This window comes from Streptomyces sp. NPDC048275, from assembly GCF_040652275.1.
Lineage (GTDB): Bacteria > Actinomycetota > Actinomycetes > Streptomycetales > Streptomycetaceae > Streptomyces.
This window is the reverse complement of the sequence record NZ_JBEZLR010000071.1, coordinates 1-51,343: the sequence shown is the minus strand read 5'-3', so window position 1 is coordinate 51,343 and position 51,343 is coordinate 1. Positions and strand designations below refer to the sequence as shown.

Sequence of the window (51,343 nt, the reverse complement as noted above, 5' to 3'; positions counted from 1 at the left end):
TGGCGACGCCGCCACCAGGCCCGATCCCAGGACAGCCACTACCAGCGACAAGCCACTCAGGCATGAAGATCGCGATCTACAACTGGAGTACTAGATTGGCCGGACTTCCCCCGTGGCGAATCCTGGCTCAGCGGTCCGATATGGCGGCCGACATCCCGAAGTCGTACCTCTGTTCGCGCAAAACGGGGCGATCTGCCGTCGGGTCCCGCAGGGGTGTGGCCTCTACGGCGGGTTGGGATCCGGAAGGTGATCCAGACCCGAGTTAAGCCGACGCCGACGGCGATCCGCTGGGGAGTGGCGACCGCTCCCAGGAGAGTCTGTGGGAAGCCGACAACCCCTGTGTCGCGGGTCCTTGCCGCTAGTGGTGCGTGCCCCGGTGGCCAGCCGGTGGCCGGATGCCTTTGGACGACGTAATACCAGGGGGCACAGTCCAACCAGTCGCACGTGCTCTGATCAGGTAAAACGTCACTCAGTAGCATTACCAGGCACCACGCAGCACGAACGCTCACGGTCTCGTACGGCGTAGGTCTCGGGTTCGAATCCCGAAGGCGGCTCCATGGGAAACCGCAGGTCAGGATCTGACCTGCGGTTTCTTCGTTTCTTGACCTTGGAATGTGCGCATGTGGCGCTTCAGCTGCCTGTGCATGGAATGCGCGTAGGTCAGAGGTTTCACTCTCTGGAGTCAGTAACGCACCTCCGATGTCAAGTATCGGCACTGGCCTTCGGTTTCATGCGGAGTGGCTGATTCGTGAGTCAGTATGGATGAAACGTGGGGTGGCCAAGGGGTGGCCATCCGTGCAGCGCCGGTGCACGGGACGTAGCCGTGGAGCTGTCGGCGGAAGGGGTGTCGAGCTCTGTCTTTGTGACTTTCCGACAACGCGGAGTCCGGGTTAGGCGCTGCCGGAGTCGCTCGCCGTGCTGGCCGGGCCAGCGAGTGGCATGGTCGAGCTGTCCCGCCGTCTGGCCTGAGGGTCTCGTTACATCTACGACCTGGCGACGAGGCGGACCGCGACGGTGGTGACCAGAAAGCATGCCGGAGGAGAAGGGGTGCACGGTCGTCGGCCGTACACCCCTTCTTCGTAGTCGGTCGACCGTAGCTCAGACCGCCAGTGAGTCGAGCGCGGCTGCGATCGGCCGGCCGCCGCCGGTCACCTCGAACGCCCGCTGGAACGTGGCCGGATGGTCGAGGCAGGAGACCAGGACCGTGGCGAGGTCGTTGCGGCTCAGCGAGCCCTCCTCGACCTCGTCACCGACGGTGATCTGGTCGGTGGCGGTGTTGTCGTTCAGCCACGGCGGGCGCACGATGGTCCAGTTGAGGTCCGACTGTTCGAGGTGGCGGTCGGCGGCGAGCTTGGCCCGGGCGGTGGCCTGGAGGTAGCCCGGCAGTCGGGTGGGCTCTGCGGTGCCCCACATTGACAGCTGGACCCAGCGCTTGGCGCCGACCGAGACCGCCGCGTCGACGGCCGCGACGATCCCGTGGTGGTCGATCAGCTCGGCCTGCTGCAGGTCCATGCTGCGCGTGGCCGCCGCGTTCATGATGGCGTCCGACCCGGCGAAGACGTCGGCGAACCGCGGCCCGGGGGCCGCGAGGTCGAGGACCGAGGCCTCCAGGTCCCGGCGCACCAGCTCGTCCGCCTTCGCCTGGGTGCGGACGGTGGCGCGGACGGTGTGGCCCTGGGCCAGCAGTTGGTCGACGACGCGTAGCCCCGTCGATCCGGTGGCGCCGAGCACGGTGATGTTCATCTGGTGTCTCCCAAGAGCGGGTGGGGTCGAGCGGTGTCAGAGGTTGACGGTGGCCATCCGGGCTTCGTCGTAGCGGGCACCTGCCACGGCTGACGCGGGCACGGCCTCCTCGATGGCGGCGAGCTGCTGCGCCGTCAGTTCCAGGTCGGCCGCCCGGATGTTCTCGTCGAGGTAGACGCGCCGTTTCGTACCCGGCACGGGGACGATGTCCGGGCCCTGGGCCAGGACCCAGGCCAAGGACACCTGCGCGGCGGTCACGCCGAGTTCGGCGGCGAGTTTCTGGAGCTCCGCGACCAGCGAGAGGTTCGCCGCGAGGCTCACCTCCTGGAACCGCGGCGCCCCGCGGCGGGCGTCGCCGGGAGCGAGCGCCTTCCGGTCGGTGACGGCGCCACCGAGCAGACCCCGGCTGATCGGGCTGTAGGCCACGAGCCCGATGCCGAGTTCGCGCAGGGTCGGCAGCAAGGTCTCCTCGATGTCCCTGGTGAACAGCGAGTACTCGTACTGGCCCGCGGCCACCGGGTGTACGGCGTGCGCGCGGCGCAGCGTCTGAGGCGCGGCCTCCGAGATGCCCAGGTGGCGTACCTTCCCGGCGGTCACCAGCTCGGCCATGGCACCCCAGGTCTCCTCGATGGGCACCGCGGGGTCCACACGGTGCTGGTAGTAGAGGTCGATGTGCTCGACGCAGAGTCGTCGAAGGGATGCGTCGCAGGCCGCGCGCACGTACTCCGGCCGCCCGTTGACGCCCTTGACTGTGCCGTCCTCGAGCCGTTCGATGCCGAACTTGGTCGCGAGTACGACCTGGCTGCGCCGCCCGGCGATCGCCCTGCCGACCAGGCGTTCGTTCGTGAACGGCCCGTACATGTCCGCGGTGTCTAGCAGCGTGACCCCGCCGTCCAGGGCCCGGTGGATCGTCGCGGCGGACTCCGCGTCGTCGCGGGCGCCGTACATGTCACTCATGCCCATGCAGCCGAGGCCGAGGACGGAGACCTCCAGGCCGGCGAGCAGACGGTGGTGCATTGGTTCCTCTCCCGTGGTTCCGGTGGTGGGTGCGGCTGGTCAGTACCGACGCAGGACGAAGCCGTCGCGCGTCTCCTTGCCACCGCTGCCGAAGAGCACGTTGAGGTTGCTGCTGAGCACGTAGTCACCCGACGGGGTGATGGCCACCGTGGTCGGGGCGGCCTCCGGCGAGGCATGCTTGCTCACCGTGTACGCGGTGCGCCAGCCGTCGTCCGAGCGGAGCTGGAACACGCCGTCGATGCCGTTGGAGCGGATGGTGTTGGTGGCGGCCCAGAGCGTGCCGTCGGGTGCGAGGGCCATGCCATCCGCGCCGGGCACCTTGTCCTGGAGGGTGACCTCGGTGAACCCTTCCGGGTGGTTGAGCGGGATACGGAAGATCTGTCCGGTGTCGTAGCGCACCGCCAGGAGGTAGCCGCCGGGGTGGTAGACGATCCCGTTCAGGCCGACGTTGGGCAGATCGTCGGTGATCCCGGCGTCCAGGGCGGGGTCGTATAGGAACGTCGACTTCTCGCCCGAGGGCGTGACCTTGAAGATGTGGCCGGAGAACGAGTCGGTCACATAGGCGTTGCCGACGGGGTCGAGCGCTACGTCGTTGGCGAGGTGCCAGCCGGGGGCCTCGCCCAGGTCGATGTGCCGTTCCAGAGCGCCGGTCGCCAGGTCGTAGATGGCCAGCCCCGCGTGCCGGCCGCGCGTCTCGGCGGTGGAACCGACGCTGAGCAGCGCGTTCGGCCCGGCGTAGACGTCGTCGTACGTGACCAGAAGGCGGTTGCGGGCCACGTCGACGCGGACGCCCCCGGTGGCGATCAGGTAGGGGTCTTCGACCAGTGTGTGGGGGACGCCGTCGGCTCCGACCACGGACACCGTGCCGTAGCGGAGTGAGCCGATGAGGAATGCGTTACGCGTTGGGTCCCAGGTGACGCCCTCGGGATGGATGGCGTGGCCGGAGCCCTGGACAATCGCGGGCAGGTCCGCACCCGGGACGCTGTGCACGGGGCGGTCGGCGGCCTGGGCGGTCGCGGCCGTGGGGGCCATAAGGGCGGCGGCGAGAACGAGGACTCCGGGGACGATCGTGCCGCGGAGGCGTCGTCGCATGCGGGCTCGGGACATGGGAAGTGCCTTTCTCTGGGTGCTGAGGGGCGCGTTGGGAGGGAGGGATAGCCCGGACATCACGCCTTGATCTCGCAGATGGCCGCGCCGGAGGTCAGGGACGCTCCGACCTCCACCCCGAGGCCCTTGACGGTGCCCGAGCGGTGGGCGTTGAGGGGCTGCTCCATCTTCATGGCCTCGAGTACGACGACCAGGTCGCCTTCCTTGACCTCCTGGCCCTCCTCGACCGCGACCTTGACGATCGTGCCCTGCATCGGGGAGGCGAGGGTGTCGCCGGAGGCGACCGGGCCGGACTTCTTGGCCGCGCGGCGCTTGTGCTTGGCGCCGGCGGCCAGGCCGGTGCGGGCCAGGGACATGCCGAGCGAGGACGGGAGGGAGACCTCGAGGCGCTTGCCGCCGACCTCGACGACGACCGTCTCGCGGCCGGGCTCCTCGTCGGTGTCGGTGTCGGCGGGGGTGGCGAAGGCGGGGATCTTGTTGACGAACTCGGTCTCGATCCAGCGGGTGTGGACCGTGAACGGGTCGGCGGAGCCGGTCAGTTCGGGGGCGAAGGCGGGATCCTTGACGACCGTGCGGTGGAAGGGGATGGCGGTGGCCATGCCCTCGACCTGGAACTCCTCCAGGGCGCGGGCCGCGCGCTGCAGGGCCTGCTCGCGGGTAGCGCCGGTGATGATCAGCTTCGCCAGCAGGGAGTCCCAGGCCGGGCCGATCACACTGCCGGACTCGACGCCCGCGTCCAGGCGCACACCCGGACCCGACGGCGGGGCGAACAGCGTCACCGTGCCGGGGGCGGGCAGGAAGCCGCGGCCCGGGTCCTCGCCGTTGATGCGGAACTCGAAGGAGTGGCCGCGCAGTTCGGGGTCGCCGTAGCCGAGTTCCTCGCCGTCGGCGATGCGGAACATCTCGCGGACCAGGTCGATGCCGGCGACTTCCTCGGTGACCGGGTGTTCGACCTGGAGGCGGGTGTTGACCTCCAGGAAGGAGATCGTGCCGTCCGCGCCGACGAGGAACTCGACAGTGCCGGCGCCGACGTAGCCGGCCTCCTTCAGGATCGCCTTGGAAGAGGCGTACAGCTCGGCGACCTGGGCATCGGACAGGAACGGCGCGGGCGCCTCCTCGACCAGCTTCTGGTGGCGGCGCTGGAGCGAGCAGTCACGCGTCGAGACGACCACGACGTTGCCGTGCCGGTCTGCGAGGCACTGCGTCTCCACGTGCCGTGGCTTGTCCAGGTACCGTTCCACGAAGCACTCGCCGCGACCAAAGGCGGCGACAGCCTCGCGGACCGCCGACTCGTAGAGCTCGGGCACCTCTTCCAGCGTCCGCGCGACCTTCAGGCCACGACCGCCGCCACCGAACGCGGCTTTGATCGCGATCGGCAGGCCGCGCTCCTCGGCGAACGCGACGACCTCGTATGCACCGGAGACGGGGTCCGGCGTACCCGCCACCAGCGGTGCACCGGCGCGCTGGGCGATGTGTCGGGCGGCGACCTTGTCACCCAGGTCCCGGATCGCCTGCGGTGGCGGGCCGATCCAGATCAGGCCCGCGTCCAGGACCGCTTGCGCGAAGTCGGCGTTCTCCGACAGGAAGCCGTAGCCCGGGTGGATGGCGTCCGCATCGGACCCTCGGGCCGCGTGCAGGATCTTCTCGATGTCCAGGTAACTGGTCGCTGGTGTGTCACCGCCGAGGGCAAGCGCCTCGTCCGCGGCGCGGACATGCGGCGCGTGCCGGTCCGGGTCGGCGTACACGGCCACGCTCGCGATGCCGGCGTCCCGGCAGGCCCGGGCCACGCGGACAGCGATTTCGCCACGATTGGCGATGAGCACCTTGCGCACGATTAACTCCTCGGACCGGGCCGGAAACTTTTCACGACGCCTGCCTGATTGGTGTTCCGAGCATCGTTCCCAATATTCCGGTCGGAAAATTCTCCGAATTCTCGTCGCCGATACTGTCGCACAGGATCGTCTGATGCAGGTGCTGGAGTTCCGCCGACGGATCCAGGCCGAGTTCTTCCCGTAGTATCGTTCGCAAATCACGGTACGAATGCAGCGCCTCCCCGCGTCTGCCGCTGCGGTGCAGGGCCGTGATAAGTTGGCCGTGTAGCCATTCGTTCAGTGGATGACGGATGACCAGGCTCCTCAGTTCCGCCGTCATGTGGCTGTGCAGCCCCAATTGCATGTCCGCGCTTATGCGGAGTTGTAGGGCTCGGATGTAGAGTTCTTCGAGATGCTGCACGTGCTGGGTGAGGATCGGTCCCTTTGTCACGTCTGTGAGGGAGTCTCCGCGCCAGAATTCCAGGGCCCGTTTGAGCAGGTCGGAGCCCGCCGCGAGATCGCCCCGGCCGAGGGCTGTCTCGCCCTGGCGGGCGAGCCACTGGAACTGCTGTGCATCCACCTGTTTCGGCGAAGCCTGCAGGACGTAGCCGATGGGCCAGGTGTCGACGAGGTCGGGCGGCAGCTGTTCCCCGACCTGCTGCCGGAGAATCTGCCGTAGGTGGTAGACGTGTGTTCTCACCGTGGACAGTGCTGTTTTCGGCGGGTTCTTTCCCCACAGTTCATCCACTATTGACCCGTGTGAAACAACGGATCCGGGCTGTAGGGTGAGCAGTGATAATAATTGTCGGACCTTCGGGCCGCGAGGTGCGGCTATATGTTCCGAGTGCCACGTGATTTCCAATGGCCCTAGAATATTGAATCGAAGCACTTTTACCCCCGATGTGTGTGCTCTGCAAACATCTTTCACTGTAAGGCTCACACGTCTTTGTGGGGTGCCGCAAGGAGGTGCATCAAAGGTTGATGTTCCTCGGGATTTCTGACCGTGAATCCGTGACGACAGTCACGCACGTCATCACGTGACCTCCTCGCATAAGCCGAAGCCAGCCGAAGATGTGGTGCTTTTTCGGCAGGAGGTCGTCGGTGACGCATATGCCGATACGGTTGCCCGCTATATGCAGTTCGGCGTCGTGGAAAACCGGTTGCCGGGCAACGGGGAGTGCGCAGAGCGCTTTGTAGACGGCCTCCTTGGCGGAGAACAGCACGGACAGCCGGCTCTCTGGCCGCCGGGCCGCCGTCACCCAGCGGGCCTCCCGGGGCGTGCAGATGAGAGGGAGGGCACCGCGCGAGAGCCGGTCGGTGCGCTCGAGGTCGATCCCGACGGCGGCGACCGCCGGGTGGGTGGTCGCGACGCAGGCTCCGATGTGCCCCACACAGTGGCTGATCGACCCCCGTACCCCTGGGGGGAAGTGGGGACGCCGACCTTTGCGCAGGACCGGACCGGTGCGCCCAAGCGCGGCCAGTGCCCTGGCCGCGGCCCGACGGCCGGCGGCGAAGTCCGCCTGCCGTCGGACCGGGAGTCGCCGGAGCAGCTCCTCCTCGGCCGGGTGGACGGGGAGTGGACGCTCAGGGGGACCGAAGCCGTCCAACGCGACGGCCGTTCCGGGCAAGGGCCCGCAGCCGTCCCATCCGTCCGGCCGCCCTCCGACGACGGTGACGGTGCCGGGCGGCGGCCGCAGCCCGGCACCCGGGCGGTTCAGACCGTCGCCCCGGCCGTCGACGACGATCCGTCGCCCAGTTCGACCCCCGTATCCTCGCCGGAGTCGTCCGTACGGTCCGTCAGGATGCGGTACAGCACCAGCGCGCTGACCACGCAGATGCCCGCCGCGCTCCACAGCACGACCTGGAAGCCCTGCGTGTAGCTCTCCCGGAGGAAGTCCGCGAACTGGGCGCGCTGACCCGTGGGCACTTTCCCGGCCGGGCCGTCGACGTTGCCGCTGGTGACGCTGTCGGCGACGCCGGGCGTATCCAGGCCGGTGCCCTGCGAGAAGCGGTTGAGCCCGTCGGAGATACGGCCCTGCACGAGGGAGACCAGCGCGGCGACCATACCCGCCACCGCAACGGCCTCGCTGGCCAGCCGGATCGTGTTGAACATGCCGCTGGCCATGCCGACCTTGGTGGGCGGCACCGTACTGACCGCCGCGCCATCCATAAGACCGTAGATGAGACCGATGCCGACGCCGATCACCAGCAGCGGCCCGGCCAGGCCCAGCAGGCCGATGCCGGGGTGGACGACGGTCAGCCAGGCGCACCCCGCGGCGACCAGCAGCAGGCTGACGCTGAGGATTGACCGCATCGAGACGCCGGACTGCACCAGGCGGCCGGCGACCAGTGGAAACGCCAGCACCGGTCCGGTAAGGAGCAGCATCGTGAGACCGGACGCGCTGTTGCTCAGCCCGTTGGCACCGACCAGGTACGAGGGCAGCAGCACCATCAGACCGACGAAGCCGAAGGAGACCGCGGTGGCCAGCAGGTTGACGGCCAGGAAGCGCGGCTCGGTGAACAGCGACAGGTCGAACATGGGCTTCTCCTGGCGCCGTTCGACGGCGACGAAGGCGCCGAGGAAGATCACGCAGCCCAGGAACAGGCCCAGGACCGGCGCGCTGCCCCACCCCCACTGCGGCCCCTCGATGACGCCGAGTGTGAAGAGGAACAGCCCAAGGGTGAAGGTGACCGTGCCCGGCCAGTCGACGGCGTCGGCGTCCGGGTTCTTGGACTCCGTCACCAGTTTGAAGCCCGCCAGGGACACCAGGGCGATGACGACCTGGACGTAGAAGACGGAACGCCAGCCGAGACCGGAGACCAGTAGGCCGGAGGTCGTCGGGCCGAGCGCGAGGCCCGCGCCGATGGTGACGCCGACCCACGCGAATGCCTTCGTGCGGGCGGCGCCCTGGAACATGTTGGCGATCACGGAGACGCCAGCGGTCATGATGGCGGCGGCGGCGACACCGGCGACGCCGCGCGCGATGTCCAGGACGATGATCTGCCCCGCGAGCGCGCCGATCAGCGAGGCGACGCCGTACAGGCCGACGCCGAACGAGAAGACCTTCTTGCGGCCGATCCGGTCGGCGATGGAACCCGCCGCCATCATGAAGCTCGCCGCGACCACGTTGTAGGCGTTGACGACCCACTGCAGCGGTACGACGCCGGCGTGGAGGTCGTGGCCGATCGCGGGCAGCGCCACCGGCGCGCTGCTGAGGCCGATGGGGACGATGGAGACGGCCAGGCACAGGGCGAAGATCGTGAGGCCGGCCCGGGGGGGCGCCTCAAGGGTGGTGACGGCAGTCATCCGACTGCGCTCCTTCCGAGGGGGACGTCGGTGGGCGGCAGGGGGCACGGGGGTGAGGCCCCCTGCCGCCCGGTTCGTGGGAGGGCAGGTCAGCCGCGGCGGGGAAGGTTCTTCAGGAACTGCGACAGGGTCTGCAGGAAGCGGTTGTCGTCCCAGTCGGCGTAGACGACGTCCTGGTGGCTCAGGGCGGGGTCCGAGTGGAGCGCCAGCTCCGGGATGCGGCTGGCGGCGGTCACCGACGCGGCCGCCTGCCCGGTGGTGCCGTTTGTCAGAGCCGACTGGAAGGCGTACAGCGGCACGTCGATCTCGGCGGTGTGCGTGAGGCGCAGGCCGAGGCGCCGGGTGACGTCGGTCTCCGTGAAGGGGATGCCGGCCACGTAGTCGAGCAGGACACGGTTGAGCGTGTACCAGAGCCATGCGCCCGGCTGTGGCCCGGCGAACGCCTCGGTGACCGTGGCGAGCTGGGTCGGGCCGCCGTCGGTCCAGGTGCCGCTGTCCTCCAGCGTTCCGGCGTGCACCGAGAACGAGGGGTGGGCGCGCCGCGCGTCGAAGAGGTGGCCGAGCAGACCGGCGTTGGTGAGCTTGTGGTCGGTGAGGTGGGCCTCGGGCAGCCGGTCGGCGAGGACGGCGGGGCCGTCCGGGTCGGCCACGGCATGTACGGCGGCCAGCTGGAACCAGACGGCGGCGTCCTCGGGGCGGCTGCCCAGGCCGACAGTGGTGCTGGTGTAGTCCTCGAAGACGGCGCCCTGTTCGATCTGCGCGAGCCAGCCCTCGGCGGCCTCCAGCGGCAGGTCGAACTCCATGCCGGCACCCGAGTAGGCGTTGAGGACGCCTCCGTCGACGACCGCCAGACCCGCCAGGTCCCGGTAGCCCGGGGTGCCGTCGAAGTCCCAGCCCGCGTACAGCGCCGCGGCGGTCGCGCCCACGGACACACCGCCGAGGACCACCTCGCGACGGCCGCCGTCGGACGCGGCGAGGACGACGCGGCGCAGGTCCTCCACCAGGACCTCCAGGCCCCAGGAGGCGGCGAACAGGGAGTCCTCCTGCTTGTGCGCGGTGTAGTGCCCGCCCAGGTAGTACTCGGTCGCCTCCTCGGGGCTGCGGCTGAATCCGGAGAGGTCCGCGAGGTTCTGCTCCCGGCGATCGACCGCCCAGACCTGGAGGTCGTCGGAGTGCTCGGCGAGGCTGCGCGCGGTGTGCTTGAAGACCGCCGCGCCGCCCTCGCGGCCGCCGACCAGCACCAGCACGCGGCTCGCCTCCGGACGGCCGATCTTGAGGACGCCGACCTTCTGCAGCTCCGCGGGGCCGCTCGCGGTGACGCCCTCCTGGAACTCGTACGTCTCGATCCAGTCCTGCTGGTCCTGGGACATGGCGATTCACTCCTTGTTAGCTGCAAGTCTTGCGCCCTTCGCTACATCAATGTAGCGAAAAAAGAGTGAGATGCAACATCGATGATGCAAGTCTCCGCCATCTTGCTACGTTGATGTACGTTTGACGAGGTGGGGGGCTCCGAGGAGGGACCTGGGAGCGAGAGGAAGGCGGATCGACCGTGCCGGACACCACGAGAGAGCGACCGCTGCGCGCGGACACCGAGCGAACCGTCCGTACGATCCTCGAGACCGCCGAGCGCGTGCTGAGCGAGGACCCCGGCGCGAGCCTGGCCCAGATCGCCGCCGCCGCGGGCGTGGCGCGCACCACCGTCCACCGGCGGTTCGTCTCGCGCGAGGCGCTGCTCGACGCGATGGCGTCGCACGCCTTCCGCCAGGTCGAGGAGGCGATCGACGCGGGCCGGCCGGAGACCGCGCCCCCGCTGGTGGCGCTCCACCAGGTCACGGCGAACGTGATCCAGGTCAAGAGCGGCTGGCGGTTCGCCATCAGCCAGCCCCAGCTGCGCGACCCCGCGGCCGTCGCCGCGCACGAGCGGATCTTCGCCAAGGGCCTGCTCCTGCTGGAACGCGCCCAGGAGGCCGAGCTGTTGCGCCCCGGCACGGACCTGGCCTGGGCGCAGCGTGTCTACCACGCTTTGATCGAGCAGGCGATCCTGGAGGCCGCGACCAGTGACATGGACCCGGACACCCTTGCCGCGACGGTGGTGGACACATTGCTCAACGGGGTGGGTCCGGTCAAGCGCTGAACGCCTGCGGAGACCGATGCCGAGTGGGCGGCACCCTCGTCAGGGTGCCGCCCACTCGGGTGTCGACAACGGGTTCAGACCGTGGGCACCGGCTTCGGCGCGCCCATCAAGGGCTTGTCCCAGGCCCCGAGCTGACGGAACAGCTCCAGATCGTCGCGGACCGCCCAGTGTTCGACGACCTTGCCGTCGGCGACCCGGTAGATGTGGATGTGCTGCACGCGAACGCTCGTGCCGGTCGCAGGCACGCCCATGAAGTCCGTGACCTGCCGGCCGGTGAAGATGACGCGCAGGGTCGCTTTGTCTCCCTTGGCGAAGGAGTCCACGATCTCCCAGCGCGCGTCCTCCCACACACCGCGCATCCAGCGCGCGGTGTTCGCGTACGCCTCGGGACCGCGCGGCGATCCTTCCGGGGCCTCGTAGTCGATGAACTCCGGGGCGACCAGCCGCTGTGCGACCTCGTCGTTCCCGTCGTTGAAGATCAGACCCATGTCCACGGCGATCTGGCGAACTTCCTCGTCCGTCACGACGGACTCCTTTCGAATCGGTACATGGCGCCGCCGAAGCGCGGCACCGAGGGGACCGGCCACGAGCGGTCACTCGTGCCGGGAGACGTAGGGGTACCGTCGGGGTGCGGTGCGGATCGACCGGTCCGCGTACGGCGGCGGTTCTACTGGCCCATTGCCAGGCCGCCGCCCACCGGAACGGCCGCGCCGGTGACGTACGAGGCGCCGTCGCTCGCGAGGAAGCGGACCACCTCGGCGACCTCCTCGGGGGTGCCGGTGCGGCGCAGTGGTGTCTGGCTCAGCAGCTGGTCCTTGCGCTTGTCCTTGACCGCCTGGATCATGTCGGTCTCGATCAGGCCGGGGGTGACCATGTTGACGGTGATGTTGCGCGAGCCCAGCTCCCAGGCGAGCGAGCGGGTCAGCCCGAGCATCCCGGACTTGGACGCGGCGTAGTTCGCCTGGCCGGGCGATCCGAGGAAACCCATCACCGACGACATGAAGACGATTCGCCCCCACTTGGCGCCGATCATCGACCGTGCGACCAGCCGGGCCATCCGGAACGACCCGATGAGGTTCGTCTGGATGACGTCCTCGAAGTCCTCCTCGCGCATCATGGGCGCGATGCCGTCCCGGGTGATGCCGGCGTTGGCGACCAGGACCTGTACCGGCCCGAACTGCGCCTCGACCTCGGCCACCGCGCGTGCGGCCGCCTCGGGGTCGGTCACGTCGCAGCGCACCCCGAAGAGCCCCTCGGGCGGCTCGCCGGTCCGGTGAGTGACGGCCACCTTGTCGCCGCCCGCGGTGAACGACCGGGCGAGGGCAAGCCCGATCCCTCGGTTTCCGCCGGTGATGAGAACGGTTCGCGACACAGTGCTCTCCTGACTTGGGACGCTGGCGAAACGGGGATCAGACGCCGGGGAGGGGGACGGCTCCCGCCCGGGGAGACGGAAGTGTGAGGAGCGGCCTCAGCCGGGCCACCGCGTCCGCGGCGCCGGTGAAATGGACGGCCTGCCACCCGGCGGCCTCGGCGCCCGCGCAGTTGGCCTCGATGTCGTCCACGAGCACGCACTCCTCGGGCGGCAGGCACGCCGCCTCGGCGGCGAGGTCGAAGATCTTGCGCTCCGGCTTGCGCGCCCCCACCTGGAAGGACAGCACCAGCGCGTCGAAGAGTCCGTCGGGCTCGACCATGCGCCGCCACTGGCGGTCCCAGGCGGGCGGCATGTTCGACAGCAGTCCCACGAACCCCCCGGCGTCGTGGACCTCCTGGAGAAAGCGCCGCCAGTCGTGATTGGTCTGCCGGCCCTCGAACCACCGGTCGCCGAAGTCCGACAGGTCGACGTCGATGCCCGTGCTCCCCCTGATCTCGGCGGTCACCCGGGCGGCCCACTCCTCCTCGCTGAGCAGCGGAGTGTCCAGGGGCGCCATGATGTCGCCGCCGAAGGGTCGCGCGACCTCGGCCATCGCCGCCCGGAACGCGGGCGCCGGGATGCCGGTCCGCGCACAGAAGTCCTCCAGGTCCCGCCCGATCGGCGGGGTCAGCACACCGCCGAAGTCGCTCCACACCGCCCGTACGGTCATGACGCCTCCTTGGCGGACGCGACGGAAGCCGCGAACGTGAGGGCCGTCTCGGCCACCGTCGCTCCGTCCTGCCGGAACTCCACGAGGAACCCGGGCCCGTTCGCGTCCGGTCGTCCCGTTGCCACGACCGGGCTGTCGAGCTCGACGAAGCGCAGATAGCGGGCGGCACAGTCGGTCACCGACGCGGTCACCGGCACCCCTGCGAGGTGGGCGAGCTGACGGGCCGCCTCGGCGAGCACCATCGCCGGGACGTGGTCGTAGGAGTGGTCGAACAGGCTGCGGTTGTCCAGCCTCGGCTCGACCTGCGCGGACACCGCGCCCTTGGTGTGCACCGGCTCGCCCAGGACGACGTTGAGCGGATTGTTCCGGCCGACGTCGGCGGCGGCCTGGCTGCGCACCAAGGTGCCCAGCTCCTCGGTCAGCGGCGGAGTGGACCGGCGCTGCAGGAAGCGGAGCTTCTGGTAGTCCTCGGCCGACGAGGTGCTGGTGTTGATCCGCACGTGGCCCACGGGCCCTTCTCCCAGACGCAGGTCCACGTCGTAGCTCACCCCGCGTAGCCGCCCGCCCCTGCCCTCGCGGCGCTCGCCGGTGCCGGTCAGGTGCAGTTCTCCGGGCCGGCTGCCCGGTGTGAGCGGGACGAGGTCGTCGATGCGGATCGACCAGTCGTTGACGAGGAACACGGTGTCCCGTGGCACCCCGAGGTACAGGTGTCCGGCAGCCGTGCACGCCTGGCGGGCGGACTCCAGCAGCAGCAGGAAGTCGTACGACGCCGGTTCGCGCAGGTGGTCGGCGAAGTAGCCGTGCGAGAGCGGGAGTTGCGCACCGGCCGCGAAGGCGCCGTCGCCCGTCGGGCGAAGATCGGTGACGAAGACCTCGGACACCGCCGCCCGGTGCACCAGCTCGCGTTCGATCGTGCGGGAGAAAGCCGGGGCGGGCTCGGCCTTCGGTGGGGACGGCGACTGGTCGAAAAGTGCCTTCGTTGCGACTCCGGTCGCTGCTGTCATGCCTGGACTCCTCACATTCGGGGTGCCGTCGAGATGCTCTTCCCGGCGCATAGAAGACGCGTAAAGGCCGCATGGAAATCGGTTCCTACGTGCGGTCTTCATTGGCCAGGAATCGGCCCCGTCCGCTCCCGAAGGGGTAGTTCCCCCTGCTTTTAACCGACTTTCATCGACGCGCCACATCCTTTCCGGAACACGGCGCCGGACCGGTGTCGGCCAGGAATTCGGGAAGCTCCACAACAATCCGATGTGACAGGGGAGTTGCGTATAGATGACAACTTTGGACGACCACCCCGTCGCCCCCGCTTCCGCGCAACCCGGAATGAGGGAGAGGACCGCCGAACTGCTGCGGTTGCGGCAGAGCGTACGCAGCGGGCCCGGTGAGCGCGCGACCCAGGCGCAGCGCGCCCGCGGCAAACTCGCTGTGCACGAACGACTGGAGGCGCTGTTCGACCCGGGCACGTTCGTCGAGATCGAGGGGCTGCGGCGGCACCGTGCCAGCGGCTTCGGACTGGAGGACCGGCGTCCGCACACGGACGGGGTCGTCACCGGCTGGGGCCGGGTGCACGGCCGTACCGTCTTCGCATACGCCCATGACTTCCGCATCTTCGGCGGCTCGCTGGGGGAGTCCCACGCCGCCAAGATCCACAAGGTCATGGACATGGCGGAGGCGGCCGGGGCCCCGCTGGTCAGCCTCAACGACGGTGCGGGCGCCCGGATCCAGGAGGGAGTGACCGCGCTGGCCGGCTACGGCGGCATCTTCCGCCGCAACGTCCGTGCCTCGGGGGTCATCCCGCAGATCAGCGTAATGCTCGGGCCGTGCGCCGGCGGCGCCACCTACTCGCCGGCGCTGACCGACTTCGTGTTCATGGTGCGCGGCATCTCCCAGATGTTCATCACGGGCCCGGACGTCGTGGAGACCGTCACCGGGGAGAAGGTCACCCAGGAGGAGCTTGGCGGCGCCGATCTGCATGCCTCGGTGTCGGGCGCGGCGGCGTTCGCGTACGACGACGAGGAGTCCTGCATCGAGGACGTCCGCTTCCTGCTCTCCCTGCTGCCCGCCAACAACCGCGAACTGCCGCCCGAGGCCCCGTCAGCGGCCTCGGCTGACGAGCCGGACGAGGAACTGCTGGACCTCGTACCCGCTGATCCGAACCAGCCGTACGACATGCGGCAGGTGATCGAGCACCTGCTGGACGGCGGCGAGATGATGGAGGTGCACGAGCAGTGGGCCCCCAACCTGCTGTGCGTGCTCGGCCGCATCGACGGCCGCACCGTCGGTGTCGTCGCCAACCAGCCGCGCCACCTCGCCGGGGTCCTCGACATCGAGGCCTCGCAGAAGGGCGCCGCGTTCATCCAGATCTGCGACGCGTTCAACATCCCGCTGGTCACCCTGGTCGACGTGCCGGGCTTTCTGCCCGGAACCTCCCAGGAGCACGGCGGCATCATCCGGCACGGCGCGAAGCTGCTGTACGCGTACTGCGCGGCCACCGTGCCGCGGGTGCAGGTCATCCTGCGCAAGGCGTACGGCGGTGCCTACATCGTGATGGACTCCCGCTCCATCGGCTGCGACCTGTCGTACGCCTGGCCCACCAACGAGATCGCGGTCATGGGCGCGGAAGGCGCGGTCAATGTCATCCACCGGCGCGAGGTGGCGGCCTCCGAGGACCCGGATGAGACCCGGCGGAACCTCGCACTGGAGTACCGGGAGACCCTGATGCACCCGTACTACGCCGCCGAGCGCGGTCTCGTCGACGACGTGATCGACCCCCGGCGCACCCGCGGCGTCGTCGCCGAGGCACTGCGGATCCTGCGCACCAAGCAGGAGCACGTCGTGCCCCGCAAACACGGCAACCCCCCGATGTGAGAAGGACGTCGATGACCATCGCGACATCTGCCCCGCCCGGCCCGGTGCTGCGGATCCTGCGCGGCAACCCGACACCCGAGGAACTGGCCGCTGCCACCGCCGTCCTGTGCGCGCTGCCCGCACCCGGCACCGCGCAGCGGGAGTCCCCGGCCCCGCCGGGCTGGCAGCGGCCCGCCCACCACGTGCCCGCCGGGGCATGGCGGACGGTTCCCAGGTAGACACCGAGGAGGGGGCTCGCAGCCATCGCCGCAAGCCCCCTCCCGCGCGCTCCACTGCCTACGCCCGCCCGGCCTCCACCACGGCACACGACCAGGTGAACCCAGCGCCCGCGTTGAACATCAGCGCGATCTCAGCGGGGCGAAGGACCTCACGGCACAGCACCTCGTGCACGCTCGCCGCGAGATCCCCGCACCCCAGATGGCCCGTCTCCTCGCCCCAGTCGACGGCCGGAACGGGCAGCAGCCCGTGGAGGACCGGAAGCCAGGCGGTGGCAAGGGTCTTCCTGCCGAGCCGGGGCAGCACCGCGCACCGGATCCGCGGGTCGTCGGGCGCCAGTTCCGCGTCCTCCAGCGCCCGCTCCAGCACATGGCGGATCATGTCGCGGTTGACCTTCTGGAACTCCTCTGCCCCGTGTGCCCGCAGGTAGGAGCGCTTGGTCCGCCGCATGTCGACGACCGGTGAGGTGTCCCTCGGCACCTGGCCGAACGGATCCTCGCCCCGGTGCATGGCCTCCAGTTGCGGCGCGGCCGCGCTGTGCACCGCCCGCAGCCTGAGCGGGTCACCCGCCGCGGCGGGCCGCCGCAGCAGCAGAGCGGTGCCGGCGTCCCCGTACGCCGCGCCGAAGTCGCTGCGCCAGCGGTCGAAACCGGGCGGTGTGAAACGGTCGGCCGTGGTGACCACGGCGTGCCGCACCCCGCTCTCCACGGACAGCCGGGCTACGGCGAGTTCGAGCGCGGCCACACCGCCGTTGCAGATCTGCCGTACCCCCACCGGCAGCGCCGTGTGCGCGCCCAGTCGATCTGCGATGTAGTGGGGCGGGGACCACAGGTCGTGGCCCTGGTAGTACATCCAGGCGTGGAACAGCAGGTCCAGGTCACTGGCTGCCACGTCGGAGCCGAGCAGGCCCTCGGCGGCGGCGCGCACCGCCATCTCCGGAGCGGAGATGGCGTCGGCCACCGGCAGATGGAGGTGCCCCAGCTCCCGGGCGACACGTGCCTCCAGACGGCCCTCGGCGACCGCGTTCGCGGCGGTGTCGCGCTGGGCCGGGAGCCAGAGCGCCGTTCCGGCGATTCCCACGGGCACGGGCGGTCTCATAGGCAGGGCCCCTTCGACTCGACAGCTGAACTCGGCCGACGGACCGCGCGGCCGGACGCCACGGTCCCGACTCCTCGAATTCTTCGGCGGCGGAATCTATTGCGCGTCAAACCCGCATAGAAGCTGAACCAGCCCTGTCGAAAAGGGGGTTGCGGCATGGCAGCATTACTCGCGGCGAGGAATCCGGCGGTCTCAACCGCGTCGGGAAGCCCCCGGTCCCCCGGGATATTCATGTTTCCGGCATGTGCCGCAATGGTGTCCCGCCTTTTTCAGCAGTTCACCGGCAACACCTCACCACCGAAGGGAAAACCATGTCCGACAACCTGGCGTCATCCCTCTCTCCCGAACTGCGCATCCGTGTGCGGGACATCGTCGCGGAAGTCCTGGAGGTGCCCGCCGACGAGGTGGACGAGACGAAGAGCTTCGCGGAGGACTTCGACGCCGACTCCCTGCTCGTCATCGAGATCTTCTCCCGCTTCGAGCGGCAGCTGGGCATCAAGATCCCCCAGGACGAGCTGACGGACCTCGACGACCTAGGGGCCGCGTACGAACTGATAGCCCGGCGCCACACGACCCCGGAGGCCGTGAGTGCCTGAGACGGCGCTGCGTCGCGTCGCAGTCACCGGCCTTGGGGCCGTGAGCAGTCTGGGCATCGGAGCCCGGGCGTTCACCGAGTCGCTCCGCGCCGCGCGCAGCGGGATATCCCCTATCCGCTCCTTCGACGCCTCCGGCTTCGACCACACTCAGGCCGGTGAGGTACACGGCTTCCTGCCGGGGGAGCACCTGAAGCGCGTTACCCCGGACCGCTGGGGCCGCAGCAGCCAGTTCGCCGCGGCCGCCGCACGTCTGGCCGTCGAGGACGCCGGCTGGGATCCCAAGGAGCTGTCCGCCGCCCGCGCGGGCAGCGCCATGGGCACCACCAACGGCGAGGCCCGCGTCTTCCAGCAGCTGACCGAGCAGTGGCTCGGCACAGGCCCCAACGGCCTCGACCCGAGGCTGGTCGTCCAGGCCTCGGCCGACCGCATCGCCGCCGCCGTCAGCACCGAGCTGCGGCTGCGCGGCGAGGCCCAGACCTTCGGCACCGCATGCGCCGCCAGCAACTACGCGATCGGATATGGATCCGACCAGATCCGCACCGGCACCACGGACGTCATGGTCGTGGGCGGCGCCGACGCGGTGAACCGGGCCACGCACGCCGGCTTCCACCGCCTCGGGGCCATCGCACCCGAGATGTGCCGCCCGTTCGACAAGGAGCGGGCCGGCATCATGACCGCCGAGGGCGGCGCCGCCCTCGTCCTCGAAGCATGGGACAGCGCCGTCGCTCGCGGGGCGCGGATATACGCAGAGGTCCTCGGCTACGCCATCACCTGCGACGCCAAGCACCCCACCCAGCCCGACCGGAACGGCATCGCCGAGTGCATCCGCCGCGCCCACCGCAGTGCTGCGGTGAAACCGGACGAGATCGACTACATCTGCGCCCACGGCACCGGCACGATCGCCAATGACTCCACCGAAGTCGCCGCCGTCCGCGAGGTGTTCGGCGACGAGGTGCCGCCGGTCAGCTCCATCAAGTCGATGCTGGGTCACACCATGGGCGCCGCTAGCGGCTTCGGCGCCCTGGCCTGCTGCGCCGCACTGCACGAAGGATTCCTGCCACCCACCGCGACGGTGCGCACGCCGGATCCGGCCCTCGGTTCCGACCTGGACTGCGTGGCCGGTGAGGCACGCGAGGCACGGCCCCGGATCGTGGAGAACCACGGCTTCGCGTTCGGCGGCAACAACGCGATCGTGATCCTGGGGAGGCCGCAATGACGGACACGGGCACGTCCACCGCGGTGCGCATCACCGCGTACGGGGCGCTGAGCGCGGCCGGCCTCGGCGGCAAAGCCCTGAACGAGGCCGTACAGGCGGGTGCGCTGCCGTACGCCGGAGCGAACACGCAAGCGGCGGAGATCGTCGGCGAGGGACCTCTGCCGCCGCTGCGGCTGTTCCCGGTCCCGGACTTCAACGCCCGCGAACACCTGGGCCGCAAGGGTCTGTCCAGCCTCAGCCGGACGGCCACGCTCGGCATGTCGGCCTGCGCACTGGCTCTCGAGGGCCTCGAGGAGCCTGTCCCGGACGCCGAACGGTCCGCCACCGGAGTGGTGCTGGGCACGAGCACGGGCAGCGCCCGCGCGTTCGCCGAGTTCTTCCGGGACACCTATGAGCAGGAGCTCCCGTACTTCGTCAGCCCTGCGCTGTTCCCGGGCATCCTGCTCAACCACGCCGCCAGCCAGGTTGCCATGCGCAACGCGTTCACCGGCGTCAACGCCAGCCTGGCCGGCGGCCAGATCTCCGCCCTGTCGGCGCTCAGGTACGCCCGCAACGCCCTGCTCACCGGTCAGGCCACGCGGCTTCTGACCGGAGCGATGGAGGAATTGAGCGCTCAGTCCGTGTGGGCCTGGCGGCACGGCGGGGCGCCCGCCGGGCACCCGATCGGCGAGGGCAGCGCCGTGTTCGTGCTGGAGCGCGGAACGGACGGGCCCCAGCCGTCCACGGTGGCCGAACTGCTGGCCTGCGAAGTGGGGTTCACCCCGGTCGACGACGGGCCGCACGAGGTGGCCGACACGCTGGCCGGCTGCATCATGCGCGCCTTGGCGGCCGGCGGCGTCAAGGCCGCCGAGCTGGGCGTGGTGTCCGTCGGCGCCACCGGCGTGGGCGGCTGGTCCGCGGTCGAGACCAGGGGCCGCCGCAGGGCACTGGAAGGCTGCCGTCCGCTGGTGCTGCGCGTGCAGGAGGTGCTCGGCGAGACCTACAGCGCGAGCGGGGCGCTCCAACTGGCCGCGCTCCTGGCGCACTGGGAGACGGACGACGCGGCCGACGTGACCCGGTTCGGCCTGGTGACGTCGGTCGGGGCCGACGGCTCGGTGGCGGCGGCACTGCTGCGCCGGCCGCGGCGGAGGTCCTGACGGACCTCAGAGAGGGGCCGTACGGTCGCGGGCTGCGCCCTGGCCGTACGGCCCTTCGGCGTCGAGCGGGACGTCGGCGACCGGTACGGGTGACGGGAGCACGGACGCCGTGATGGCCTTGTTGACGGCGTCGACGCGGGAGACCGCGCCCAGCTTGCGGTAAACGTTGTGGAGGTGCCGTTTGACCGTGCCCTCCGTGATGCCGAGGGCCGCCGCTATCTGGCGGTTGCTCATCGCCGACGCGACGCATTCGAGTATCTGGTGCTCTCGCGGCGAGAACGCCGTCTTGGGCCAGGCGTCCAACGGACGGGGCTCCGGGTCGCCGTCCTCGTCGTCCGCGGCCGGGCCGGTGAGCGCGCGCAGCAGTTCGTCGCGCGTGATGCCCTTGTGCAGATAGGCACTAGCCCCGGCGGTCTGTAACTCCCTTATCTGGTGCGGCTCGGCATGGGCGGAGAGGATGAGCACGCAGGTCGGCGGCGAGGCCCGCAGGATGCTGCGGACCGTGCCGGGACCCGGGTGGTCCGGCATCCACAGGTCGAGCAGGAGGAGATCGGGCCTGAGCGAGGCGGCGGCCTGGACAGCCTCGACGCCGGTGGCGGCCTGGCCGACCACCATGATTCCGTCCTGCCGGTTGAGGAGATCGCTGAGCGCGTCCCGGAACAGGGTGTGGCCGTCGGCCACCACGATGCGCGTCGGTGTCATGGAAAGAAGCCCCTCGTTGCTTACTTGCCGGTCAGGAACGGAAAGCGCGCTGGCCAGCGAGTGGTGATGCCGCGGATGTGGAGATTCCTCTGAGCTGCGTAATCGATTCCATCATGATCACAGAATGGAGAGGTGTCGAGGGCGGGCCGGTAATATTTCACCCATCGGTGCGGCCGGACGGTCTGTCTGATTCGGGGTGACAACTGCCTTACGCCGACGGAGACAGTCGGAGGCGGGGGAGGAGACCCGGCGCCGCGAGCCCGGGCAGCAGCAGCGTCCACATCGTGGCGAGGCGATCGACCAGGTCCCGCCGTCCTGTGTGCACTTGGGAGACCTGCTGCAGTCCGGTGAACGATGCGACGATGAACTTCGCCGCTTCCGTGAGGTCGAGCCCGGGCAGCAGTTCGCCGTTCTGTTCTGCCCGGCGGAGCAGTTCGGCCGTGACCTCCTGAGCGTACTGAAGCGGACGCGGGCCCGGATCGCCGGGCGGGGTCTGCTCCAGGGTCAGCCTGATCCCGGCCCGGAGCACGGGATCCTCGAGCAGCCGATGGGCCATGTCGAAGGTGAGGTCGATGGCCGACTGCAGGTGCAGCGCTCGTTCCGGGGCCACCAGCGCTTCGCTCTGCAACTCCACCAGAACCTCGGCAGTCGACCTCTTCGAGGGGAAGTGATGGTAGAGCGCCGCCTGGTCAGCTCGCTGCGTTAGAGGATTTCGGTGGTGGTGGCCCCGTCATAGCTGGACTCCTCGAAAGCCGCGGCAGCCGCCTCCAGAATCAACTGCCGTGTCCTGACGGCTCTTTCATGACGCGTCATGAAACGTGCAACCCTCCAGTAAACGGGCGGGTCAGCATGCCGGCCCCGCTGCGCGATGCCAAGGTCGGGTGCTCACCAACTCGCCATCATGGAGGGCTGGTTCATGGGGCGAAGGGCCATCGCGTCTCTGCTGACGGGCTTGCTGCCCGGTGCAGCGTCCTGATGTGCGCACGGTGTTGACCTTCAGCCTGCGTGGAAAATCAGCGGCGTGGTGGTGGTCACCGCGCCCATTGCCAGGCTTAGACGCCTACGAATGCAGCAGGAACGTGGGCGAGGATCCAGGAACCGCCCCTCTGTGCAGATCCGACAAGCCCTGTGTGCGGGTGTCGCAGTGCCGGGTGGGTAGCCCGGGGTGGCCAAGGGGTGGCCGGACGTCTCTCGGCACGCTCGATCTCCGTGTCGTAGTCGGCCGCATCGAAGCGGTACTCAGGGAGTTTCGCCTGGGGTTGTCGAGTCGGCGGGCGACGCCAGTCACGCCACAGGAACTGGTCGCCTTCCCTGCAGATGGTCACGTAGAGCGCGCCTCAGCAGCCCTCGGTGCAGTATGCGTCGGCGAGCTGCACCTCTCGGGGCTCGGCTGCGGCCCGCAGGCGACCGCTGTCGAGAAGGTACTCGGGGGAGTTGGCTGAGCCCTTGCCGAATGCTTCGGGTACCAGGGGCCGGCCGTCGATCAACAGCCGTGCCTCGACCGTGTCCGGGTCTGCTGGGTCCCGCACAGTGGCCTCCACCCGGAACCGGGAGACCGTCGCGCGGTGGAAAGGCTGCCGTGCCGTGCGCCGTATCCAGTGGACCCGGCGGCGTTCGGAGGGCTCTTCGGGCTCGCTCTGTGCGACGGCTGCCCAGGACTGCGCGCTCAGGACGGCTTCCAGGGTGCGTCGGGCAGTCGAGGGCGGTGAGCGCACCGACCGCGGGACGGGCGAGAACCCTCAGCAGGCCGAGAACCTTGAGGTAGGGCACGTCCTCCGGCTCACCGAGGCGAGCCAGGAGAGCGATGCCGACGTTCACGGTCAGTGTGCTGGTGCCGGTGCGTGTCGATGGCGGCCGAGAGCACGGGCTGCCGCTGTGTCTACTAGATGATCGATTCCAAGGGATCGGCTGCGCGCATGGGACGAGGGCGTCCAACGTCAGTGTGTGAAGACAGAGTTGGACACCCTCGCGATCGCACTCTATGTGAAGGCCGACGACCTGCTGAAGGCGTCTCCGCATCTCGCGCCAGGGCGGCCGGCTGTGGGGATCACCCCGCAGCTCACCGACGCCGAGCTGGTCACACTGGCGATGATGCAGGCCATGCTTGGTTTTACCTCCGAGGCCAGGTGGCTCCGCCACGCCCGCTCCCACCTGCGACATCTCTTCCCGTACCTGCCCCAGCAGCCCGGATACATCAAGCGGCTGCGCAAGGCCACCGAACTGCTCCGCCAGGTCACCCGGCTACTGGCCACAGACACCTCGGTGTGGAGCGACGACGTATGGATCGTGGACTCCACGCCGGTGGAATGCGGCCGCTCACGCGAGACCGTCAAGCGTTCCGACCTGGCCGGATGGGCCGAGTACGGGTACTGCGCCAGTCACAGCCGCTTCTTCTGGGGCCTGCGACTGCACCTGGTGTGCACCCTCCAGGGCCTGCCCATCGCGTTCGCCCTGACCGGGGCCAAGGCCGACGAGCGCGAGACCCTGCTGGACCTCCTCTCCGCCGAACCCGGCCTCGTCGCCGCGCGTCCCGCCCAGACGCTGATCGGCGACAAGAACTACTTCGGCCGGGGCTTCGAAAGCGAGCTCGCCGAACAGGACATCCGGCTGCTGCGGCCAGCCCGCAAAGGCGAGCCGGAACGGCCCGGAGCACCCCTGTTCAAACCATTGCGGCAGGTCATCGAGTCGGTCAACGAGACCTTCAAAGGCCAACTCGATCTCGAACAGCACCGAGGGCGCACGCCCGGCGGTGTCGTGGCCCGCGTCATGCAGCGAATCCTTCGCACTGACCGCCGCAATCTGGCACAACGACCACACCGGACAGCCCGTCCTACGCTCACTGACTGCCCATGATCACTGACCCCTTGGAATCGATCATCTAGGGGCAGATCGGCCATCGCAGCCTGGATATGACGATCCCGGATACCCAGCGCATGCAGCCTGCGCTGGATCTCATCGGCGGCACGGACCGTGTCCGGATGGGACAGCAGGGGTGCGAGAGCATCCCGCACACCTGCTTGGGCCTCGCGCCAACCTGGACGTGCACGCAGTTGTGGCGGGTCAGGCAAGGGGTAGTCGCCGTGAGGCAGTCGACCGTCGGACTTCGACTGGTTCAGGCGCAACGCGTATGCGTACAGGGAGGGCCAAAGGGCGGGGACTCCACCGCCTGCCTGGGCGCTCCACGAGTGGGGTAAGACTCGATTCCATAGGTCATGCTGCGGATCCCGTCACTACTGGTTGGTCGATGGCTAGGGGTTTTAGCTGGTCAGCAACGGACCTGAAGGATGATCTCGGGAACAGCCAACCGGCGATGTCTGCATCGGCCACGTTGGAAGGGGCCTTCTCTGGAGCGACCCGCGGGAGACCCGGCACGCGTACGAAGGGTCTGTGGGAGGTCGACAACCTCGGTGACCCTGCTTCTTGTCACCAGTGGTGGCCTTCCCGGTGGCCAGCCGGTGGCCGGACGCCTCTGGACGGTGCAGCATCGGGTGGCACGGATCAACCTGTTGCACGTGCTCTGATCAGGCAGAACGTCACTCAACAGCACGACCAGGTACTACGCAACACGAACGCTCACGGTCTCGTAATTCGTAGGTCCCACTACCTGACGTTCACCGACCGCACTCAACACCCTGAGACGGCCTCAAGAGCGCCGCGTCGGTCCTGGAGCAGGCCCGTTGCCCACCCGCAAACAGCGACGTTCCCTGGGGAGACCCTGGGGAGTCTTCGGGGACTTTCACGTCTGTCCCGGGGAGTTTCTGGGGACTTTCCGCCGCGTAAGCAGGGAAGGCCCTGACAGCGCAGAAAGAAACGAACGCGCTGGTCAGGGCCTCTTTCCCTAGCACTCGATGATGTTGACCGCGAGCCCGCCCCGAGCCGTCTCCTTGTACTTGACGCTCATGTCCGCGCCCGTCTCCTTCATGGTCTTGATGACCTTGTCGAGGGAGACCTTGTGGGAGCCGTCGCCGCGCATGGCCATCTTGGCGGCGGTGACCGCCTTGACCGCGGCCATGCCGTTGCGTTCGATGCAGGGGATCTGGACGAGGCCGCCGACGGGGTCGCAGGTCAGGCCGAGGTTGTGCTCCATGCCGATCTCCGCGGCGTTCTCGACCTGTTCGGGGCTGCCGCCGAGGACTTCGGCGAGGGCGCCGGCGGCCATCGAGCAGGCCGAGCCGACCTCGCCCTGGCAGCCGACCTCGGCGCCGGAGATGGACGCGTTCTCCTTGAAGAGCATGCCGATGGCGCCCGCGGCCAGCAGGAAGCGGACCACTCCGTCCTCGTCGGCGCCCGGCACGAAGTTGACGTAGTAGTGGAGAACGGAGGGGATGATCCCCGCGGCGCCGTTCGTCGGCGCCGTCACGACGCGGCCGCCCGCCGCGTTCTCCTCGTTCACCGCCATCGCGTAGAGCGTGATCCATTCCATCGCGTGGGCCAACGGGTCGCCCTCCGCGCGGAGTTGGCGGGCCGAGACGGCGGCACGGCGGCGGACCTTGAGGCCGCCCGGCAGGATGCCCTCGCGGGACATGCCGCGGGAGACGCAGGACTGCATCACGCGCCAGATCGCGAGGAGCCCCTCGCGGATCTCCTCCTCGGTGCGCCAGGCCCGCTCGTTCTCCAGCATCAGGGCGGAGATCGACAGGCCCGTCTCGCGGGTCAGCCGCAGCAGCTCGTCGCCCGTGCGGAAGGGGTACTTCAGGACCGTGTCGTCCAGTTTGATGCGGTCCTGGCCGACCGCGTCCTCGTCGACCACGAAACCGCCGCCCACGGAGTAGTACGTCTTCTCCAGGACCAGCTCGCCCGAGGCGTCGTACGCGAAGATCGTCATGCCGTTCGCGTGGTACGGCAGCGCCTTGCGGCGGTGCAGGACCAGGTCGTCGGAGAAGGAGAAGTCGATCTCGTGGGAGCCGAGCAGACTGATGCGCCCCGACGACTTGATCTCCTCGACCCGGTCGTCGGCCCCCTCCACGTCCACCGTCCGCGGCGAGGCGCCCTCCAGACCGAGCAGTACCGCCTTCGGGGTGCCGTGGCCATGGCCCGTCGCGCCGAGCGAGCCGTACAGCTCGGCCCGTATGGAGGCCACCGAGTCCAGCAGCTCCTCGTTGCGCAGCCGCCGGGCGAACATGCGTGCCGCGCGCATCGGGCCGACCGTGTGGGAGCTGGACGGGCCGATGCCGATCGAGAACAGGTCGAAGACCGAGATGGCCACGGGGACTCCTCACAGCGGGGGTGGTGCATGGGGGTGGGGCGCCGCGCTCACCCTTCAGTGTGCGCGGCGCCCCGAAGAATCGTACGTTCCGTACGAACTACTTCAAGCCGGGGTACAGCGGGTGCTTGTCGGCCAGAGCGGACACCCGGGCCTTCAGCGAGTCCGCGTCGTGCGACGGCTTCAGCGCCTCGGCGATGATGTCCGCCACCTCGGTGAAGTCCTCGGCCTGGAAGCCGCGGGTGGCCAGGGCCGGCGTGCCGATGCGCAGGCCGGAGGTGACCATCGGCGGGCGCGGGTCGTTCGGGATGGCGTTGCGGTTGACCGTGATGCCGATCTCGTGGAGACGGTCCTCGGCCTGCTGTCCGTCCAGCTCGGAGTTGCGCAGGTCGACCAGGACCAGGTGCACGTCCGTGCCGCCGGACAGGACCGAGACACCGTGCTCGGTGACGTCGGACCGCACCAGGCGCTCGGCCAGGATCCGCGCGCCGTCCAGCGTGCGCCGCTGGCGCTCCTTGAAGTCGTCCGAGGCGGCGACCTTGAAGGAGACGGCCTTGGCGGCGATCACGTGCTCCAGCGGACCGCCCTGCTGGCCCGGGAAGACCGCGGAGTTGATCTTCTTGGCCAGCTCGGCCGTCGACAGGATCACGCCACCGCGCGGGCCGCCCAGCGTCTTGTGGGTGGTCGTGGTGACGACATGGGCGTGCGGAACGGGGTTCGGGTGCAGGCCCGCGGCCACGAGGCCCGCGAAGTGCGCCATGTCGACCATCAGGTACGCGCCGACCTCGTCCGCGATCCGGCGGAACGCGGCGAAGTCCAGCTGGCGCGGGTACGCCGACCAGCCCGCCACGATCAGCTTCGGCTTGGACTCCTTGGCCAGCTTCTCGACCTCGGCCATGTCGACCTGACCGGTGGCGTCGTCGACGTGGTACGGGACCACGTTGTAGAGCTTGCCGGAGAAGTTGATCTTCATGCCGTGGGTCAGGTGCCCACCGTGCGCGAGGTTCAGACCCATGATCGTGTCGCCCGGCTTGAGCAGTGCGAACATCGCGGCCGCGTTGGCCTGCGCGCCCGAGTGGGGCTGCACGTTCGCGTGCTCGGCACCGAAGAGCGCCTTGACGCGGTCGATGGCGATCTGCTCGACCACGTCGACGTGCTCGCAACCGCCGTAGTAGCGGCGGCCCGGGTAGCCCTCGGCGTACTTGTTGGTCAGGACCGAACCCTGGGCCTCCATCACCGCGACCGGAGCGAAGTTCTCCGAGGCGATCATCTCCAGGGTGGACTGCTGGCGGTGCAGCTCGGCGTCGACGGCGGCGGCGACGTCCGGGTCCAGCTCGTGCAGGGGCGTGTTGAGAAGCGACATGTCCTACGACTCCTTAGCCGGCGGTGAAAGCGATGTACTCGTCCGCGGAGAGCAGGTCGTCCGGCTCGTCCGTGATGCGTACCTTGAACAGCCAGCCCCCCTCGAAGGGGGCGGAGTTCACCAGCGCCGGGTCGTCCACGACGTCCTGGTTGATCTCGGTGACCTCGCCGGTGACCGGGGCGTACAGGTCGCTGACCGACTTGGTCGACTCCAGCTCACCGCAGGACTCGCCCGCGGTCACCGTGGCACCGACCTCCGGAAGCTGGGCGTAGACGACATCGCCGAGCGCGTTGGCCGCGAACTCGGTGATGCCGACCGTCGAGACGCCGTCCTCGGCGACCGACAGCCACTCGTGCTCCTTGCTGTAGCGCAGCTGCTGGGGGTTGCTCATGGCCTGAATTCTCCTGTACGCGGGGGAGTGGTGATGACAAGGGGGGAGGGGAGTTGAGCAGGGCCGATACGGCCCAGGGATCACTTCTGGCGCTTGTAGAACGGCAGCGCCACGACCTCGTACGGCTCGTGGCTGCCCCGGATGTCCACACCGACCCCGGCCGTCCCCGGCGCGGCGTGCGCGGCATCGACGTACGCCATCGCGATCGGCTTGCCCAGGGTGGGGGACGGGGCGCCGGAGGTGACCTCGCCGATGACCTTGCCGTCGGCCACGACGGTGTACCCGGCGCGCGGGACGCGACGGCCTTCGGCAACGAGCCCGACGAGCACCCGTGGGGGGTTCGCCCGGGCCTTGGCGGCGGCCTCGGACAGGGCCTCGCGCCCCACGAAGTCGCCCTCCTTCTCGAACTTCACGACCCGCCCGAGCCCCGCGTCGAAGGGGGTGAGCGAGGTGCTCAGCTCATGCCCGTACAGCGGCATGCCCGCCTCCAGGCGCAGTGTGTCGCGGCAGGACAGACCACAGGGGACGAGCCCGGCCGGGGCGCCCGCGTCGGTCAGTGCCTGCCACAGCTTCTCGGCGTCGGACGGGGCCACGAACAGCTCGAAGCCGTCCTCGCCGGTGTAGCCGGTGCGCGCGATGAGCGCCGCCACGCCCGCGACGATGCCCGGCAGACCCGCGTAGTACTTCAGGCCGTCCAGGTCGGCGTCGGTCAGGGACTTCAGGATGCCGGAGGACTCGGGGCCCTGCACGGCGATCAGCGCGTACGCGTCACAGTCGTCGCGGACCTGGGCGTCGAAACCGGCCGCGCGCTCGGTGAGCGCGTCCAGCACCACCTGGGCGTTGGAGGCGTTCGCGACAACCATGTACGCGGTCTCGGCCAGCCGGTACACGATCAGGTCGTCCAGGATGCCGCCGTCCTCCCGGCAGATCATGGTGTAGCGGGCGCGGCCGACGCCGACGGAGGCGATGTTGCCGACGAGCGCGTAGTTCAGGAGGACGGCCGCCTGTGGGCCGGTGACGGTGATCTCGCCCATGTGGGAGAGGTCGAAGAGACCGGCCTTCGTGCGGACGGCGAGGTGCTCGTCGCGCTCCGAGCCGTACCGCAGGGGCATGTCCCAGCCCGCGAAGTCGGTCATCGTCGCACCGAGCGAACGATGCAGGGCATCTAGCGCGGTGTGACGGGATGCGTTACTGCTCATCGGTGGGGCTCCCAAGGCATGACGGCGAGGTCGTTCCTCCCCATCTGTCATCGGAACCTGAGAGGTTCATCACGACCCCGCTCGGCGGTGATCCTGACTTGCACCTTGGGTGGAGCCACTGACAGCGGCTCGCTTTTCAGATGTGCCTCGCCCGCGCGGTAACGGGGCCTGAGAGATTCAAGGGAGGGACTTGCTCCTTCGGCGCCCCAGCGGTCCTCAAGGACTCACCAGGAACTCTCCCGCGCGGATTCAAGCGGCCGGTATGCAGTTGGCGCGCACATCATCGCACGTGCGGCCGGGTACCGGCAGCCCGGATCTGTAACCGGCCTGTGGCAGTCCGAGAACGGAAACGGGAGACACGGCGTATTACCTTCTCTTTACACTCAGCGGGGAAAGGACTTCCTGACCCCAGGGGAGGACGATCACGGTGAACAGGACCACGGCGTACGCGACGACCTCGGCCGTCGCACTGCCCGATCAGCCCCGTGCCAAGGCCCGGGAGGCGTGCGGCCCGCTCCCGACGGCCGTCGTCCGCGATCTCAGGGACCGGGCCGGACGCAGCCCACATGGTCTGCACTTCGGCGCGTCCGACCTGGTGGTCGTCACCGGGCTGCCGGGCAGCGGCAAGTCGACGCTGATGCGCCGCGCCGTCGCGGGCCCGCGCATCGACTCGCAGGACACCCGCGACCGCTGGGACGAGCGGATGGCAGGCCGGCTCCCGTACGCGGTCTATCGCCCCCTCGTCCGCCTCGCGCACTACGCGGGCCTGCGCCGCGTGCTGCGCTCCGGTGCCGGCGTCGTCGTGCACGACTGCGGCACACAGGCCTGGGTGCGCCGCTGGCTCGCCCGCGAGGCCCGTCGCCGGGGCGGCGCCCTGCACCTGTTGCTGCTCGACGTCGCACCGGGCACCGCCCTGGAGGGCCAGCGCGAGCGCGGCCGCGGCGTCTCGCGGTACGCGTTCGCGCGTCACCGGGGCGCGGCGGCCCGGCTGCTGCGCTCCGTCGAGCGGGGTGACCTGCCGGAGGGCTGCGGCTCGGCGGTGCTGCTGGACCGGGACGCGGCGAACGTGCTGCGCCGGATCGACTTCGGCAGCTGATCCCTGGTGCGGCCGATCCCTCGTACGGCCGATGGTGTGACAGTTCGCGCGCCCGGACGCGTGACGGCCCGTACGACTGCCCACGTGACGGCTCGTACGGCTGGACGGGTGATGCTCGTACGGCGTTGTCGTACGAGCCCATTAACCTTTCCAGCCGGAGCAGTGGTTCACAGCAGGCGGTAGACAGGTAGACAGATGGACTTCCCAGACTTCCCGGCACCGGCGCGCCCGCACCCCCATCCGCACGGCGGATGGCCGGGCAACGAGCTGGAGGAGGTGCTCTCCGCGTCCCTCGGGGTGCCCTCGGCAGGCGGCCGCATCGTCGAGGTCCTCGGCCGCAGCTTCGTCTGGGTGCCCCTGCCCAGCGGCGGCGGACCTCACTCCGGTCCCCTCGATCTGCCCACGCTGGAGATCGAGGGCCAGGCGTACGTGCCGGTCTTCAGCTCGGAGGAGCAGTTCCGCCAGGTCGTCGGCAGCCACCTGTCGTTCACGATCGCGCCCGCCGTCGAGTTCGCCCGCGGTCTGCCCCCGCAGGTGGGTATCGCGATCAATCCGGGCGGTGTGGTCGGCATCCCGCTGCCGCCACCGGCGGTCGCCGAGGTGTGCCGGTCCGGGCGCACCCCGCTGGACGGACCCGCGAGCGGCGGCCGGGTGCGGCTCTCCGAACCCGACTGGCAGGACGACCCGGTCGACTTCCTGGCCGCGGCCTCGGCCGAGTTCGCGGAGAGCGGCGTGGTGCTGACCGCGCGCCGCTGCCTGGCCAGCATCGAGGGCGACGACCCCGTGATGTTCATCGGGGTCGAACTGTCCCAGTGGGAGGGCGACGCCACCACGCTCCCGCTGGCGGCCCTCGGACGTGCGCTCGGCCGGGTGCCGGTGGACCGCCCGGTGAACATGGTGTTTCTCGACGTCGCCCAGGACCCGGTGGGGGAATGGTTGCGGGCACATGTGCGCCCGTTCTACCAGCAGGGATACTGACGTCGTGAAGACCTCCCGTGCCGCGCGTCAAGTAACTGTCAGGATCCCCGCTTAACCTGGTTACATGGCTCGGTCGGATGAGGCTGTTTCGCCTCCGGGGCAATGAGTTGAGTTCATCGTGATGTCTTCGCGAAGGGGCGGTTGAGAGTGAGTGCGTCGGGCACGGCCGCGGCCGGGCAGGTCGAGCAGATGCTGCGCCAGGTGACGCCCGGGCGTTACGACGCCTACGAGGCGCTCCTTCGCGCGCTCGCGACCCCGTCGTCCGGCCAGGTCTGGATGCTGCTCTGGCACGGCCAGGCCGGCTCCCCGGACGCGCAGTACGGGAACATGGAGGTCGACGGCTTCGGTTACGCGCCGTGCGTCACCTCCGCCCAGGAGCTCTCGGCCAGCGGCTGGAACCGGTCGTACGAAGTCGTCGACGGCCTCGACGTGGCCCGCACCCTCTACCCCGACCACTTCGGACTCTGGCTCAATCCGCACGCCCCCGGCGGCGGGGTCGGCATCCCCTGGCTGGATCTGCGCCGGATCGCCGCGGGCCTGGAGCGCCAGCCCGCGGGCCCGCTGCGGCTCTCCGAACCAGGCGTCGAGATCCCGCAGTTCTACGCCCTGCTCACGCAGAACGCGCACCGCACCACCGCCGTGCGCTCGCTGCGCCGTGCCTGGGTGCAGCCCGCACTCGGGGCGCCATATCTGGCCATCGGCCTCGACGTGTACGACACTTCGCCGCCCGCCGTCGACTCCGTGCGGGCGATGATGCAGCAGTCCATCGGCGCGGTGCCGGACGGGCTGCCCGTGTCGACCGTGGCGATGTCCGACGAGTACGACCCGGTGGCGATGTGGCTGCGGGCCAACGCCCGGCCGTTCTACGACCGCGAGGCCCACGCTGCCCCCGCCACGGCGCCGGTCCAGGCCCCCGCGGCGGGTTACGGTTACCCGCCCCCCGGTCGCTACTGACCCTCGGTCTCCGGTCTCGCCTGCTGGGCAAGACAGGGTTTCTTCGCGCGTAGATAGGGGCAGTTGGGCCCGTTTCTGTCGGATATGTCCCAATAAGACACTGTCCGACGGCCGTTACCCACCGTCCGGATAACGGAACCCACCTACCTGCATCACGTTTACGCATCCTTTCCCCGTCAGGTCTGGCTACTGATCGCCAAAGCGTTGAAGACTCCCGCTCCAGGGGGTTTATCCCCTGCGTACGACGGACGATCACGCCGCTACCGCGGCAAGCGCGGGCCGGCTACCGCCGGTTGAGAGGGGTCCCTGCCAGATGACGGCACCATTGCACGAGCCGACCGCGGAAGCGGCCCCCGGCGCGGCCGAAGAAGCGGCGGCTGCCGCCGGCGCGAAGGCCGTTCAGGGCCGTTCCCTGGGCCGGATCGCCTGGGAGCGCCTCAAGCGGGACAAGCTCGCCCTGACGGGCGGCATCGTCGTCCTCGTCCTTGTCGTGGTCGCCCTGCTCGCCCCGGTCATCACGGGCATCCTCGGGCAGGACCCGAACGAGTATCACGAGAACCTCATCGACCCGCTGTTCGGCACCCCCACGGGTTCCCTGGGCGGCATCAGCGGCGACCACCTGCTGGGCGTCGAGCCGGTCAACGGCCGCGACATCTTCGCCCGCATCCTCTACGGAGCCCGGATCTCGCTGCTGGTGGGCTTCCTGTCCGCCATCGTCGCGGTGATCCTCGGGGTCGTCCTGGGCATCCTCGCCGGCTTCTTCGGCGGCTGGGTCGACTCCCTCATCAGCCGGGTGATGGACGGTCTGCTCGCCTTCCCGCAGCTGCTGTTCATCATCGCGCTGGTCTCCGTCATGCCGAACAACATGCTGGGCCTGACCGGGTCGAGTGTGCGTGTGTTCGTGATGATCCTGGTCATCGGCTTCTTCGGCTGGCCCTACATCGGACGCGTGGTGCGCGGTCAGACACTCTCGATGCGTGAGCGCGAGTACGTCGAGGCCGCCCGATCGCTGGGCGCCGGGCGGATGTACATCCTGTTCAAGGAGCTACTGCCCAACCTCGTTGCCCCGATCATCGTCTACACGACGATGATGATCCCCACCAACATCCTCACCGAGGCGGCACTCAGCTTCCTGGGCGTGGGCGTCAAGCCGCCCACCGCCTCCTGGGGGCAGATGCTCTCGAGCGCGATCGACTACTACGAGTCGGACCCCATGTACATGGTGGTCCCGGGTGTGGCGATCTTCATCACCGTGCTGGCCTTCAACCTCTTCGGCGACGGCGTCCGGGACGCGCTGGACCCGAAGGCTTCCCGTTGAACCGCCGCACCACAACCGTCCCGTGGCACTCACACGGGGTCTCTCATCAATCCGGAGGATCCGAGATCGTGACTACCCAACGCACCTCAGGGCAGCGGAAGCGGGCACTTGCCGCTGCCGCCGTGGTGGCCGCGCTGCTGACCACAGCGGCGTGCGGCGGCGGCGACGGAGACGACGGCGACAAGGGCGGCTCGAAGACCGGCGCCGCCGGCTTCGACGCCGCGAACAACAAGGTCGCCCAGGCTTCGCTCGCCAAGAAGGGCGGGACGCTGAAGTTCGGTGCCGCGCAGGACGCCGACTCGTGGGACACCACGCGTGGCTACTACGGCATGATGTGGAACTTCTCCCGCTACTACAGCCGTCAGCTCGTCACGAACAAGGCCGAGCCGGGCCCGGCGGGCGCCGAGGTCACTCCGGACCTCGCCACCTCGACCGCCAAGGTCACGGACGACGGCAAGACCTACACGTACACCCTGCGTGACGGCAGCACGTGGGAGGACGGCAAGGCGATCACGTCCAAGGACGTGAAGTACGGCATCGAGCGCGTGTGGGCGCAGGACGTGCTGTCCGGCGGTCCGACGTACCTGAAGGACGTACTGGACCCCAAGGGCGAGTACAAGGGCCCGTACAAGGACAAGTCCGCGGACAAGCTGGGTCTGAAGGCGATCGACACGCCGGACGACAAGACCATCGTCTTCCACCTCCCGCAGGCCAACTCGGACTTCGAGGAGATGCTGGCCCTGACCTCGGCCTCGCCGGTGCGCCAGGACAAGGACACCAAGTCCAAGTACGCCCTGAAGCCGTTCTCCTCCGGCCCGTACAAGTTCGAGTCCTACAGCCCGGGCAAGGACCTCAAGCTGGTCCGCAACACCTCCTGGAAGCAGGCCTCGGACCCGATCCGCAAGGCCTACCCGGACGCGATCACCATCCAGTTCTTCTCGGACGCCAACCAGCTGGACCAGCGCCTGATCAGCGGTGACCTGGACCTCGACCTGAACCAGACCGGCATGTCGCCGCAGGGTCGGACCACCGCCCTGAAGGAGCACAAGGGCAACCTGGACAACCCGGTCTCCGGTTACGTCCGTTACGCGGTCTTCCCGCAGAGTGTGAAGCCGTTCGACAACATCGAGTGCCGCAAGGCCGTGATCTACGGCGCCGACCACGTGTCGCTGCAGACCGCGCGCGGCGGCCCGATCGCCGGTGGCGACATCGGCGCGAACATGCTGCCCCCGTCGGTCCCGGGCGCCGAGGGTCAGAAGTACGACCCGTACGAGCTGGCCGGCGCCAACAAGAACGGCAACGAGGCCAAGGCCAAGGAGGCCCTGAAGGCCTGCGGTAAGCCGAACGGCTTCAAGACCACCATCGCGGTCCGCAACAACAAGCCGGTCGAGGTGGCCACCGCCCAGTCGCTCCAGGCGTCGCTGAAGAAGATCGGCATCACCGCCGAGATCGACCAGTTCGACGGCTCGCAGAGCTCCGGCGTCATCGGCAGCCCCTCGAACGTGAAGAAGAAGGGCTACGGCATCATCATCATGGGCTGGGGTCCGGACTTCCCGACCATCCAGGGCTTCGGTCTGCCGCTGTGGAGCAGCAAGTACATCGCGGAGAGCGGTAACAACAACTACGCGCTCATCAAGGACAAGACGATCGACGGTCTGTTCGACTCGTACGTCACCACCCTGGACGACGCCGGCAAGACCAAGATCTCCACGGAGATCAACCACAAGGTGATGGAGGGTGCGTACTACCTGCCCTTCGTCTACGAGCGGTTCATCAACTGGCGCTCGGACAACCTGGCGAACGTCTACACGACCGACGGCTACAGCGGTCAGTACGACTTCGTCAACCTCGGCCTGAAGAACCCGAAGAAGTAAACCCGGCACACCCGCCGAACGGCACGAAAGGCAGGTGAAGGCCGGCGCAGCGTGATCGCGGGCCATCGGAAGACCTCCGATGGCCCGCGGTCCGCGGCGGGCCGAGAGCTGTGCTCGCTTACCTCATCAGGCGGTTGTTCGCCGCCGCAGTGATGCTTGTGGTCATCGTCATGGTGGTCTTCGGCATCTTCTTCCTCATCCCCAAGTGGGCTGGCGTCGACATCGCCTTGAGCTTCGTGGGCAAGCAGGCCGACCCTGCCGCCGTCGAGGGTGTACGCGAGAAGCTGGGCCTGGGCGACCCGATCTACGCCCAGGTCTGGGAGTTCTTCAAGGGCATCTTCGCCGGTCGCACCTACACGGGCGGCGGGGACAGCGTCCACTGCGCCGCACCGTGCTTCGGTTACTCCTTCCGCAGCGAGCAGGCCGTCTGGCCGGTGCTGACCGACCGCTTCCCGGTCACCCTGGCTCTCGCGCTCGGTGCCGCCGTGCTGTGGCTGATCCTCGGCGTCTCGGCGGGCGTGCTGTCCGCGCTCAAGCGAGGCAGCCTGTGGGACCGCGGCGCGATGGTGGTCGCGCTCTCGGGCGTCTCCCTCCCGATCTACTTCACCGGCATGGTCGCCCTGTCGGTCTTCGTCTACGGACTGAACTGGTTCGACGGGCAGTACGTTCCCTTCGCGGACAGTCCAAGCGGCTGGTTCGGCGGGCTGATCCTGCCGTGGATCACCCTCGCGTTCCTGTACGCGGCCGTGTACGCGCGCATCACCCGCGCCACCATGCTGGAGATCCTTGGCGAGGACTACATCCGCACCGCCCGCGCCAAGGGCCTCAAGGAGCAGACCGTCATCGGCAAGCACGCCATGCGCTCCACGATGACGCCTCTCCTGACCATGCTCGGCATGGACCTGGGCGCCCTCATCGGAGGTGCGATCCTGACCGAGACGGCGTTCAACCTGCCCGGTCTCGGCCAGGCCGTGCTCAACGCCATCAAGAACCAGGACCTGCCCATCATCCTGGGCGTCACCCTGATCACTTCTCTCGCGGTGCTCGTCGCCAACCTCGTGGTGGACATCCTGTACGCCGTGATCGACCCCCGAGTGAGGCTCTCGTGACCGACCTCAGCAAGAGCGGAGCGGCCGTGGGCGAGCCCACCTCCGCCTCGCCCGCCCCGTCCGCCTTCTTGGAAGTGCGCGACCTCAAGGTGCACTTCCCGACCGACGACGGCCTGGTCAAGTCCGTCGACGGGCTGAGCTTCCAGCTGGAGAAGGGCAAGACCCTCGGCATCGTGGGCGAGTCCGGCTCCGGCAAGTCGGTGACCTCGCTCGGCATCATGGGCCTGCACACCGCCGGCCAGTACGGCAAGCGCAAGGCGCAGATCTCCGGTGAGATCTGGCTGGACGGCACCGAGCTGCTCTCCGCCGACCCGGACCACGTGCGCAAGCTGCGCGGCCGTGAGATGGCGATGATCTTCCAGGATCCGCTGTCGGCGCTGCACCCGTACTACACGATCGGCCAGCAGATCGTGGAGGCGTACCGGATCCACCACGACGTCAACAAGAAGACCGCCAAACGTCGTGCGGTCGAGATGCTCGACCGGGTCGGCATCCCGCAGCCGGACAAGCGGGTGGACAGCTACGCGCACGAGTTCTCCGGTGGTATGCGCCAGCGCGCCATGATCGCGATGTCGCTGGTCAACAACCCCGAGCTGCTGATCGCGGACGAGCCGACGACCGCTCTCGACGTGACCGTCCAGGCGCAGATCCTCGACCTGATCCGGGACTTGCAGAAAGAGTTCGGCTCCGCGGTCATCGTCATCACCCACGACCTGGGCGTCGTCGCCGAACTGGCCGACGACATCCTGGTGATGTACGGCGGTCGCTGCGTCGAGCGGGGCCCGGCCGAGAAGGTGTTCTACGAGCCCCGCCACCCTTACACCTGGGGTCTGCTCGGCTCGATGCCGCGCCTGGACCGTGCGCAGACCGAGCGCCTGATCCCGGTCAAGGGTTCCCCGCCGTCCCTGATCAACATCCCGTCCGGCTGCGCCTTCAACCCGCGCTGCCCGTACGCGGACCTCCCGAAGGACAACGTCACCCGCACCGTCCGTCCCGAGCTCGCCGAGGTCGGCAGTCGGCATTGGGCTGCCTGCCACCTGGGCAAGGAGCAGCGGGAGCGTATCTGGATCGAAGAGATTGCGCCGAAGCTGTGAGTGACGAGAAAGCGGTGACGATTCCCGCGCAGAGTGAAGGACCGGGTCGTGCCGACGCCGAGGTCCTGCTGAAGGTCACTGGGCTGAAGAAGCACTTCCCGATCAAGAAGGGCCTGCTTCAGCGTCAGGTCGGCGCGGTGCACGCGGTCGACGGCCTCGACTTCGAGGTCCGGTCCGGTGAGACGCTCGGCGTCGTGGGCGAGTCCGGCTGCGGCAAGTCCACGATGGGCCGACTGATCACCCGGCTGCTGGAACCGACCGGCGGAAAGATCGAGTTCGAGGGCAAGGACATTACGCACCTCGGCGTCGGCGGGATGCGCCCGCTGCGCCGGGACGTGCAGATGATCTTCCAGGACCCGTACTCGTCGCTGAACCCGCGCCACACCATCGGCACGATCATCGGCGCTCCCTTCAAGCTCCAGGGTGTCGAGCCCGAGGGCGGCATCAAGAAGGAAGTGCAGCGGCTGCTGTCGGTCGTCGGCCTCAACCCCGAGCACTACAACCGCTACCCGCACGAGTTCTCCGGCGGTCAGCGCCAGCGCATCGGCATCGCCCGTGCGCTCGCGCTCAACCCGAAGCTGGTCGTCGCGGACGAGCCGGTCTCCGCGCTGGACGTGTCGATCCAGGCGCAGGTGGTGAACCTGCTGGACGACCTCCAGCAGGAGCTGGGCCTGACGTACGTGATCATCGCGCACGACCTGTCGGTGGTCCGGCACGTGTCGGACCGGGTCGCGGTGATGTACCTCGGCAAGATCGTCGAGCTGGCCGACCGCGACTCGCTGTACACGGCGCCGATGCACCCGTACACCAAGGCGCTGATGTCCGCGGTGCCGATCCCGGACCCGGCACGGCGGGGTGTCAAGAGCGAGCGCATCCTGCTCAAGGGCGACGTGCCCTCGCCGATCGCGCCGCCCAGCGGCTGCCGCTTCCACACGCGGTGCTGGAAGGCCACGGAGATCTGCAAGACGACCGAGCCGCCGCTCCTGGAGCTGAAGCCGGGTCAGCAGGTCGCCTGCCACCACCCCGAGAACGCGGCGGACCAGGCACCGCAGGACGTGGTTCTCCTGTCGGCGGCCAAGGAGGCCATCGAGCTGGTGCCGGCGGCGGTACTGGCGGAGGGGTCGGCGTCGGAGCCGACGGACGTGGCCGCGGCTGAGGCCGAGGCCGCGGAGGGTGCTGCGACCGAGGAGACTCTCGAGGCTGAGAAGGCTGCGGAGACTTCTGAGTCCGCGGAGGCCACCGAGACCGCCGAGGCTGCAGAGACCGCGGAGGCTGACGAGGCTGCTGAGGCTGACGAGGCCGAGGAGCCCGCCACGGCGGACGAGACTGCCCCGGCCGACGCCGACGCCGACGCCGACGCCGACGCCGACGCCGACGCCGACGCCGACGCCGACGCCGAGGCCGACGCTTCCGGCGAAGCGGATGAAGCCGCCGAAGCGGACGAGTCGGCCAAGGCTGACGCTTCCGCCGAAGCCGAAGCCGAAGCCGAAGCGCCCGCTGGAGCCGAAGCCGTAGCCGTAGCCGAAGCCGAAGCCGAAGCCGAAGCGCCCGCTGAAGCCGAAGCCGAAGCCGAAGCCGAAGCCGAAGCCGAAGCCGAAGCCGACGCGCCCGCCGAAGGCGCAGTGTCCGCCGAGGCGGACGAGTCCGCCCCCGCCGAGGCGTCCGCCCCCGTCGCGCCCGCCGCCAAGGCGCCCGCGGAAGCCGATCGTCAGGAGTCAACTGACAAGTAGGCAATGACGATTGGGCAAAGTCATGAACATGCCCGAACGGGAGAGTGCAGAGTCTCGCGTGTCCATCTGATCAGGACCGATCGGAACACGTTCGAAAGGGACGCTCATGGCACTCTCCCGTTCGGCACGTTTAGGGGCCCTCGCGACCGCGGCGGCCTCCTTCCTCGTCATCGCCGCCTCCTCCGCCCCGACCCCGGGCGCCGACGGCATCGGCGACTCCTACTTCCCCCAGCTCGGCAACGGTGGCTTCGACGCCCGCCACTACGACCTGGACGTGGCGTACAACCCGGACACCGACCGCCTCGACGGCCGTACGACGATCACGGCCCGCGCCACCCAGTCCCTCTCCTCCTTCGATCTCGACCTCCAGCAGCTGGAGGTCACCCGGGTCGAGGTGAACGGCAGACGCGCCGGCTTCACGCGCGAGGGCGACGAGATCCGCGTCACCCCGCACGGCGCGCTGCCGAAGGGGCGGACCTTCACGGTGACCGTCACGTACGGTGGCGTCCCCGAACCCCTCGGCGGCCCCATCGTCTTCGGCTCGAACTACGGCTGGATGAAGACCACCGACGGCGTCTTCGTCGCCTGCGAGCCGAACGCCGCCTCCACCTGGTTCCCGTCCAGCGACCACCCCGACGACAAGGCGACGTACGACATCCGGATCAAGGCACCGAAGGGCCTGACCGGCGTCTCCAACGGCCGCCTCGTCTCGACCTACGACAAGGGCGGCCAGACCGTCACGCACTGGCGTGAGAGCAAGCCCATGGCGACCTATCTCGCGACCGCGACCATCGGAAAGTTCGACGTGCGGACGGGGAAGACCCCGGCCGGGACACCCATCTACGTCGCCATCGACCCCGTACTCGCGGACGGCAACACCGTCGACGTGTACGCCGTCACGGCCGAGGCCACCGACTACTGGTCGCAGGTCTTCGGGCCGTACCCCTTCGAGGAGACCGGCGCGATCGTCGACGACATGCCGGCGGCAGGGTTCTCGCTGGAGGTGCAGTCGAAGCCCGTGTACTCGGCCGTACGCTCCGAGACGACGATCGTGCACGAGCTGGCCCACCAGTGGTTCGGGGACTCCGTCACGGTGGAGCGCTGGAAGGACATCTGGCTCAACGAGGGCTTCGCGACCTACGCCCAGTGGCTGTGGTCCGAACACAAGGGCATCCGCTCGGCGCACGACTCCTTCCTGGCCGGCTACAACGCTCGGCCGGCGGACGCGCCCTTCTGGCAGACGGTCGTCGGCGACCCGCAGCGCGACACCATGTTCGCCTCGGCGGTCTACCAGCGCGGCGCGATGACGCTCCAGATGCTGCGCGAGCGCATCGGCGACACCGCGTTCTTCAAGCTGCTGCCCGCCTGGACGAAGCTGCACCGCTACGACAACGCCAACACCGCCGACTTCGTCCAGCTCGCCGAGAAGGTGTCCGGCCGACAGCTCGACGATCTCTTCGAGACCTGGCTGTTCACCACAGGGAAACCCGCCCTGTAGGCGTTTCCGGGCCTTCCTTTGTAAGGCGCACACCCGGTCACGGGTGAGAATGTCCAGGTGCTTCAGGAACTGTTCAGCCCCTCCGTCCAGCATCGGCTCGACCTCGTGGGGATCTTCGTCTTCGCGATCTCCGGCGCTCTGCTGGCCGTCCGCAAGAACTTCGACGTCTTCGGCATCGCCGTCCTCGCCGAGGTCACCGCTCTGGGCGGAGGGATCTTCCGGGACCTGATCATCGGGGCCGTACCGCCGGCCGCGTTCACCGACCTCGGCTACTTCAGCACCCCGCTGCTCGCCGCCCTCCTGGTCTTCTTCCTGCACCCCCAGGTGGAGCGCATCCAGGGCGCGGTGAACGTCTTCGACGCGGCCGGACTCGGCCTGTTCTGCGTCGCCGGCACGATAAAGGCGTACGAGTACGGGCTCGGCCTGACCTCGTCGGCCGCCCTCGGCCTGGCCACCGCGGTGGGTGGCGGTGTGCTGCGCGACGTGCTCGCCAACGAGGTGCCCTCGCTGCTGCGCTGGGACCGTGATCTGTACGCGGTTCCGGCGATGGTCGGTGCCATCATGGTCGCGCTGTGTATCCGCTACGACGCGTTGACGACCTTCACCAGCGGCCTAGCCGCCGTCACCGCCTTCGTGCTGAGACTGCTCGCGATGCGGTTCCACTGGCGAGCACCGCGGGCGTGGAACCGTCGTTCGACGGCGACGGAGGTCGAGACCCCGTAGGAGCGGAAGGCTTCACATGGCCGAAACAGCAAAAGCTACTGCTTAGTAATTTCCTGTTGTACCGTTCAGGTATGCCAGAAGCAGCTTCGATACAGGCCGCACGGACGGCCGCAGGGACCGCCGTACAGGCCACCATCGGCGACAGTGAGTTCGACCGCGACACCGCGGTCACCCGGCGCGAACCCGGCGTCTACGACATCGATCTGACGGCCGGATGGACCATCATCAGCGCCGTCAACGGCGGCTATCTGCTGGCCGTCCTCGGCCGCGCCCTCGGGGACGCTCTGCCGCACGCCGACCCGTTCACCATCTCCGCGCACTATCTGACCGCGTCCCAGCCGGGACCGGCGGTCGTCCGCACGGACGTGGTCCGCACCGGGCGGAGCTTGTCGACGGGGCAGGCCTCGCTCTTCCAGTACGACGACGAAGGCCGCGAGGTCGAACGGATCCGCGTGCTCGCCTCGTACGGCGATCTCGACACCCTGCCCGACGACGTCCGCACGTCGGCCACGCCGCCCGAGTTCCCGCCCATGGAGCACTGCTTCGGGCCCGAGGACGGACCGACCCCGGTCGACGGCAGCTCCGCCATCACCGACCGGCTGAAGCTCAAGCTCGACCCGTCGACCCTGGGCTGGGCCCTCGGGGCGCCGTCCGGGAAGGGCGAGATGCGCTCCTGGTTCGGGCTCGCCGACGGTCGCGACCACGACCCTCTCTCGCTGCTCCTCGCGGTCGACGCGCTGCCGCCGACCGCCTTCGAGCTCGGGCTGTCCGGCTGGGTGCCGACGGTCGAGCTGACGGTGCACGTGCGGTGCCGTCCGGCGCCGGGTCCGCTGCGGGTGTCGATCAAGACGCGCAACCTCGCCGGGGGCTTCCTGGAGGAGGACGCCGAAGTCTGGGACAGCGCGGACCGGCTCGTCGCGCAGTCCCGACAGCTCGCCCGGGTGCGGCTCGGCTGAGCGATCCTCGGCCTGGCCAGGCCGCCGACCACCCGTGAACGCCGGCTCCTTCGGGGCCGGCGTTCACCATCTCGGGGTTGTACGGGGCCGGTTGAGTCGTGGTCCGGGCGAGTGATCCACAGCGAACCACAGTTCTGGCACAGCCCAGCCTTACGTGGATCTGGTCCTCTGTCCTTCCGCTCATCCCGCACTCATTCGGCAGTCATAAACCGGTCCCCGTGACCCGGTCCCCGTGAACTGGGAGTTACCCCGATGAACCGTCGTGTCCGACTCGTCCCCGCCGTCGCCCTGCTGGCGCTCTCGCCCCTGCTGGCGGCCTGTGGCTCGGGCGACTCGTCGTCGTCCTCGAACAGCGGCAACGCCGACCAGAGCTGTCAGCAGCCGTCCGGCATGCCGAGCGGAGGTCCGTCGGGCATGCCGAGCGGTGGGCCCTCCGGGATGCCCACGGGCTCGCCCACCGGGACGCCGTCCGGCATGCCCACGGGGAAGGCTCCGTCGGGCGCTGCCTCGGGTATGCCGTCAGGTGGTCCGGGCGGTGGTCCGGGCGGTGGCCAGGGCGGCTGCGGGGGCGGCCCCGGCGGTGGACAGCCGGGGCAGGGGCAGCAGACCGCTCAGGGCTGATCCGGACCGCATTCCCCAAGGGTGGCGTACTCGGTAACGGGTGCGTCACCTCAGCCAGTTGCGGCGGCCGATGCTGATCAGCCGCATCTGCCGGCTCGCCACGTGGGCCACCCGGTCCCGCTCGTCTTCGGACGCTTCCAGCGCCTCCAGATAGAGCGAGGCCGTCATCAGCATCTGGTCGACGTACAGGCCCGCGAGCATCAGCAGATCGCCGTCGCTCCACCCCTCCGACTCGGGCTGCTTGGCCAGCTCGACCTTCACTTCCGCGGTGAACCGGGCCAGTTGCTCACTGATCGCCGCCCGCACCGGCTGCACGCCGCCGTGCCGCTCGCGCGCGATGAAGCGGACGTGCGCGGGGTGCGTCTCGACGTGATGGGCGATCAGCTGGACCGCGCGCTCGATGCGCTCGGCGCTGTCGCCGGCCGCGGACACCGTCTCGCCGATCATCGGGTGCAGGCTGCCCAGCGCCTCCTCGACCAGGGCCACACCGAGATCCGCCGTCGAGCGGAAGTGCCGGTAGAAGGCGGTCGGGGCGACTCCGACGGCGCGGGTGACCTCGCGCAGGCCCAGGCTGCTCAGGCTCTGCTCCTCCAGCAGTTCCAGCGCCGCGTCCAGGAGTGCCTGCCGGGTCTTCTGCTTCTGGGCCTGCCGGACGCCGAGAGTGTGACTCATGCCATGCAGTTAACAACTGTTCTCCGTGATTGGAAAGTCGAGGGGAGCGCTAGACTCGGAAGTCAGTGAACAAGTGTTACTACAACCGTTCACTGAATCGTCAAGTCCCCGAAACATACGGGGACTCACCGTCGAGAGGCATCTCATGCTGTTCCTCGTCGCCGCCCTTCTGCTGCTGGGTGTCGTCATGGGCACCGTGGCTCACGCCCCGTTGCCCGTCACCCTCGTCGCCGCCACCGTCATCGGCATTTGGCTCGCCGTCTTCGCCGTGCGTGAGCGCAACGCCCGCCGGCGCGGCACCTCCACCAACTGACCGTCGGGAGCTGACCCCCCTCATGGAACTCACCGCCACCCCCGCCCGTCGGACCGCCGCCCGGGACGCCGACGGCATGGCCGTCGCCTCCTTCATCCTCGGCCTCCTCGGCCTGCTGGTCCTGAACCTCTTCCTGGGCCCGATCGCCATCGTCCTCGCCTCCGTCGCCCTCCGGCGCGGCACGACCCGCCGCGGCCGCGCCTTCCTCGGTCTGGGGCTGGGCATCGCCGACCTGCTGGTACTGCTGGCGTTCATGCATTTCGACAGCACGGTGTCCTGGAACTTCTAGGCTGAGGGCCGAGGCCGAGACCGTGTGGTGAGGGCCCGTAGAATCGGGGCCACCATGGCTTACCTCGACCACGCCGCGACCACGCCGATGCTCCCCGAGGCGGTAGAGGCACTGACCGCCCAGCTGAGCATCACGGGCAACGCCTCCTCCCTCCACGCCGCCGGCCGCAGAGCCCGGCGCACGGTCGAGGAAGCCCGCGAAACCCTCGCGGACGCCCTCGCCGCCCGCCCCAGCGAGGTCGTCTTCACCGCCGGCGGCACCGAGGCCGACAACCTCGCCGTGAAGGGCCTGTACTGGTCCCGCCGCGACGCCGACCCGGCCCGCACCCGCGTCCTCGCCAGCCCCGTGGAGCACCACGCCGTGCTCGATGCCGTCCACTGGCTCGGCGAACACGAGGGCGCCACGATCGAGTACCTCCCGGTGGACGTGTACGGCCGCGTCCACCCGGACGCCCTGCGCGAGGCCATCGCCCGCAACCCCGACGACGTCGCCCTCGCCACGGTCATGTGGGCCAACAACGAGGTCGGCACGGTGCTGCCGGTCCGTGAACTGGCCGACGTCGCCGCCGAGTTCGGCATCCCGCTGCACGCCGACGCCGTCCAGGCCTTCGGCCAGGTCCCGGTCGACTTCGGTTCCTCCGGTCTCGCGGCGATGACCGTCTCGGGCCACAAGATCGGCGGGCCGTACGGCATCGGCGCGCTGCTCCTCGGCCGCGAGTACAGCCCCGTACCGGTCCTGCACGGGGGAGGCCAGGAGCGCCATGTCCGCTCCGGCACCCTCGATGTGCCCGCCATCGCGTCGTTCGCCGTCGCGGGGCGGCTCGCCGCCGAGCAGTGCGAGTGGTTCGCCCGGGAGATCGGCGCCCTGCGCGACGACCTGGTGGACGCCGTGCGCACGGCCGTGCCCGACGCGATCCTCGGCGGCGACCCCGACCGCGCGGGCCGCCTGCCCGCCAACGCGCATTTCATGTTCCCGGGCTGCGAGGGCGACTCCCTGCTGCTCCTGCTGGACGCGCAGGGCATCGAGTGCTCCACCGGCTCCGCGTGCACGGCCGGCGTCGCCCAGCCCAGCCACGTCCTGCTGGCCACCGGCACCGACCCCGACCTGGCCCGCGGCACCCTCCGCTTCTCTCTCGGCCACACCTCCACGGAGGCGGACGTCGAGGCGGTGGCGAAGGCGATCGGACCGGCGGTGGAGCGGGCGCGGACGGCGGGGCTGAGCTGACGCCGCCGCGCCCACCCTTTGCGTACTAGCTCTCCGTCACCATGAGGGAGGCCATCATGCCCTCGTCCTCGTGCTGGAGCAGATGGCAGTGGAGCATGTACATGTAAGTGTCGTCCGCGAAGTCGGTGAACTTCATCGCGATCTCGATGGAGCCGCCGCCGACGACCTCGTACGTGTCGAACCAGCCCAGGTCGACGCCCGTCGGAGCGTCTCCGTTGATGGAGATCAGCTGGAACGGCACATCATGCAGATGGAACGAGTGTTCCAGTTGAGTGCTGTTCGTGACGGTCCACACCTCCTCCGAGCCCAGAGTGGTGCTGATCATCGCCATCGCCGACATGCTCGTACCGACGGAGCCGTTGATCGTCATGGAGGCGCCGCTCTGGCCCAGCGTGATCGCCCGGGCGGTGAAGTCGGTCGTGTCGTACCGGGTGATGGTGTTGAGACTGCTCGGCAGGTCGTCCGGGGTGTCCGAGGCGTCCGGGGTGACGGTGAGGAAGGGGTAGGTGCCGCTGCCGCCGCGGACCCAGCCCGTCGTCACGACGGCCTCCAGGGTGACCGCGTCCGAGAGCTCCATGACGAACTCGGCGCGGGCGCCCGCCACCAGCCGGATCGACGCCACTTCGGTGGCCTCGGTCAGATACCCCTGGTCGGTGGCGATCTGGGTGAGGGTGGCGCCGTCGCTGCGCTGGACGGTGATGATGTCGGACGGTGAGGCGTTGAGCAGCCGGAAGCGGGTGCGGGTCTTGGTGGCGGTGAAGGCGAGCGTGGTGGCGTCGACGTTCGTGCCGTTGCACAGCAGCGGGTAGCTCAGTCCGCCGCCGAGATAGCCGGTCAGGTCGTACTTGATGTCTCCGGCGGTGTCGGTGGCCAGGCACTGCAGGATGATCGGGATGTCGTCGGTGCCATAGGTGCTGGGCAGCGCGGCGGAGGCGTCGGAGTCGTCCTCGACGATGATCATGCCCGCCAGGCCGTGGGTGGCCTGCTTCGCGGTGGTGCCCAGGGCGTGCGGGTGATACCAGAGCGTCTTGGCCTCGTCGAGGACCGTGAAGGTCGGGGACCAGGTCTCCCCGGCGGCGAAGGCGTTCTGCGGGCCGCCGTCCATCTTCGGTGGGACGTGCGCCCCGTGGAAGTGGACGGTGGTGTCCTCGTCCAGGCTGTTGGTGATGTTCAGCAGGACGGTGTCGCCGGAGGTCCACTTCATGGTGGGGCCGAGGAACGACTGGTTGTAGCCCGCGGTCGTGCTGGTCACCCCGCTGAGCACCTCGCTGGTACCGGTCTGCGCCGCCAGGGTGAAGGTCGTGGTGCCGTCCGACGTCGTGCCCTCCAGCAGGTCGGGGATGGTCAGCGTGGTGCCCGCCGCCTGCGCCTTGTTCTGCCCCGCGTTGGTCAGTAACGCGATGGCCGTGCCGCCCGCCGTCACCGCCGCGATGCCGGCCCCGGCCATGCCGCCGAGGAACTTGCGCCGGTGCATGCCTTTGCCGCCGCTCTTGGCTTTGGCCTTGCCGTTGCCCTTGTCGCTGCCCGCGCCGGAAGCAGGCTGTGTGGTGTGAGTCATGGCGGTGGACTCTCGACCTAAGGGCTGTGTAAAGGCTGGGGCCGACTTAGGAGAACGCCGCCTGCGCTGTGAAATCCGGTGAACGATAGTCAGGATCAACTCCCTTGAAAACAGGGAGAGTTGAGGTGCCGCTGGTCACATCGGCCGCACGGGACGCAACGGACATGCGCGTCACGGGCATGGCTCACAGCATCACGATTGGGTCACTCGAGTCGGCCAGGGGGTGATCCGAGCGACATCCCCTACGCCCCGGCCGCGTCCGCCCGCTCCGCCGCGGCACGTGCCTTTCGTACGAGCGGTATGTACCGGTCCCAGTCCCAGTACTGCCCGGGATCCGTGTGGTCCGTGCCCGGCACCTCCACGTGGCCGATGATGTGCTCGCGGTCGACAGGGATGTCGTACCGCGCGCAAATCCGGGCCGTCAGCCGCGCCGACGCTTCGTACATCGCGTCCGTGAACGACGAGGCCTCCTCGACGAAGCCTTCGTGCTCGATGCCGACGCTCCGCTCGTTGTACTCCCGGTTCCCCGCCTGGAACGCCACGTCCAGTTCGCGGATCATCTGGGCGATGTGCCCGTCCTTGCGGACGATGTAGTGCGTGGCCGCGCCGTGCCCCGGATCCTGGAAGACCTTGACGGCACTTCGGTACCCGCCCTGGGTGACATGGATGATCACCCGGTCTATCCGGTAGTCGTCGGGCCGGTCCGCGCGCCGCCAGTTCGCAGCCGACGCAGCCACCCACTGGGCGCCGCGGAAGTCGACCTCGCCCTCCTTGCGCGGCTTCTCGACACTCGGCAGCCGCCACCACAGGTGCCCGAGCTCGTCCCGCGCGAGTACCGCGGTACCCACGGCAGCCGCCGCCCCGCCGATGAGCAGAGCCCGCCGCCCGATCCGGCGGTCGCCGTCCGTGCGCTTGTGCCCCTTCGTCTCCTCCGCGGCCTCAGTCATCCATCGCTTCCGTCACTCATCGCATCCGTCCCCCCGTTGCTTCCATCCCCTATCGCTCCCCATCGCTCCCCGCTGCGATCTCCAACGGATACTGGCGGGCTTCGGTTCCCGCCGCCCCGTACCCTGGAGGGGCTATGACTGAGATCTCGCAGCGCCCCCGCCCCCTTCGCGTCCTCGCCGCCATGTCCGGCGGCGTGGACTCCGCCGTTGCCGCCGCCCGCGCCGCGGAAGCCGGGCACGACGTGACCGGTGTACACCTCGCCCTGTCGGCGAACCCGCAATCGTTCCGGACCGGCGCGCGCGGCTGTTGCACCATCGAGGACTCGCGCGACGCCCGCCGCGCCGCGGACGTCATCGGCATCCCGTTCTACGTGTGGGACCTCGCCGAGCGCTTCCGCGAGGACGTGGTCGAGGACTTCATCGCCGAGTACGAGGCGGGGCGCACCCCGAATCCCTGTCTGCGCTGCAACGAGAAGATCAAGTTCGCGGCGCTCCTGGACAAGGCCCTGGCCCTCGGCTTCGACGCGGTCTGCACGGGCCACTACGCGAAGGTGATCGTGAACGAGGACGGTACGCGCGAGCTGCACCGCGCCTCCGACATGGCCAAGGACCAGTCGTACGTCCTCGGTGTCCTCGACGACCGCCAGCTCGCGCACGCGCTGTTCCCGCTCGGCGACACGCTCACCACGAAGGACGAGATCCGCGCCGAGGCCGAGCGCCGCGGCCTCGCCGTCGCCAAGAAGCCGGACTCGCACGACATCTGCTTCATCGCCGACGGCGACACCCAGGGCTTCCTGACCAACCGCCTGGGCAAGGCGGAGGGCGACATCGTCGACGAGTCCGGGTCGGTCATCGGCACCCACGAGGGCGCGTACGGCTACACCATCGGCCAGCGCAAGGGCCTGCGCATCGGCACCCCGGCCGCCGACGGCAAGCCGCGCTACGTCCTGGACATCTCCCCGGTCAACAACACGGTGACGGTGGGCCCCGCGGCGTCCCTGGACGTGAACGGGCTGACGGCCATCAAGCCCCGCTGGTGCGGCGCCGCCCCCACCGGTGCCGGCACCTACACCGCCCAACTCCGCGCCCACGGCGGCGAGACCGAGGTGGCGGCCGAGCTGGTCGACGGCTCCCTCGAGGTCACCTTCAGGGAGCCGGTGCGCGGGGTCGCCCCCGGCCAGGCGATCGTCCTGTACGACGGCACGCGCGTGGTGGGGTCGGCGACGATCGCGACGACCACGCGCGCGACGGCGTCCGTCTGATTGGTCCTCCCTGTCCTACTGGTCGGTCCTATCGGTCCTATCGGTCCTTCTGGTTGGTCCTACTGGTTCGTTTACGACACCTCCACCTCGTAGAAGCAGAGGTGGTCCTTGATCCGGGCCACGTCCGGCTTGGGCTCGGGGTACGCCCAGACCAGGTCGGGAGCGTCGGGAAGTGACCAGTAGGACGCGTCGCCCTTGAACGGGCAGTGCGTGTGGGTGTCGGAAGGCGTCAGCAGGTCCAGGCGGACATCCTCCGGAGGCAGGTAGTAGCGCACCGGCAGGCCGGTCTCGCGCAGGAGCAGCGGGCGATCGCTCTCCGCCAGGACCTGGTCGCCGTGCACGACGCGCACGCGCTGGGTGCCTTGCTCGATGGTGATCGTGTGTCCTTCAGCCATATCTGGACAGCACGCGGGGGCCCCGGGTTCTTCCCCCGTACCGTAGTCGCATGAATATCTGCGTCTTCCTCTCCGCCGCCGACCTCGACGACCGCTACACGCGCCCCGCTCGGGAGTTCGCCGAACTCCTCGGCAAGGGCGGCCACACGCTGGTGTGGGGCGGTTCGGACGTCGGGCTGATGAAGGTGGTCGCCGACGGTGTGCAGGAGGCGGGCGGGCGACTGCTGGGCGTCTCCGTGGACTTCCTGGCGGCCAAGGCGCGGGCGGGCGCCGACGAGATGGTGATCGCCCGGGACCTCGCCGAGCGCAAGGCGCTGCTCCTGGAGAAGGCCGACGCCGTCGTGATCATGGTGGGTGGCACCGGAACGCTCGACGAGGCGACCGAGATCCTGGAGCTGAAGAAGCACGGGAAGACGGAGAAGCCGGTGGTGCTGCTCAACACGGCGGGTTTCTACGACGGCCTGAAGGCGCAGTTCCGCCGCATGGAGGCCGAGGGCTTCCTGCCGCGCCCGCTCACCGACCTGGTGTTCTTCGCCGAGGAGCCGGTGGGCGCGTTGGCCTACCTGGAGGAGTCGTTCGGGACCCGGTGATGCGAGCATGGCGTCCATGGCTACACATGTGATCACCGGGGCGGGCTCCGGCATCGGCGCCGCCGTCGCCCGCCGCCTGCACGCGCGCGGGGACGAACTCGTGCTGCACGCGCGCGACGCGGGCCGCGCGAAGGAGATCGCCGGAGAGTACCCGGGGGCGAAGACCCTCGTCGGCGACCTCGCGGACCCCGACAAGCTCTCCTGGGCGTTCTCGCACCAGACCCTGCCCGACCGGATCGACTCGCTCCTGCACGTCGCGGGCGTGGTCGACCTCGGCCCGGTCGGAGAGCTGACCCCCAAGGCCTGGCGCCACCAGCTCAACGTCAACCTGATCGCCCCCGCCGAGCTGACCCGCCACTTCCTGCCGCAACTCCGCGTCACCCAGGGGCACGTGGTGTTCGTGAACTCCGGCGCCGGCCTCAACGCGAGCGCCGACTGGTCCGCGTACGCCGCCTCCAAGCACGGCCTGAAGGCCCTCGCGGACTCCCTCCGCCAGGAGGAGCACCCGAACGGCGTGCGAGTGACCTCCGTCTACCCCGGCCGCACCGCCAGCCCCATGCAGGCCAAGGTCCACCAACAGGAGGGCAAGCCGTACGACGCCTCGAAGTGGATCGACCCGGAGTCGGTCGCGACGACGATCCTGATGGCCCTGGACCTGCCGCGCGACGCGGAGATCAACGACGTGACGGTACGACCGGGACGGTAACGATGTTTTTCAGGCGCCGGTCGGCTGTACGCAGCCCGTCCGGCGTTCGAGGACGAGGCCGCTCAGGCCGAAGCGGGGGTCTGGGGGCGGCAGCCCCCAGGAACGGCGCCCACCGGACGACCCCACCCCCGGAGGGCTGGAACTGCTCACCAAGGAGTGCGCACAAGGTCGAATTAGCTCGATCGTGTGATCGTCCGCTTGCGGGCTTGCGGTGCCCTGGGCTGATCGGGCTAACGTGATCGTGCGAC

47 protein-coding genes, 1 pseudogene and 1 riboswitch are annotated in these 51,343 nt (G+C 69.2%); of the genes and pseudogenes, 24 read left to right on the top strand and 24 right to left on the bottom strand.

Translation table 11 applies throughout. The features are described 5' to 3' along the window. Positions 1–1,098 precede the first annotated feature (1,098 nt). The 8 genes from AB0D57_RS32780 to AB0D57_RS32745 all read right to left on the bottom strand — a co-directional run bounded on the left by AB0D57_RS32780 (position 1,099) and on the right by AB0D57_RS32745 (position 10,355). Positions 1,099–1,743, bottom strand: a complete 645-nt coding sequence (locus tag AB0D57_RS32780; RefSeq protein WP_362081349.1) for an NAD(P)H-binding protein — start codon at positions 1,741–1,743, stop codon at positions 1,099–1,101. A gap of 36 nt (positions 1,744–1,779) precedes the next feature. Continuing rightward, a complete protein-coding gene (locus AB0D57_RS32775) occupies positions 1,780–2,760 on the bottom strand; it encodes an aldo/keto reductase (protein WP_362081346.1) in 981 nt (326 codons plus the stop codon). A gap of 39 nt (positions 2,761–2,799) precedes the next feature. Beyond that, a complete protein-coding gene (locus AB0D57_RS32770; protein ID WP_362081343.1) occupies positions 2,800–3,852 on the bottom strand; it encodes a hypothetical protein in 1,053 nt (350 codons plus the stop codon). A gap of 74 nt (positions 3,853–3,926) precedes the next feature. After that, a complete protein-coding gene (locus AB0D57_RS32765) occupies positions 3,927–5,699 on the bottom strand; it encodes a biotin carboxylase N-terminal domain-containing protein (protein WP_362081340.1) in 1,773 nt (590 codons plus the stop codon). Positions 5,700–5,730: 31 nt separating this feature from the next. After that, on the bottom strand, positions 5,731–6,567 hold the full coding sequence (locus tag AB0D57_RS32760) for an AfsR/SARP family transcriptional regulator (RefSeq protein ID WP_362081337.1): 837 nt from the start codon (positions 6,565–6,567) through the stop codon (positions 5,731–5,733). An 82-nt stretch (positions 6,568–6,649) separates the two neighbouring features. Beyond that, the gene (locus AB0D57_RS32755) at positions 6,650–7,285 is read right to left on the bottom strand and encodes a 4'-phosphopantetheinyl transferase superfamily protein (protein WP_362081359.1); all 636 of its coding nucleotides are present in this window, start codon (positions 7,283–7,285) and stop codon (positions 6,650–6,652) included. Positions 7,286–7,392: 107 nt separating this feature from the next. Beyond that, positions 7,393–8,985, bottom strand: a complete 1,593-nt coding sequence (locus AB0D57_RS32750) for an MFS transporter (protein WP_362081334.1) — start codon at positions 8,983–8,985, stop codon at positions 7,393–7,395. A gap of 89 nt (positions 8,986–9,074) precedes the next feature. Beyond that, positions 9,075–10,355, bottom strand: a complete 1,281-nt coding sequence (locus tag AB0D57_RS32745; protein ID WP_362081331.1) for an alpha/beta hydrolase — start codon at positions 10,353–10,355, stop codon at positions 9,075–9,077. Between the two features lie 179 nt (positions 10,356–10,534). On the opposite strand from AB0D57_RS32745, the gene AB0D57_RS32740 reads away from it, so the two are divergent. Then, positions 10,535–11,119, top strand: a complete 585-nt coding sequence (locus tag AB0D57_RS32740; RefSeq protein WP_362081328.1) for a TetR family transcriptional regulator — start codon at positions 10,535–10,537, stop codon at positions 11,117–11,119. Positions 11,120–11,193: 74 nt separating this feature from the next. Here AB0D57_RS32740 and AB0D57_RS32735 read toward each other — a convergent pair whose 3' ends face one another. The 4 genes from AB0D57_RS32735 to AB0D57_RS32720 form a co-directional block, all read right to left on the bottom strand. Next, positions 11,194–11,643 (bottom strand): ester cyclase, encoded by a 450-nt coding sequence (locus tag AB0D57_RS32735; protein WP_362081325.1) that lies wholly within the window; start codon positions 11,641–11,643, stop codon positions 11,194–11,196. 143 nt (positions 11,644–11,786) lie between these two features. After that, the gene (fabG, locus tag AB0D57_RS32730) at positions 11,787–12,491 is read right to left on the bottom strand and encodes a 3-oxoacyl-ACP reductase FabG (RefSeq protein WP_362081322.1); all 705 of its coding nucleotides are present in this window, start codon (positions 12,489–12,491) and stop codon (positions 11,787–11,789) included. A gap of 37 nt (positions 12,492–12,528) precedes the next feature. Continuing rightward, a complete protein-coding gene (locus AB0D57_RS32725) occupies positions 12,529–13,200 on the bottom strand; it encodes an HAD family phosphatase (RefSeq protein WP_362081319.1) in 672 nt (223 codons plus the stop codon). Next, positions 13,197–14,204 (bottom strand): ScbA/BarX family gamma-butyrolactone biosynthesis protein, encoded by a 1,008-nt coding sequence (locus tag AB0D57_RS32720; RefSeq protein WP_362081316.1) that lies wholly within the window; start codon positions 14,202–14,204, stop codon positions 13,197–13,199. Before AB0D57_RS32720 ends, AB0D57_RS32725 begins: the two co-directional genes overlap by 4 nt. Before the next feature lie 268 nt (positions 14,205–14,472). Between AB0D57_RS32720 and AB0D57_RS32715 the strand changes: the two genes are divergently transcribed. After that, entirely contained in the window at positions 14,473–16,068 is a 1,596-nt protein-coding gene (locus AB0D57_RS32715) for an acyl-CoA carboxylase subunit beta (protein WP_362081313.1), read from the top strand. A gap of 11 nt (positions 16,069–16,079) precedes the next feature. Further along, the gene (locus AB0D57_RS32710) at positions 16,080–16,286 is read left to right on the top strand and encodes an acyl-CoA carboxylase subunit epsilon (RefSeq protein WP_362081310.1); all 207 of its coding nucleotides are present in this window, start codon (positions 16,080–16,082) and stop codon (positions 16,284–16,286) included. A 58-nt stretch (positions 16,287–16,344) separates the two neighbouring features. Here the strand turns inward: AB0D57_RS32710 and AB0D57_RS32705 are convergent, their stop codons facing one another. Then, complete coding sequence (locus AB0D57_RS32705; RefSeq protein WP_362081307.1) at positions 16,345–17,382, bottom strand: ketoacyl-ACP synthase III family protein; 1,038 nt, start codon at positions 17,380–17,382, stop codon at positions 16,345–16,347. Between the two features lie 311 nt (positions 17,383–17,693). On the opposite strand from AB0D57_RS32705, the gene AB0D57_RS32700 reads away from it, so the two are divergent. Genes AB0D57_RS32700 through AB0D57_RS32690 form a run of 3 tightly spaced genes read left to right on the top strand, consistent with a single transcriptional unit; the run spans position 17,694 to position 20,330 of the window. Continuing rightward, positions 17,694–17,978, top strand: a complete 285-nt coding sequence (locus AB0D57_RS32700; protein WP_362081304.1) for an acyl carrier protein — start codon at positions 17,694–17,696, stop codon at positions 17,976–17,978. Then, positions 17,971–19,194, top strand: a complete 1,224-nt coding sequence (locus tag AB0D57_RS32695; RefSeq protein ID WP_362081301.1) for a beta-ketoacyl-[acyl-carrier-protein] synthase family protein — start codon at positions 17,971–17,973, stop codon at positions 19,192–19,194. The genes AB0D57_RS32700 and AB0D57_RS32695 overlap by 8 nt, the downstream gene beginning before the upstream one ends. Continuing rightward, complete coding sequence (locus AB0D57_RS32690) at positions 19,191–20,330, top strand: beta-ketoacyl synthase N-terminal-like domain-containing protein (RefSeq protein ID WP_362081297.1); 1,140 nt, start codon at positions 19,191–19,193, stop codon at positions 20,328–20,330. Before AB0D57_RS32695 ends, AB0D57_RS32690 begins: the two co-directional genes overlap by 4 nt. A 6-nt stretch (positions 20,331–20,336) precedes the next feature. Here the strand turns inward: AB0D57_RS32690 and AB0D57_RS32685 are convergent, their stop codons facing one another. From AB0D57_RS32685 to AB0D57_RS32675, 3 genes are all read right to left on the bottom strand, one after another. Then, complete coding sequence (locus AB0D57_RS32685) at positions 20,337–21,032, bottom strand: response regulator transcription factor (RefSeq protein WP_362081294.1); 696 nt, start codon at positions 21,030–21,032, stop codon at positions 20,337–20,339. Positions 21,033–21,240: 208 nt separating this feature from the next. Next, on the bottom strand, positions 21,241–21,666 hold the full coding sequence (locus AB0D57_RS32680; protein WP_362081291.1) for a TetR/AcrR family transcriptional regulator: 426 nt from the start codon (positions 21,664–21,666) through the stop codon (positions 21,241–21,243). A gap of 703 nt (positions 21,667–22,369) precedes the next feature. Next, positions 22,370–22,747 carry a hypothetical protein gene (locus tag AB0D57_RS32675; protein ID WP_362081288.1) on the bottom strand — a complete coding sequence of 126 codons (378 nt, stop codon included), beginning with the start codon at positions 22,745–22,747 and terminating at the stop codon, positions 22,370–22,372. 229 nt (positions 22,748–22,976) lie between these two features. On the opposite strand from AB0D57_RS32675, the pseudogene AB0D57_RS32670 reads away from it, so the two are divergent. After that, positions 22,977–23,892 (top strand): annotated as a pseudogene (locus AB0D57_RS32670) (IS982 family transposase). A 978-nt stretch (positions 23,893–24,870) separates the two neighbouring features. Here AB0D57_RS32670 and AB0D57_RS32665 read toward each other — a convergent pair. From AB0D57_RS32665 to gcvT, 4 genes are all read right to left on the bottom strand, one after another. Next, entirely contained in the window at positions 24,871–26,238 is a 1,368-nt protein-coding gene (locus AB0D57_RS32665) for an L-serine ammonia-lyase (RefSeq protein WP_362081284.1), read from the bottom strand. A gap of 97 nt (positions 26,239–26,335) precedes the next feature. Beyond that, entirely contained in the window at positions 26,336–27,598 is a 1,263-nt protein-coding gene (gene glyA / locus AB0D57_RS32660; protein WP_362081281.1) for a serine hydroxymethyltransferase, read from the bottom strand. A gap of 13 nt (positions 27,599–27,611) precedes the next feature. Continuing rightward, positions 27,612–27,989, bottom strand: a complete 378-nt coding sequence (gcvH, locus tag AB0D57_RS32655; protein WP_362081278.1) for a glycine cleavage system protein GcvH — start codon at positions 27,987–27,989, stop codon at positions 27,612–27,614. Positions 27,990–28,069: 80 nt separating this feature from the next. Continuing rightward, entirely contained in the window at positions 28,070–29,188 is a 1,119-nt protein-coding gene (gcvT, locus tag AB0D57_RS32650) for a glycine cleavage system aminomethyltransferase GcvT (protein WP_362081275.1), read from the bottom strand. A 146-nt stretch (positions 29,189–29,334) separates the two neighbouring features. Beyond that, positions 29,335–29,440: riboswitch (glycine riboswitch) on the bottom strand. A gap of 169 nt (positions 29,441–29,609) precedes the next feature. On the opposite strand from gcvT, the gene AB0D57_RS32645 reads away from it, so the two are divergent. The 11 genes from AB0D57_RS32645 (at position 29,610) to AB0D57_RS32595 (ending at position 42,518) form a co-directional block, all read left to right on the top strand. Further along, the gene (locus AB0D57_RS32645; RefSeq protein WP_362081356.1) at positions 29,610–30,284 is read left to right on the top strand and encodes an AAA family ATPase; all 675 of its coding nucleotides are present in this window, start codon (positions 29,610–29,612) and stop codon (positions 30,282–30,284) included. A gap of 195 nt (positions 30,285–30,479) precedes the next feature. Beyond that, positions 30,480–31,262, top strand: a complete 783-nt coding sequence (locus tag AB0D57_RS32640) for an enhanced serine sensitivity protein SseB (RefSeq protein ID WP_362081272.1) — start codon at positions 30,480–30,482, stop codon at positions 31,260–31,262. Between the two features lie 147 nt (positions 31,263–31,409). Then, a complete protein-coding gene (locus AB0D57_RS32635) occupies positions 31,410–32,216 on the top strand; it encodes an enhanced serine sensitivity protein SseB C-terminal domain-containing protein (RefSeq protein WP_362081269.1) in 807 nt (268 codons plus the stop codon). Between the two features lie 313 nt (positions 32,217–32,529). Next, complete coding sequence (locus AB0D57_RS32630) at positions 32,530–33,534, top strand: ABC transporter permease (protein WP_362081266.1); 1,005 nt, start codon at positions 32,530–32,532, stop codon at positions 33,532–33,534. Between the two features lie 68 nt (positions 33,535–33,602). Continuing rightward, positions 33,603–35,408, top strand: a complete 1,806-nt coding sequence (locus tag AB0D57_RS32625) for an ABC transporter substrate-binding protein (protein ID WP_362081263.1) — start codon at positions 33,603–33,605, stop codon at positions 35,406–35,408. 110 nt (positions 35,409–35,518) lie between these two features. Beyond that, on the top strand, positions 35,519–36,517 hold the full coding sequence (locus AB0D57_RS32620) for an ABC transporter permease (protein WP_362081260.1): 999 nt from the start codon (positions 35,519–35,521) through the stop codon (positions 36,515–36,517). Further along, positions 36,514–37,611 carry an ABC transporter ATP-binding protein gene (locus tag AB0D57_RS32615; RefSeq protein ID WP_362081257.1) on the top strand — a complete coding sequence of 366 codons (1,098 nt, stop codon included), beginning with the start codon at positions 36,514–36,516 and terminating at the stop codon, positions 37,609–37,611. Before AB0D57_RS32620 ends, AB0D57_RS32615 begins: the two co-directional genes overlap by 4 nt. 14 nt (positions 37,612–37,625) lie before the next feature. After that, positions 37,626–39,341, top strand: a complete 1,716-nt coding sequence (locus AB0D57_RS32610; RefSeq protein ID WP_362081353.1) for a dipeptide ABC transporter ATP-binding protein — start codon at positions 37,626–37,628, stop codon at positions 39,339–39,341. A 106-nt stretch (positions 39,342–39,447) separates the two neighbouring features. Further along, positions 39,448–40,839, top strand: a complete 1,392-nt coding sequence (locus AB0D57_RS32605) for a M1 family metallopeptidase (RefSeq protein WP_362081254.1) — start codon at positions 39,448–39,450, stop codon at positions 40,837–40,839. A gap of 57 nt (positions 40,840–40,896) precedes the next feature. Next, positions 40,897–41,562, top strand: coding sequence for a trimeric intracellular cation channel family protein (locus AB0D57_RS32600; RefSeq protein ID WP_362081251.1), 666 nt, complete (start codon positions 40,897–40,899; stop codon positions 41,560–41,562). 71 nt (positions 41,563–41,633) lie between these two features. Next, the gene (locus AB0D57_RS32595; RefSeq protein WP_362081248.1) at positions 41,634–42,518 is read left to right on the top strand and encodes a thioesterase family protein; all 885 of its coding nucleotides are present in this window, start codon (positions 41,634–41,636) and stop codon (positions 42,516–42,518) included. 666 nt (positions 42,519–43,184) lie between these two features. On the opposite strand, the gene AB0D57_RS32590 is transcribed toward AB0D57_RS32595, so the two are convergent. Beyond that, on the bottom strand, positions 43,185–43,811 hold the full coding sequence (locus AB0D57_RS32590) for a TetR family transcriptional regulator (RefSeq protein ID WP_362081245.1): 627 nt from the start codon (positions 43,809–43,811) through the stop codon (positions 43,185–43,187). A 145-nt stretch (positions 43,812–43,956) separates the two neighbouring features. Here AB0D57_RS32590 and AB0D57_RS32585 point away from each other — a divergent pair, with 145 nt between their 5' ends. Genes AB0D57_RS32585 through AB0D57_RS32575 form a run of 3 tightly spaced genes read left to right on the top strand, consistent with a single transcriptional unit; the run spans position 43,957 to position 45,637 of the window. Continuing rightward, positions 43,957–44,124, top strand: coding sequence for a hypothetical protein (locus AB0D57_RS32585; protein WP_362081242.1), 168 nt, complete (start codon positions 43,957–43,959; stop codon positions 44,122–44,124). Between the two features lie 22 nt (positions 44,125–44,146). Then, positions 44,147–44,413, top strand: a complete 267-nt coding sequence (locus tag AB0D57_RS32580; RefSeq protein WP_362081239.1) for a DUF4190 domain-containing protein — start codon at positions 44,147–44,149, stop codon at positions 44,411–44,413. Positions 44,414–44,467: 54 nt separating this feature from the next. Next, positions 44,468–45,637, top strand: a complete 1,170-nt coding sequence (locus tag AB0D57_RS32575; RefSeq protein WP_362081236.1) for a cysteine desulfurase family protein — start codon at positions 44,468–44,470, stop codon at positions 45,635–45,637. A 25-nt stretch (positions 45,638–45,662) separates the two neighbouring features. On the opposite strand, the gene AB0D57_RS32570 is transcribed toward AB0D57_RS32575, so the two are convergent. Next, entirely contained in the window at positions 45,663–47,195 is a 1,533-nt protein-coding gene (locus AB0D57_RS32570) for a multicopper oxidase domain-containing protein (protein WP_362081233.1), read from the bottom strand. A 242-nt stretch (positions 47,196–47,437) separates the two neighbouring features. After that, positions 47,438–48,142 (bottom strand): N-acetylmuramoyl-L-alanine amidase, encoded by a 705-nt coding sequence (locus AB0D57_RS32565; protein WP_362081230.1) that lies wholly within the window; start codon positions 48,140–48,142, stop codon positions 47,438–47,440. Between the two features lie 134 nt (positions 48,143–48,276). Between AB0D57_RS32565 and mnmA the strand changes: the two genes are divergently transcribed. Further along, positions 48,277–49,404 (top strand): tRNA 2-thiouridine(34) synthase MnmA, encoded by a 1,128-nt coding sequence (gene mnmA / locus AB0D57_RS32560; protein ID WP_362081227.1) that lies wholly within the window; start codon positions 48,277–48,279, stop codon positions 49,402–49,404. Positions 49,405–49,475: 71 nt separating this feature from the next. On the opposite strand, the gene AB0D57_RS32555 is transcribed toward mnmA, so the two are convergent. Next, positions 49,476–49,799, bottom strand: coding sequence for a DUF427 domain-containing protein (locus tag AB0D57_RS32555; RefSeq protein ID WP_362081224.1), 324 nt, complete (start codon positions 49,797–49,799; stop codon positions 49,476–49,478). Positions 49,800–49,849: 50 nt separating this feature from the next. Between AB0D57_RS32555 and AB0D57_RS32550 the strand changes: the two genes are divergently transcribed. Next, entirely contained in the window at positions 49,850–50,389 is a 540-nt protein-coding gene (locus tag AB0D57_RS32550) for a TIGR00730 family Rossman fold protein (RefSeq protein WP_362081221.1), read from the top strand. A gap of 7 nt (positions 50,390–50,396) precedes the next feature. Then, positions 50,397–51,095, top strand: a complete 699-nt coding sequence (locus AB0D57_RS32545; RefSeq protein WP_362081217.1) for an SDR family oxidoreductase — start codon at positions 50,397–50,399, stop codon at positions 51,093–51,095. Positions 51,096–51,343 lie beyond the last annotated feature (248 nt).

What these genes read in the sequence shown, in the direction of transcription:
- AB0D57_RS32780 (WP_362081349.1), bottom strand. Translation starts at nt 1,743, where the DNA reads ATGAACATCACCGTGCTCGGCGCCACCGGATCGACGGGGCTACGCGTC.
- AB0D57_RS32775 (WP_362081346.1), bottom strand. Translation starts at nt 2,760, where the DNA reads ATGCACCACCGTCTGCTCGCCGGCCTGGAGGTCTCCGTCCTCGGCCTC.
- AB0D57_RS32770 (WP_362081343.1), bottom strand. Translation starts at nt 3,852, where the DNA reads ATGCGACGACGCCTCCGCGGCACGATCGTCCCCGGAGTCCTCGTTCTC.
- AB0D57_RS32750 (WP_362081334.1), bottom strand. Translation starts at nt 8,985, where the DNA reads ATGACTGCCGTCACCACCCTTGAGGCGCCCCCCCGGGCCGGCCTCACG.
- AB0D57_RS32745 (WP_362081331.1), bottom strand. Translation starts at nt 10,355, where the DNA reads ATGTCCCAGGACCAGCAGGACTGGATCGAGACGTACGAGTTCCAGGAG.
- AB0D57_RS32725 (WP_362081319.1), bottom strand. Translation starts at nt 13,200, where the DNA reads ATGACCGTACGGGCGGTGTGGAGCGACTTCGGCGGTGTGCTGACCCCG.
- AB0D57_RS32720 (WP_362081316.1), bottom strand. Translation starts at nt 14,204, where the DNA reads ATGACAGCAGCGACCGGAGTCGCAACGAAGGCACTTTTCGACCAGTCG.
- AB0D57_RS32715 (WP_362081313.1), top strand. Translation starts at nt 14,473, where the DNA reads ATGACAACTTTGGACGACCACCCCGTCGCCCCCGCTTCCGCGCAACCC.
- AB0D57_RS32710 (WP_362081310.1), top strand. Translation starts at nt 16,080, where the DNA reads ATGACCATCGCGACATCTGCCCCGCCCGGCCCGGTGCTGCGGATCCTG.
- AB0D57_RS32705 (WP_362081307.1), bottom strand. Translation starts at nt 17,382, where the DNA reads ATGAGACCGCCCGTGCCCGTGGGAATCGCCGGAACGGCGCTCTGGCTC.
- AB0D57_RS32700 (WP_362081304.1), top strand. Translation starts at nt 17,694, where the DNA reads ATGTCCGACAACCTGGCGTCATCCCTCTCTCCCGAACTGCGCATCCGT.
- AB0D57_RS32690 (WP_362081297.1), top strand. Translation starts at nt 19,191, where the DNA reads ATGACGGACACGGGCACGTCCACCGCGGTGCGCATCACCGCGTACGGG.
- AB0D57_RS32685 (WP_362081294.1), bottom strand. Translation starts at nt 21,032, where the DNA reads ATGACACCGACGCGCATCGTGGTGGCCGACGGCCACACCCTGTTCCGG.
- glyA (WP_362081281.1), bottom strand. Translation starts at nt 27,598, where the DNA reads ATGTCGCTTCTCAACACGCCCCTGCACGAGCTGGACCCGGACGTCGCC.
- gcvH (WP_362081278.1), bottom strand. Translation starts at nt 27,989, where the DNA reads ATGAGCAACCCCCAGCAGCTGCGCTACAGCAAGGAGCACGAGTGGCTG.
- gcvT (WP_362081275.1), bottom strand. Translation starts at nt 29,188, where the DNA reads ATGAGCAGTAACGCATCCCGTCACACCGCGCTAGATGCCCTGCATCGT.
- AB0D57_RS32640 (WP_362081272.1), top strand. Translation starts at nt 30,480, where the DNA reads ATGGACTTCCCAGACTTCCCGGCACCGGCGCGCCCGCACCCCCATCCG.
- AB0D57_RS32630 (WP_362081266.1), top strand. Translation starts at nt 32,530, where the DNA reads ATGACGGCACCATTGCACGAGCCGACCGCGGAAGCGGCCCCCGGCGCG.
- AB0D57_RS32605 (WP_362081254.1), top strand. Translation starts at nt 39,448, where the DNA reads ATGGCACTCTCCCGTTCGGCACGTTTAGGGGCCCTCGCGACCGCGGCG.
- AB0D57_RS32595 (WP_362081248.1), top strand. Translation starts at nt 41,634, where the DNA reads ATGCCAGAAGCAGCTTCGATACAGGCCGCACGGACGGCCGCAGGGACC.
- AB0D57_RS32590 (WP_362081245.1), bottom strand. Translation starts at nt 43,811, where the DNA reads ATGAGTCACACTCTCGGCGTCCGGCAGGCCCAGAAGCAGAAGACCCGG.
- AB0D57_RS32585 (WP_362081242.1), top strand. Translation starts at nt 43,957, where the DNA reads ATGCTGTTCCTCGTCGCCGCCCTTCTGCTGCTGGGTGTCGTCATGGGC.
- AB0D57_RS32580 (WP_362081239.1), top strand. Translation starts at nt 44,147, where the DNA reads ATGGAACTCACCGCCACCCCCGCCCGTCGGACCGCCGCCCGGGACGCC.
- AB0D57_RS32575 (WP_362081236.1), top strand. Translation starts at nt 44,468, where the DNA reads ATGGCTTACCTCGACCACGCCGCGACCACGCCGATGCTCCCCGAGGCG.
- AB0D57_RS32570 (WP_362081233.1), bottom strand. Translation starts at nt 47,195, where the DNA reads ATGACTCACACCACACAGCCTGCTTCCGGCGCGGGCAGCGACAAGGGC.
- AB0D57_RS32565 (WP_362081230.1), bottom strand. Translation starts at nt 48,142, where the DNA reads ATGACTGAGGCCGCGGAGGAGACGAAGGGGCACAAGCGCACGGACGGC.
- mnmA (WP_362081227.1), top strand. Translation starts at nt 48,277, where the DNA reads ATGACTGAGATCTCGCAGCGCCCCCGCCCCCTTCGCGTCCTCGCCGCC.
- AB0D57_RS32555 (WP_362081224.1), bottom strand. Translation starts at nt 49,799, where the DNA reads ATGGCTGAAGGACACACGATCACCATCGAGCAAGGCACCCAGCGCGTG.
- AB0D57_RS32550 (WP_362081221.1), top strand. Translation starts at nt 49,850, where the DNA reads ATGAATATCTGCGTCTTCCTCTCCGCCGCCGACCTCGACGACCGCTAC.
- AB0D57_RS32545 (WP_362081217.1), top strand. Translation starts at nt 50,397, where the DNA reads ATGGCGTCCATGGCTACACATGTGATCACCGGGGCGGGCTCCGGCATC.